Below are 56,181 nucleotides of genomic sequence, written 5' to 3' on the forward strand. Positions count from 1 at the left end.
CCGCTGGACGCCGCGCCATGGGCTGTTGGATGGTGTCTCGCGATCCTCGCCTTCGCCGTGCTCTGGGGAAGCTGGCTCTTCCGCCGGAAGGCCGGGCAGCGCTGACGGATAGACCCGCCGCGCGCCCTCGGACTCAGCGGAGACATAGGACGTATGCCGCAGTTGCCCAGACTGGTCTGGGACGGTGAGCACACGACCCACGATGGCACCATCCGGGTCGCGCGGGCTGGGGTCCGCGGCCTCGCCCCTGACGACTGCCCCCCGAATCGTCAGGGGCGACGTGCATCCGGCAGCGGTGGCAGCGTCCCGGTTTCAGCCGCCGAGCCGCTTGAATGCGTTCGCGACCACGTGCTTGGCTGAGGCCGCCGCCCGTCCGACCACCTCCGCCGCATGCGCGGCGCCGTCCGGCAGCGGGAGCCCCGGGTAGTCGATGTCCGGCGCGTCGTCACCGTAGGCATCCATGAGGAAGGGCACGAGCCAGTCGTCGACGGAGCCGAGCGGCTCGACCTCGAGGCTATAGAAACGACGTTGTCCGTCTTCGCGCACGCTGACGAGCTCCGCCTCGCGCAGCACCTTCAGATGCTTCGAGACCGTCGGCTGGCTGATGCCCAGATCGGCGACGATCTGGCTGACACTCGTGCCGGCATCCCCTTCGGTGGTGCGACGCAGGAGGAGCTGGAGGATGTCTCGCCTCGTACCGTCTGCGATCACGTCGAAGATGTCCGTCATGTGATCAGGGTAGTCGTCCCCGGCACGGAGTACCATGACGAAGGCTCGGCGAACGGCGTCGTGCAGCCGCAGGTGTGCGGCGAGTGGGAGAGCGAAGGGGGACGCGATGTCGGGCATCGTTTCGGCGTCGTCTCCTCGACAGCGGCTCCAGAACGCCGCATCCTGGGGCAAGCACATCATCACGTCGTCGCCCTCGCGCTTCGCGATCGTGATCTTCGCGCTCCTCATCCTGGTCTTCACGGTGCTGCTGTCACTGCCGATCGCGTCGGCGGACCGCACCGTCACTCCCCTGGCCGACGCCCTCTTCACGGCCGTCTCGACCATCTGCGTCACAGGACTGTCGACCGTCGACATGGCGACCCACTGGTCGCCCTTCGGCCATGTGCTGGTCTTCATCGGGGTGAACATCGGTGCTCTGGGTGTCCTCACGCTCGCCTCGCTGATGGGGATGCTGATCTCCAAGCGACTGGGCCTGCGCGCCAAGCTCCTCGCCGCCGGCGACACGAACCCGCTCCGCGCGCACGGAGGCGTGGTCAACGAGAGCCAGACCGTGCGACTGGGCGAGGTCGGTCAGCTCCTGACGACGGTCGCCGTCTCGGCCCTGATCATCGAGGGCGCCCTGGCCGTGCTGCTCTACCCCGCTCTCGTGATGGCCGGTGTCGAGCCGATCGCCGCCCTGTGGGAGGCCCCGTACTTCGCCGCGATGGCGTTCACCAACACCGGTTTCGCCCCGAACGCCGGCGGCGTCGCGGTGTTCGCGGACGACTACCTCGTCCTGACGCTGCTGATGGTCGGCGTGTTCCTCGGGAGCATCGGCTTCCCGGTGATCTACACGCTCGCCAAGCACGTCTGGCACGTCAAGAAGTGGTCGCTGCACACCAAGCTCACCCTCGTCACCACTGTGCTGCTGTTCGTGCTCGGCGCCGCCGTGTTCCTGGTCCTCGAGTACGCCAACCCGAAGACCTTCGGCTCGATGGATGCGGCCGACACCACGTTCCAAGCCTTCTTCCTCTCGGCGATGACCCGCTCCGGCGGCTTCAACGTGATCGAGATGGACGACCTGAACGGCTCGTCCCTGCTCGCCGCGAGCATGCTCATGTTCGTCGGCGGCGGCTCGGCCTCGACGGCCGGCGGCATCAAGGTCACCACCCTGGCCGTGCTCGCGATCGCCGTGTGGTCGGAGGCGAAGGGACGCCAGTCCGTCGAGGCGTTCGGCCGCCGCATCCCCAGCGACGTCCAGCGCGTCGCGCTGAGCGTCGTCGCGTGGGGAGCCACGATCGTGGCGCTCTCGACGATCATCATCGCCCAGATCACGAAGGCCGACATCAGCCATGTGCTCTTCGATGTCATCTCCGCCTTCGCCACCGTGGGTCTGTCCACCGGCCTGACCGCCGAGCTGCCGGACGCCGGCTCCTACGTCCTCGCCGTCACCATCTTCATGGGGCGCGTTGGTACAGTGACTCTCGCCGCGGCGGTCGCCGCGACATCGCGAACGCAGTACTACTCACTGCCCGTGGAAAGGCCGATCGTTGGTTGAAGTCCTCCGGGGCGACGCTCCCGTCCTCGTCATCGGTCTCGGCCGGTTCGGCGCCGCCTGTGCCGGCGAGCTCGACCGCCTCGACCGCGAGGTGCTCGCGATCGACGACAACCTCGAGCTCGTGCAGAAATGGTCGGATCGCGTCACCCACACGGTGCAGGCCGACGCCAAGAACATCGACGCCCTCCGGCAGATCGGCGCCCAGGACTTCCAGGTCGCCGTGGTCGCGGTCGGTTCGTCGATCGAGGCATCCGTCCTCATCACCGCGAACCTCGTCGACCTCAAGGTCCCGCAGATCTGGGCCAAGGCCGTCTCGCAGTCGCACGGCAAGATCCTCGCCCGCGTCGGTGCCAACCACGTCATCTACCCCGAGCGCGAGGCCGGTGAGCGCGTCGCGCACCTCGTCTCCGGCCGGATGCTCGACTTCATCCGCTTCGATGACGACTTCGTGCTCGCCAAGATGTATCCGCCCAAGTTCATCCGCGGCGTCGGCCTCAACGAGTCCGGCGTGCGGAGCAAGTACAAGGTGACGGTCGTCGGCGTGAAGAGCCCTGGCAAGCCGTTCCGCTACGCGGAGGCCAACACGATCGTCACGAACCACGACCTGATCATCGTCTCGGGCACCAACAGCGACATCGAGCGTTTCGCCGCCCTCGATCGCTGAGCTCGCACGCGGGCGGTGCTCAGGCGTCGATGTCGAGGACGATCTCCACGTCGTCGTCCACCCCGATGTCCTCGCGTTCCTGCAGCGCCTTCTTGATCGGGACGATGTAGCCCCCGTCCTTGGGCCAGAGCGCCGTGGTGACCGTGGTGCCGCCGATCGTGACGGATGCCGGGATCATGCCCCACCCGTAGGTGACGACGCCGGCGACCTCACCGATCATCTCGCTCTCGGCCGACGGGACCGTGACGAAATGGAACGGCGCGGGCCCGCGCCAGTACCAGATCTCCCCCGAGAACCGCAGCTGCATGTCAGTCGCCTGCGGCGAGTTCCCGGGCGCGGGCGAGCGCCGCATCCGCCGCTTCCGCGAACGTCCGATCGAGGTGCGCGTCCTGCAGCACGGCGACGGCGCGCTCGGTCGTGCCCTTGGGACTCGTGACCCGACGACGCAGTTCAGACGGCTCCTCCCCGGAGGCGTCGAGCAGGGCGGTGGCGCCGATGAAGGTCTGCTCCACCATCAGCCGCGCATCGGCGACGCTGAATCCCATGCCGACGGCCGCCTTCGTGAGCTCCTCGATGAGGAGGTAGACGTAGGCAGGACCTGAGCCGGAGATCGTGGACAGCGCATCGATCTGCGATTCCGGCACCTCGACCACCGCTCCGACGGTCTGGAACAGGCGGTGCACGAGCGCGACGTCGTCGGGGGTCGCGGCAGCGCCGGCCGCGAGACCGGTCATGCCCTTGCCGACGGTCGACGGGGTGTTCGGCATCGAGCGGATGACGCGGACCTCAGCGCCCAGGTTGTCGGCGAACGTCTGCAGGGTGACGCCGGCCGCGAGGCTGACGACGATCGCGTCGTCAGCCAGTGACGGAGCGATCTCCCGCAGCACATCGGGCACCATCGCGGGCTTGACGCCGACCAGCACGATCCGCGCCTGCGCAGCCGCTTCGGTGTTGCCGTCGGGTGTGTCGGAGAGCGCGATGCTCGTGACGCCCTCGAGTTCGGAGAAGGCAGCCGCCTTCTCGGCGGTGCGGTTGGTCGCCGTGATGCCGCCGTCGACGCGGATACCGGACGCCACCACTCCGCGGAGGATCGCTCCCCCCATGGAACCGGCACCGAGGAACGCGAGGGCGGGAAGAGAATCAGCCATGTCGTCATCCTACGGCGGGCTCTTCCGGTGCCGACGGGCGAGCAGATCTAGACTCGACGCATGAGTGCATCCGGCGGCAGCAAGGCGATCATCGCGGCATTCCTGGCGAACCTGGGCATCGCCCTGGCGAAGTTCCTCGCCTGGGCGCTCTCGGGTTCTGCGTCGATGCTCGCCGAGGCGATCCACTCGGTCGCCGACTCCGGCAACCAGCTCCTCCTGATGCTCGGCGGCCGCAAGGCGAAGCGCGAGGCGGACAGGTCGCACCCCTTCGGTTACGGCCGGGAGCGCTACGTCTACGCGTTCGTCGTGTCGATCATCCTGTTCTCCGTCGGCGGACTCTTCGCGATCTACGAGGCGATCGACAAGCTCACCCACCCGCACGAACTCGACAAGACCTGGTGGTGGCTGCCGATCGTCGTGCTCGTGGTGGCGATCGGGCTCGAGTCGTTCTCGCTGCGCACCGCCGTCAGGGAGAGCAACCTGGTGCGGGACCGCGACCAGTCGTGGGTGTCCTTCGTGCGCCGGGCGAAGGCCCCCGAGCTCCCCGTCGTGCTGCTCGAGGACGTCGGGGCCCTCACCGGACTCACGTTCGCACTGCTCGGCGTCGGACTCACCATCATCACCGGCAACCCGCTCTTCGATGCGCTCGGCACTCTGATGATCGGCATCCTGCTCGTGCTCATCGCCATCGTGCTCGGGGTGGAGACCAAGAGCCTGCTCGTCGGCGAAGGCGCGACCCAGGCCGACCACGACCGGATCGTCGACGCGATCAACGCGGGTGACGAGATCGAGAAGATCATCCACATGAAGACCCTGTACCTGGGCCCTGACGAGCTGATGGTCGCCGCGAAGATCGCGCTCAGCGCCGACAAGCCGCTGCGCGAGGCCGCAGACGACATCGACGCCATCGAAGGTCGCATCCGCGAGGCGCTGCCGATCGCACGCGTGATCTACATCGAGCCGGACGTGTACCGTCCGTCCCTCGACCCCGAGCCCTCGACGGACGTGTTCGTACTCAAGTCCTCGGACTGAGTCGGCGCGGGCCCCGCGTCAGCGACGGCGCTCGAAGAAGTCGCGGAGCAGGGCTCCGGCGGCATCCGCCTCGACGCCCCCGATCACCTCGGCGCGGTACGGCAGTCGTCGATCGCGCAGCACGTCGTACATCGAGCCGGCGGCCCCGGCCTTGTCATCCCAGGCACCGAAGACCACCCGGCTGATCCGCGCCTGCAGGATCGCGCCGGCGCACATGACGCAGGGTTCGAGGGTCACCACGAGCGTGTGCCCCTCGAGGTTCCAGGAGCCGACGGTCGCGGCCGCCGCTCGCAGAGCCGCGATCTCGGCGTGCCCGGTCGGGTCGTGCGTCTCCTCGCGGTCGTTGCGCCCTTCGGCGACGGGCACCCCCTGAGGGTCGAGGACCACGGCACCCACGGGGATCTCCGACGCCTGTGCCGCGTCGACCGCGAGCTCGAGCGCTCGGCGCATCGCGACACGGTCGGAGGGCTTCATGCGTCGAGCCTACGACAGCGGCCGGGGCGTCCTTCCGCAGTCGATGTCGTGCCGAGGCCGTCGGCGCATTAGCCTGTATCCATGCGTATCCACGTCGCCGACCACCCTCTCGTCACTCACAAGCTCTCGGTACTGCGCGACCACCGCACACCGTCGCCGGTCTTCCGCCAGCTGACCGAGGAGCTCGTGACTCTTCTCGCGTACGAGGCGACGCGCAACGTGAAGGTCAGCCCGGTGGAGATCACGACCCCGGTCACCACGACCATGGGCGTGAAGATCTCCGAGCCGCGCCCGATCGTCGTACCGATCCTCCGCGCAGGCCTGGGCATGCTCGAAGGTCTCGTCAAGCTGCTCCCCACGGCGGAGGTCGGCTTCCTCGGCATGGTCCGCGACGAGACCACCTTCGAGCCCACGACGTATGCCGAGCGACTGCCTGACGACCTCAGCGACCGCCAGTGCTTCGCGATCGACCCGATGCTGGCCACCGGCGGCTCTCTGGCCGCCGCCATCCAGTTCCTCTTCGACCGCGGAGCCAAGGACGTCACGGCGATCTGCCTGCTCGGAACCCCCGAGGGACTCGCTGCCATCGAGGCGCTCGTCGGGGATCGCGACGTGACGATCGTGCTCGGTGCACTCGATGAGCGACTCAACGAGAAGGGCTACATCGTGCCCGGCCTCGGTGACGCCGGGGATCGCCTCTACGGCACCGTCTGACGCTCGGGCGCGTGCGCCTCGACGCGCACGCGCGAGGGTCTAGTCGAGCAGCGCCACCCCGAAGCCTGCGACGACGTCGCGCACCTCATCGAGGTACCGCTGCGCCTGCTCCGTGAGCGGGATGGCCGAGCGTCCGATCCAGCCGATCTCGATGTGCTCGTCGACGTCGAGAGGCACCGCCACGATCTCGGGGTCGAGGTCGTCGCTGATGATGCCAGTGGAGATGGTGTAGCCGTCGAGTCCGATCATGAGGTTGAAGATCGTCGCCCGGTCGGAGACCCGGATCTCTCGCGCACTCGACAGGGTCGAGAGGATCTCCTCGGCGAAGTAGAACGAGTTGTTGGCCCCCTGATCGAAGGTGAGCCGCGGCAGACCCGCGAGGTCGTCGAGGGTCGCGCGCTCGCGGGAGGCGAGCGGGTTCCGGCGTGAGATGAAGATGTGCGGCTCGGCGACGAAGAGCGGATGGAAGGCGAGACCGGAGTCCCGCAGCAGCTTGTCCAGCACATTCCGGTTGAAGTCGTTGCGGAAGAGGATGCCGAGCTCGCTGCGGAGCGTCCGCACGTCCTCGATGATGTCCCAGGTGCGGGTCTCCCGGAGCGAGAACTCGTACTCGGCGGCGTGAGAGCGCTTGACCATCCGCACGAAGGCGTCCACTGCGAAGGAGTAGTGCTGCGTCGAGACTCCCAGCAGACGGCGCGACGGCGGCCGGCCCAGATAGCGCTGCTCCAGAAGCTCGGCCTGCTCGACGATCTGCCGGGCGTACCCCAGGAACTCGGTGCCGTCGGTGGTCAGCGTGATCCCTCGGGCCGATCGGGTCAGAAGCGAGCGTCCGACCCGCGTCTCCAGGTCCTTCATGGCCGCCGACATCGTGGGCTGCGCGACGTAGAGCACGTCGGCCGCCGCGGTGATCGATCCCTCCGCCGCCACTTCGATGAAGTACTGGAGCTGCTGCAGCGTGATCCCGCTCGGTCGCCTTGCCATAGGAGAAGGCTATATCAGTTCATAGTGGAGCCGAATTACCCGATGACCTCTCTCTGCCTGCACCATGAGAAGACCGCTTTCCCGAGGCCAGCAGGCCTCCCCCTCCCGGATTGGCCCCTCATGGCGAACGAGATCACGTTCAGCATCACCACCACGCGCTTCGACGAGGACTACGCGCCGTCGGACAGCTCGCGGATCACGACGAACTTCGCCAACCTCGCGCGCGGGGAGCATCGCCGGCAGAACCTCCGCAACGCGCTGGCCATGATCGACCATCGGTTCAACGATCTCGCGCCCGGTCACGACCCCGAGCGGTACACCGTCGAGCTCGACATCGTCTCGGTTCATCTGCGGTTCTCCGACGGTGAGGACCGGGAGTTCCCCGTCCTCGAGATGCTCGACATCCACATCGTCGACCGGGTGACCGGAGAACGCCACCAGGGGATCGTGGGGAACAACTTCTCCTCCTACCTCCGCGACTACGACTTCAGCGTGCTCCTGCCCGCAGCGAACGCGGGCTCGACCGGGTTCACGACTCCCGACGACTTCGGTGTGCTGCACGGCAAGCTCTTCCAGTACTTCCTCGAGTCGGACGCGTACCAGGACCGTTTCTCGACCCTGCCCGTGATCTGCATCAGCGTCTCCACCAGCAGGACATACCGCCGCACGGGGAACCACCACCCCGTGCTCGGCATCGAGTACGTCCAGGACTCGTTCTCGCTCACCGATGAGTACTTCGGGAAGATGGGACTCCAGGTGCGGTACTTCATGCCGCGTGGCAGCGCCGCCCCTCTCGCCTTCTACTTCCGCGGCGACCTGCTGAGCGACTACTCCGACCTGCAGCTCATCGGGACCATCAGCACGATGGAGACGTTCCAGAAGATCTACCGACCCGAGATCTACAACGCGAACGCGCAGGCGGAGAGCGTCTACCGTCCGAGCCTGGCGCACGAGGACTTCCAGCACACCGAGATCACCTACGACCGTGAAGAGCGCAGCCGCCTCGCGGTCACGCAGGGGCGCTTCGCGGACGAGCACTTCGTCACGCCGCACCGGCGCGTGCTGGATCAGTGGGCCGCCTCCTACGCCGCTCCGGTCCGATGACCGGCGGCGCATCCTCGGCCGTGCCGCAGCTCCTCCCCACGTCCATCGTCGGAAGCCTCCCGAAGCCGTCGTGGCTCGCCCGACCCGAAGTGCTGTGGTCCCCCTGGGAGCTGCAGGGCGATGAGCTCGTCGAGGGCAGGCAGGATGCGCTGCGCGCGGCAGTGCACGAGCAGACGCGCCGCGGCATCGACATCGTGAGCGACGGCGAACAGACGCGTCAGCACTTCGTGACCACGTTCATCGAGCACCTCGACGGCGTCGACTTCGAGAATCGTGAGACCGTCCGCATCCGCGACCGCTACGACGCGAGTGTGCCCACGGTCGTGGGCGCCGTCAGCCGTCGCGAGCCCGTCTTCGTGCAGGATGCCGCCTTCTTGCGCGCGCAGACCGATCAGCCGATCAAGTGGGCGCTGCCTGGCCCGATGACGATGATCGACACTCTGTCCGACCGCCACTACCGCAGCCGCGAGAAGCTCGCCTGGGAGTTCGCGACGATCCTCAATCAGGAGGCGCGAGAGCTCGAAGCCGCAGGGGTCGACATCATCCAGTTCGACGAGCCCGCGTTCAACGTGTTCTTCGACGAGATGAAGGACTGGGGCATCGCCGCGCTGGAGCGCGCGGTCGAAGGCCTGCGCGCAGAGACCGCCGTCCACATCTGCTACGGCTACGGGATCAAGGCGAACACCGACTGGAAGGCGACGCTGGGCTCGGAATGGCGGCAGTACGAGGAGTCCTTCCCGCTGCTCCAGCAGTCCTCGATCGATATCGTCTCACTGGAGAGTCATCGCTCACACGTGCCGATGGATCTCATCGAGCTGATCCGCGGCAAGAAGGTGATGCTGGGGGCGATCGATGTCGCGAGCGAGGAGATCGAGACCCCGGACGAGGTCGCGGACACGCTTCGCCGCGCGCTCGAATTCGTGGATGCGGATCTGCTCATCCCGAGCTCGAACTGCGGCATGGCGCCGCTTCCGCGGCGGGTCGCACTCGACAAGCTCAGCGCGCTGTCGGCCGGCGCGCGGATCGTCCGCGCGGAGCTCGGCGACGTCCGCGACTGACCTCGCGCTCCCGCCGCGTGCGATTCGCCGTCGCGCTCCTCACACCGTCAGACGGTAGCCCCGCTCGTCTCCGTAGTGCGTGAAACCGGCCCTCGCCAGGATCGGCGCCGACGTCGCGGTGCGCCCTTTCACCAGCGCGGTGGTCGCCCCGAGTGAGGCGCTCACACGGAGCCTCTCGGCGAGGACAGCGCGGTAGGCGCCTCGCCCGCGCGCGTGTTCGAGGGTGGCCGCGCCCCACAGGCGCGTGAACCCGTCGACGATCGTGCAGCCGCCGGTGCTGACCGCCCGGCCCTCGAGTCGAGCGAGCACTCGGACCTGGGTACCGGCAGCGAGGGCAGCCGTGACCTCCTCGTGCTCCACCCGCAGACCTTCTTCATCGAGCGGGTGCTGCTGCCACACCGGGACGTTGATCGCGTCGACCTCGCGCACCTGCTCGAGGGAGGTGACGATCTCTGCGGTCGGGCCGTGGGGAACGCCGAGGTCTGCGCCCTCGACCGCCCGCGCGAAGACCGCGACCGTGTCGACATGCTCGGCACCGCGGCGCCGCAGCTCCTCTTCGAGGTCGGGCCGGTCGGAGGCGTTCGTCCAGAACCGGAACTCGGTCTCGCCCCATGCTCTCGTCCGCTCGACCGCGCCATCGACGACCGTCGCCGCATCGGCATCCGCGTTCACACGAGAGCCGCGCACTCCCCCTCCGAACCGCTGGGGGTAGCGCACCAGCTGCAGGTCGCCCTCGTCATGGTCGCTGTCTCGCGGAAACCAGACCCACGCCGCCGAGGCACGAAGGATGTCGTCTGTCGTATGCACCAGGGCCTCGTCTCAGTCGGCCGCACCGACGAGGCGGGCGAAGGCGCTCATCCGCGCCACCCCCTCCGGCGTGCGCGGAAGGTCGTCGAGGAGCGCCGGGGAGTGGATCAGATAGGCCGCCACCTGCGCCCTCGAGATCGCGACGTTCAGCCGGTTCTGCAGCAGCAGGAACTCGGGTCCCCGCGGAGCGTCCCGCCCGCTGGACGCGGCGAGCGAGGTGATGGAGACCACGGCCTCCTTGCCCTGGAAGTTGTCGACCGTACCGACGGGCACGTCGGGGAAGCCCGCATCCGCCAGTGCGTCATGCACCGTCTGACGCTGGGCGTTGTACGGCGCGACGACGATGATGTCGCGCTGGGTGAGCGGACGGACGGTCGCCGGCTCGTCGTTGTCGGTGAAGGCACGTCCGACGAGATCCCGCACCAGGGCCACGACCTGCGCCGCCTCTTCCGACGACTGCGTGGCGTTGCCTCGGTGCCGGAGCGGGATGACATGCAGACCCGCGTCGATGCCCTCGATCGATCGCCGCTCCGTGCCCGGCGCAGAGGCGAGCTGCCCCGCATAGGCCAGCCTCGACACGGGAGCCGCGACGAAGGGGTGCATCCGCCATGAGCGCGCGAGGAAGTACCCGTAATCGGGACGCACGACGGCGTCGCCGTCCATGACCCACCCCAGTGCCGACGTGTCGACGGGTTCCGGATGCGCGCCCTGACTCACCTGCGGAAGCTGCTGCGGGTCGCCGAGCAGGAGCAGGCGCCTCGCCCCCGCCGCGACGGCGATGGTCGAGGCGAGCGAGAACTGCCCCGCCTCGTCGACGACGAGGAGGTCGAGGCCCGCTCGGTCCACGCGCGAGGTGTTGCTGAAGTCCCACGCCGTACCGCCGACGACGGCCCCGTGCTCGGCATGCTCGGCGAGGAACGATGCCATGCCGGTCTTGGCCATCACGGTGTACGAGGGATCCGAGGACGGGTCCTTCGGTGCCTTGGCGACCTGCGCTGCGGGCACGCCGTCGGCCACCACGCGTTCGAGCAGGTTCTCGATGATCGCGTGGGACTGCGCGACCACGCCTACCGTGAACCCGTGATCATTCACCAGACGCGCGATCACCTGCGACCCCGTGTAGGTCTTCCCCGTGCCGGGAGGACCCTGGACGGCGAGATAGCTGCGGTCGAGATCGAGCACCGCACGGACGATCGCGTCGATCGTGTCGTCACCCGGCGTGGGGATCGACTCACCCGAGACGGTGCGAGGAGGAACACGGCGAAGGATGTCGGTGGCGGCATCCTGCGGGAACCCCGGCGCGGCCGCATGGACGGTGTCCGCCCATTCGTCGATGGCCCCCTGGAGCGAGACCACCCGCGGCGGGGCCGCCGGCGTCAGAGCGACCGGAAGCGTATCCCAGGTCTGCCCCTGGATGGCGGTCTCGGTGATGAGGTAGCCGTCGTCGAGCACCTCGGCGACAGTGACGCTGTGCGGCACGTGCACGGCCCTCGAAGGGACGTCGGTGTCGAACGGGGCCGGCACCGAGTACAGGGCGAAGGGCTGCGCACCCGCCCCCAGAGTCGTCCCCGGTGAGACCTCGCCGCGGATCTCGACGTCGCGGGACATCACCCGCCGCCCCTCGCCCACGCTCCAGTCACGACGCACCGCCGACGACGCGCTGTCGACCCGCACCACGTCACGCGTCGCATCCCACATCGTGACCGGTTCGCGGAGCCGCTGGAAGTGCGAGACCCAGAAGCTCTTCGCCTCACGAGGGAAGTAGTCGATCGCGGCTGCCGCGATGCGGTGCACCTGGCCGTCCTCCCCCGCTTCCACGGCGCGTTCGGCGTCTGCCAGCAGAGCGACCGAACGCGGCGAGGGCTCGTAGATGACCTCGTCCGCCTCATCCGGTGGGGCGGGACTCACGCCCTCCGCCCGAGCGATCTCGATCAGCCAGTTGCGCAGCCGCCTGGTCGAGACGCAGTCGTAGCGGTTGTAGTCCGCGAGATCGGCGAGGACCGCGTCGGCTTCGGCCTGCTCTCCTGCTGCAGCGAGTTCGCGCGCCGCGACGTACTGCACGATCGAGTCGTCGCCCTTCTGCACGTCGCTGGTGCGGACGTCGGCACCCATGTAGAGCGGTTCGAGCTTCTTGATCGAGTACGAGCGGGACCCCACTCGCACGGTGCGCAGGACGAGCGGATACAGGTCGACGAAGACGCCTTCGCGCAGCAGCCGGTCGACTTCCCCCTCGCGCACGCCGTGCCGCGCGGCCATCGCCACGAGATGCGAGGTCTCATACGGCGCGTAGTGGTAGATGTGCATCCCCGGATGCGTCGATCGGCGGAGCGCGACGAAGTCGAGGAACCGCTCGAACGCCTCGCGCTCGGCGGCGAAGTCGTGCGCCCAGAGTGCGGTGTACTCGTCTTTGTTGTCGACCCAGCCGAACAGGTAGTCGATCCCCCACTGGGATTCGCCGTCCGGCGCGGGCTCGGTGTACAGCGGATCGCCCTCGAAGTCGAAGAAGATGTCGCCGTGGCTGGGCACGGGCAGAGTGTGGATCGCCGCCGCGTAGTGGACGTCGTACGTCGGTGAACCGTCGAGGTCTGCCTGGATCTGAAGTCTCGCCTGCGCTCGCAGGGTCTCGAAGGAGTCGAGGTTCATCCCCTCGGGCGGAGCGGTGGCCTCGGCGAGTGCATCGATCGTCTCGATGCCCGCCGCGCGCAGCCGCGCACGCTGAACCGGACGCATGCGCGCCACCATCAGCAGATCGCGGTGTGCGACGACCTGCTCCTCGCACGTCGCGCATCGTCCGCACGCGACGATCTCGAGGTCGCCCCGGTCGTCGCCCCATGCCAGCGCCGCATCGGCGGACGGGTCCTCGATCCGGCGGTCCGCAATCAGGGCGCGAAGGCGTGCACGCCTGACGTGGAACAGCGGCAGGATGTCGTCCACCGCGTGGGTGCTGAGCGATCTGTCCCCGAGGATCAGGTCGACATCGTCGGAGCGCGGGATTCCGAGCCGATCGAGCTGATCGACATATGCCGCGAGCTGCATGAGCGCGGTGACCCGTGCCTTGCGCGCGAGCTTGGAGTCCTGGACTCGCCATCTGCCGTCTTCGTCGCGCTTGAGGAAGTCGGCGAATCCGACGAACTCGGGCGTCGCGAACGCGGCCTGGAAGACGATCCGCGCATCGGCGCCGGTCAGGGCGTCGACGGTCTCCTGCACGGCCGCGGCCAGCGCTCCGGCATCGACCGACGAGACCTTCTCGATGCGGTGCACCCGTTCGTCGCCGAGCTCGGCGACGTAGCGTGCGAGGACGTTCTGCTCGTGGACGTCGCCGAGCAGCGCTGCTCGCGCGAGAGTGGCGTCCTCAGGCTCCTCGACGGCGGGGACCCGCCCCAGCTTCGCGTCGATCGCTCGGCACCACGCGAACTCGCACTCGGCGGCCGCCTTGAGGTCGCTGGCGCTCCAGATGACGCGCTGCGCCTGAGTGTCGATCCGCACGATGCTCCCGTTCTGTCGGATGCTTCGACACTAGCCGCGGCGTCCGACACGGGATCACGAGGGGTGCGGCTCAGCGCCACCATCCATCGTCCGGCGTGACCGGAAGGTGCCTCTTGTGCTGGGTGGCGAGGTACCGCGATTCGATGCGTCCGGCGACCTCGGGGTCGACCGGTCGCCCCTCCAGGAAGTCGTCGATCTGCTCGTAGGTGAGTCCGAGCTCGTCCTCGTCGGCGCGGCCGGGCTGGCCGTCGAGAAGATCCGCGGTGGGGACCTTGTAGGCGAGCTGGTCCGGCGCCCCGAGCAGCAGCAGCAGAGACCGCCCCTGCCGCTTCGTGAGCCCCGAGAGCGGGAGGATGTCTGCGGCGCCGTCGCCGAACTTCGTGTAGAACCCCGTGACCGCCTCCGCCGCATGATCGGTGCCGATCACGAGCAATCCGTCGTGACCAGCCAGCGCGTACTGGGTGACCATACGCACGCGCGCCTTGATGTTGCCGCGGTTGAAGTCGGTGATGTCGCTGGTGACGGCGAACTCGATGTCCTCCTCGACGCCGTCGACCCCGTTCTGGATGTTCACCTCGACGGACGAATCCGGTCCGATGAACTGCAGCGCCGCCTCGGCATCCGCCGCATCCTTCTGCACGCGGTAGGGCAATCGCACCGCCAGGAAGCTGGCCTCGCCGCCTTCGGCCCGCACGCGTTCGACCGCGAGCTGCGCGAGACGTCCGGCGAGGGTCGAGTCCTGGCCGCCGGAGATCCCCAGCACGAAGCCCTTGGCACCGGTGGTCCGCAGGTAGTCGGCCAGGAACGACACCCGTCGCTCCACCTCCGCCTCCGGGTCGATCTCGGCCTTCACGCCGAGCGCTTCAGCGATCTGCTGCTGCAGGGTCATGTGTTCCTCCGGTCTCGCTGACGTCAGTATCCTCCCCCAGTGTTACATCGGGATGACGCCGGACGCATGCACTTGACTTCGCGGCCGTCCCTGCACCTGGCAGGATGGCGGAGTGAAACTTCTCGTCGCGGCCATGGCCTCCGAACTCCAGGCGTTCCCGGAGGATCTCGAGGGATTCGACCAGCTCGTCACCGGCGAGGGCAAGATGCAGGCGGTGTTCGCCCTCACTCGCGCGCTCGACGCCCGCGAGTACTCCGAGGTCGTGGTCGTCGGGACGGCAGGCGGTATCGACCCCGAGCTCGACGCGACCGTGCACGAGATCGGCAGCGCGCTGCAGCACGACGTCTTCGACCTCGAGGGTGTCGCCGGGCAGCACGTCTCGCTTCCCGCCCGGGTGTCCACGGGTCGCGAGGGCGTGCTGATCGCGACCGGTGACAGCTTCGTCGGGGACGCGGGGATCACCTCGGTCATCCGGCCCTCCGGCGCGGGACTGGTCGACATGGAGACTTACGCGTACATCTGGGTCGCCCAGCAGTTCGGAGTGCCGATCCGCGCGTTCCGTGCGATCTCCGATCGTGCGGAGGATGGTGCGCTCCTCGACTTCCGCGAGGCGATCGCGCGGTGCAGCGTGCAGCTGCGCGAGGTCATCCGCCGGGAGTACGGCGTCTGAGAATCGGCCCCTCCGACACACGTGATCGGCGAGGAGCCCCGACGCTCACCGGGCTTCGATGACGCTGGGCCCGTTCGGAGTCGCTCGCACCGCGAGCTGGGCGGGGATCTGCTCCTGCATGGCCTCGACGTGGCTGATCACCCCGACCGTCCTGCCGCCCTGGCGGAGTTCGTCGAGAGTGCGCATCGCGACGTCGAGCGTGTCGCCGTCGAGTGAACCGAACCCCTCGTCGATGAAAAGCGTGTCGAGGCGGATGCCTCCGGCGCGGGCCGTGACCACCTCTGCGAGCCCGAGAGCGAGGGCGAGGGAGCTGAGGAACGTCTCTCCTCCCGACAGCGACTGCGCCGGTCGTGTCTGTCCTGTGAACGCATCGAACACGACGATGCCGAGACCCGATGCGGCGCCGCGCGCCGCGAGTGCATCGGAGTGCCGCAGCTGGTAGCGCCCGGCCGACATGTCGCCGAGCCGGCGGTTCGCCGCATCGACGATCTCCTCCAGCTCGGCAGCGAGGACGAAGGTCTCCAGCGTCATCTTGCGGGTGTTCGCGCCTCGACCGGAGATGGCATCGGCGAGGCCGCGCAGGATCTCGAAGTCGACCGCCTCCGCCGCGGTGCGCTCGTGCTCCGCGGCGGCGGAGTCGATGAGCGCGGTGATCTGCTCGGCCACCGCGACTGCACGACCGGCCTCGTCACCCGCTGCGCTCCAGAGCTGCCGCGCGAGTCGCGACTGCTCCTCAGCCGGAGCGAGGTCGATGGGCTCCTCCGGGAGCGTGCGCAGTTCGAGATCGAGGAGGATCGCGCGTTCCTTCTCGCGCTGCACGGAGTGCTCGGTGATCCGCGCTTCGAGCGCGGTCCGAGCGGCGTCGGTGCGCAACGCCGCCTGGGCGGCGTCGGCATCGTCGAAGCCGGAGGATTCGATCGCCGCCGCCAGCTCATCCGCCGTCGTACGAGCGGCCTCGTGGCGGCGTTCCTGCTCCGCGACCGCCTCGGCGAGGGCGAGCGCCGACTCGACCTCGTTCGCTGCCGCGGCCACCCGCTCCGCCACCGAGCCGTATGACCCCCTTGCCTCGGCGATGGCCGTGTCGGCATCCGCCCTGCGCTGCGTCAGGACGGCGTGGGTCTCGCGAGCCGACGTCAACGCGGAGAGGTCTCGCTCGTGGTCCCGGTCGAGTTCGCGGAGGCGGTCGAGCACCGCATCGCGCTGACGTTCGAGTTCGGCGACACGCGTGGAGGCTGCGGTGCTGGTCCTGTGCTCCTCCGCCGCTCCGGCGAGCTCGTCTTCTGCCGTGTCGACGTCGCGTCCGTCCGCCCTGGTCACCGCCGCCGCCAGCTGCGCACGAAGTGTCGAGACGACCTCCGACGCTTCGCGCTCCAGGGCGGCCGCCCGGTCTCGATCGGCTTCCACCGCGTCGACGTCGTCGGCGGAGACAGGGTCGGAGTGGACCGCGGGAGCGGGATGCTCCCGCGCACCGCACACGGGGCAGGGATCGTCATCGCGGAGGGTCGTCGCCAGTTCGCCCGCGAACCCGTCGAGCCGACGCTGGCGAAGACGCGCGAGCGCCGTCTGCATGCTCGCCAGAGCGCTGCTGGCTTCGGCCAGAACCTGCTCGGCCTCCGCCCGATCGGCCGTCAGACGTTCGACCTCGCCTGCTGCCGCACGCCGTGCGCGCGCGACCTCGAGTGCGGCGAGCAGATCAGGGGCTCTGTCGGCCATCCGCCTGGCCTCGTCACGCTCGCGGGTGAGTTCGTCCAGCCGTCCGGGAAGCGCCGCGCGCTCGGTCTCTGCGGACTCGATGCGCGCAGCCGCGACCGCCACGGCCTCGGCCGCCGCGGCGAGTTCACGCTCGAGGGCAGGGGCCATCCGCTCGAGTTCGGCCGCCCGTTGCCACGCGCCGGTCTGACGGGTGCGTTCCGCAGCCCATGAGGCGAGGTCGTCGGTGTCGATGCCGTGAACGTCCCAGGCAGCGCGTGCGCGATCCGTGGTCTGACGCGCCGCGTCGAAAGCAGTGGCTGCCCTGGTCGCTGCCGCGATGGGCGACCGCAGCGCCTCTGCCGCTCTCGCGTCGTGCAGCTCGGCGCGAGCCTCCGCGATCCGCGGCTCCTCGGCGTCGAGGCGGTCGAGCGCCGCCCTGGCGCGGTTGCGCTCCGCCTGCGCACGCTGCTCGTCGCGCAGAGCAGCCAGTGCCTCATCGGCGTCAGCGGACCGCTTCTCGGCCTCGACGCGCTCGGCCGCTCGACGCTCGGCGCGATAGTCCGCGCGCGCCTTCGCACGGCGCAGCTCCTCCAGTCGTTCCTCGGTCGTCGCAGTGATCCGCGGCTGTGTGTCGGACTGCACCTCTGCACCGACCGCATCCACGGCGTCGCCCGCCAACTCGGCATTCGCGACCACCCGCTCGCCTTCGTCGAGGCGGGCGGTGACGGTGGCGAGTCTCGCCCCCAACTCCGCCTCGGCGGCTTTGCGACGTTCTTCGAAGCGAGCCTGGACGTCTTCGAACCGCTCCGTGCCGAAGAGCCGCCGCAGCAGCGCCTGCCGCTCTCTGCTGCCGGCCAGCAGGAACTCCGAGAAGCGGTTCTGGGCGAGCAGGATCACCTGGAGGAACTGCTCACGACTCAGCTGCAGGATGTCGTCGAGCTCGAAGGCGGCCTCACGCTCTCGGGCGGCGAGACCGATCCACTCCCCGCCCACGAGGACGTCGAGCTGTACCCCCGCTGCCTGCACGGTCGTGCCACCGCCGCGCTTCTTGGGCCGTTCGTACTCCGGCGACCGGGTCACCCGATAGCGACCGGCGGGAGTGCTGAACTCGACCACGACCTGCGTGACGTCGTCCGGCTGGCAGTGGTCGCTGCGCAGCCGCTTCTCTCCGCCTTCGTAGCGGGGTACGCCGCCGTAGAGCGCGAAGCACACCGCGTCGAGGATGCTGGACTTGCCGGCTCCCGTCTTCCCCGCGATCAGGAAGATGCCGTCATCGGCGAACGAATCGAAGTCGACGATCTGCCTGTCGCGGAACGGGCCGAACCCCTCGACCTCCAGGCGGTGCAACTTCATCGGTGAGTCTTCTTCCCGGTCGGTATCTCGACGCTCGTGACGAGAGCAGTCAGATCAGAGCGTCGGCACGCACGCGGTCGTCGAGGACCTCGCGGATCAGCTCGCCCTCGCGCTCGGTGGCACCGTGACCGGAACGCACATGCTCGAGGAACGCCTCGATCCGCTCGGGATCGGTCGCCGCTCCGCGCAGCCTGTCGACATAGGACCGCTCGATCGACTCCGCCCTCTCGGTCGGCTCGTGCTGCACCATCGCGCAATGCGGGTATCGCTCACGGAGTCGTCGCATCGGCTCCGTCTGCGCCAGCGCATCGGTGTAGATCGCGCAGACCCAGTCGTCGGCGTGGGCTGTGACGTTCTCGGGCGCCAGGATTTCATCGAGCGTGCCGGTCAGAGTGACGAGGCGGCGCGGCACGGGGAGGTCGAGCCAGTCGACACGCACCAGGCCGGTCGCATCGAGGTCGACGAGCCAGGACCCGCGTGGCTTGTGCTGTTCGCCGAAGCTGTAATGCAGCGGAGCACCCGAGTAACGCACCCGGTCGCTGATCTGCTGGCGACCGTGGATGTGGCCCAGGGCGACATAGTCGGGTCCGTCGAACACCGACAGCGGCACGACGTCGAGCCCGCCCTGGCGCACCTCGCGCTCGAGGCCGATCGTGGCGTCGACACCGGCGGAGAAGCAGTGCGCGATCGCGACCGAGCGGCCGGTGTGCTCCTGCATCCCCGCGCGGACGAGATCCATCGCGTGCGCGAGGGTCTGGGCCTGAGTGCGGAGGTCGACGCCCTCCCAGTGCTGCCGCACGATTGCCGGCTCGAGATACGGGATGCCGTAGAAGTGCACCGGCCCGTCGGCATCGGCCAGGGTGATCGGCGTCCCGATGCCGAGCGGATCGGTCAGGACGTGGATGCCGTCGCGCAGGAGCCGGGCCTGGAATCCCAGTCGTGCGGCCGAGTCGTGGTTGCCACTGGTGACGATCACCGTGGCCCCCGTCTCGTGCAGCGCGAGCAGCGCGTCTCCGAGAAGCGTGTAGGCGGCGCCGGCCGGAGCGGCGGAGTCGAAGACGTCTCCGGCGATGATGACGACGTCGACGGAGTGTTCCCGCACCTGCACCGTGAGCGCCGCCAGCACCTCGGCCAGCGCATCCATGGTCGAGTTGCCATGGAAGGTGCGGCCGATGTGCCAGTCGGAGGTGTGCAGGATTCGCATACTCACACGGTACGAACCCCCACCGACATTCGGTCCGAGGCGTGCCGTGGCGCCCGTTCTCGGCCCCCGGATCCCGGGCGCCCGGCGGTCAGCCGGACGCCCGGGCACGACGGTCCGCGCGTCGAACCGGCTCAGTGCGCGCCGACGGCGATACGGCCGGTGGGCATCAGCTCCTCCTTCGACCCGCGGACCATCGCCGCCGCGATGACCGAGGCGCACACCATCAGGATCGACGCGACGATGAAGGTCCACCCGTAGGCGTCGGTCAGCTGGGTCGGCGTGAGTTCGGTCTGCGCATGCCCGCCGACGGAGGCCGCGTACACCGCCGTGAACACGGACAGCCCGATCGACCCGCCGATCTGCATCGCCGAGTTCGCGACGGCCGAGGCGACACCGGCGTCGTGCGACGCCACCCCGCTCAGCGCGAGGTTCTGCAGCGGGATGAAGACGAAGCCCATGCCGACGCCGAGCAGCACCAATGCGGGCGCGATCTGCACGAAGTACGCGCCGTCCGGACTGATGCCTGCCAAGACGAACAGACCGACAGCGGCGATCAGCGGTCCCACCACGAGCAGCGGACGCGGTCCGATGACGGTGAGCAGCTTCGTCGCCAGTGGCGCGATGATCATGGTCGCGATCGGCAGGGGGAGGGTCGCGACGCCGGCCTGGAGCGCGCCCATGCCGAGGACGAACTGCAGGTGGAAGGTCAGGTAGAGAGTGGCGCCGATCATGATCGCGCCGGCGACGCCCTGGATCAGGAAGGCACCGCCCCGCACACGATCTGCCACCACTCGCAGCGGGAGCAGCGGCTGGGAGACCCGGCTCTCCACCCAGACGAAGAGGCCGAGGAGCACCACGCCGAGAGCGAGGAAGGCGATCGTCAGCGGATCACCCCAGCCGTTCTCCGCGAGGCTGAAGCCGTAGACCAGCGAGCCGAGCCCCAGCGTCACGGTGATCGCACCCCAGACGTCGTACCGGTTGTCGCCCTCCGCCTTGCTCTCGGTCAGGAAGAGCGCGCCTCCCACGAGGCCCGCAGCGACGAAGAAGAGGTTGACCAGAAGGCACCAGCGCCAGTCGGTGAACTCGGTGAGGAATCCGCCGAGCAGCAGCCCGACGGCGGCCCCGGTTCCCGCGACCGTGCCGAAGACGGCGAATGCCGTGTTGCGGTCGCGGCCGGAGGGGAAGGTCACCGTGAGCAGCGCGAGCGCGGCAGGAGCCAGCAGTGCTGCGAAGACTCCCTGCAGGCCGCGGGCCAGGACGAGCTCCCAGCCGGTCTGCGCGAGACCGCCGAACAGCGAGGCGGCGCCGAAGCCGACCATGCCGATCATGAAGGTGCGCTTGCGTCCGACGTAGTCGGCGATGCGGCCGCCGAGCAGCAGCAGCGCCCCGAAAGCGAGGGCGTAGGCGGTGACGACCCACTGCCGCTGTCCGTCGCTCAGACCGAGCGAGGCCTGGGCGCGCGGGAGCGCGATGCTGACGATGGTGCCGTCGAGGACGACGATCAGCTGGGTGAGAGAGATGACGACGAGCGCCCACCACCGGGTCTGGGGGCGGGCGCGCAGGGACGATGACATGGAAGAACCTCCGGTGTCGGGGACGATGCCGGAGGTTTCGAGCCTCGGACCAGCGCGCCTGGGGCGCCTGACCACCTCAGCCGACGGGGCTGAGCAGAGCTCCATATTACCGCAGCTGCAACTGTGCGTTCCCGAGCGGAAGGTCCCCTGACCCACCCTCGTCGCGACGATCGGCACGTGGTGATGAGCGATGCGCGATGCGCGATCACACGTGCGGTGTGCGGGGCTGCGCGATGCGTTCCGGGCTGCCCTCCACCCCACGGTGCCGGATTGCCCCTCCGGCAGGGGTTGTGCCCGCCTCGTCGTGACTACCGACTTCCGCTCTCACTCCTCCAGGTCGTGGAGCCAGTTCGCCTGCTGGATCCGATTGTCGAGCTCACGCAGCTGCTGCGCGACGGCGTCGGCGCGGGTGCGCACCTCGGCGACGGGAAGCGCCGCGATCTGGCGCAGTTCCGACCGCATCTGCCGAAGGTACTGCTCGTTGGCTCCGGATGCGGCGGCAGCGGCATCCGTCAGAAGCGAGTGCTGGAGCCGGAGGACATCCCGCGCCGCGAGCGCATCCGTCATCGTGCCGTCGCTGCCGAGATCGAGCCGTGAGTTCGTGGCGTTGATCCGGCGGATCAGGTCGCGCAGCTGCACGAGCACGGCATCCGCCTCGACGAGCAGCGCGGAGGCGTCCTCTGCGGGCTCCTCCCCCTCCTGATATCTGGCGTTCGCCGTGATGCGGGCGCGGAGCTGCTCGATGCGCCGCTGCAGGTCTGCACGGGCCGTGAGTGCTTCTGCGAGTCTCATGCGTTCATCCTGTCAGCGCGCCGCCGCGTAACACAGCGTCACACGGGTCCGGATCATCGCGAACGCAGCAGGGAGGCGTGCTCGGGGTGCGCCTCGAACCAGTCTGCGACGTACCAGCACACGGCATCGACCTTGCGATCGCCGCGCGCCTCGATCTCGGCCACCGCACCCTCGACGACGACCGCGGCATAGCCGTGGCCGCGGAAAGTCGGGATCGTGAAGGCTCGCGTGAGGGCGATCGTGTGTCCGTCGTCGCGGTAGTCCAGAACGCTCACGAGCTGTCCGTCGCGGGTCAGCGCGTAGCGGGACGCGTCCTTCTCATCAGTGAGGATGTAGCCGGCGGCAAGGGTCGAAGTGGTCACCTCTGCCACGTTACGCCCCGCTCGCGTGCCGACGGCCGTTTTGACACGCCCGGACTTCTTCGGACATAATCCCCCCATGACTACCAACGCAAGCCCTTTGTCCGCCCAGGAGGCGAACAGGACTGCCGGGATGATGATGCCCGGTCGCGTTGGCATGTGTTGCCGAATGTGTCGCTGAACGAACAGCCACTCCGTCTGACCTGATTCCCGCGATCTGCGAGGACTGGTCACCGAGCACCCACCCCTGCTCGCCCTCCCGGCTCGCCCGGTCATTCATGCAACGCATCAGAGCCTCTCTCCGGCTCACGTCCTGAGGACTTCATCATCATGTCGAACACCGCACTTCTCGAGCGTCCCGTCGCCACCGCCGTCCGTCCCGTCTCGTCGCAGCAGACCGGTGCACCGCTGGATGCCGATCTGCCCGCCGTCCGCTCACCCCGCGGCTTCGCCCTCTACGTCGGTCTCGACGAGATCAAGGCGGCCGAGGCCGGGGTCAGCCTCCCCCTTCTCGTCGACGCGCTGCGCCGCACTCTGGCCGAGCTCGCCCCGGGTGCCGAGACGCACGCGACGGTGGCCCTCGCCCCGCACGGCTCCGGCGGTCGCGACCTCGACGTCGTCCGCCTCGCGCTGCATGAGCCCGGTGCGATCGCCCGCACCAAGGCTGCCGCCGAGGAGGAGACCACGGACGAGGAGGGTGGCGTCGTCGTCGACATCTCGCGCAAGCGTGTGCTGATCGACGGGGAGTCCGCGTCCTTCACGTACAAGGAGTTCGAGCTCCTGCAGTACCTCGTGCTGCGCGAGGGACGCACCATCGAGCGCAGCGAACTCGTCTCCGCCCTGTGGCAGGCGCAGGATGACGAGACCCCCGGCGAGCGCACGATCGACGTGCACGTCCGCCGCCTGCGCGCGAAGCTCGGCCGCTACGAGGACATCGTGCGCACCGTGCGCGGCATCGGGTACCGGTTCGACCGCCACGCCGACGTCGTGATCCGGTACGGCCACGGCACCCCCTCGCCCGACCGCTTCTGATCGCGATGTCAGGCCCGCCACGTATGGTGGGCGCATGACGATGACCGCGGATGCCGGAGCCGCCGACGCGCCTTCGGCGGAGGCACCTCTCCAGACGGTCTATCGCCCCTCGGCACCGGTCGACCTTCGCCGCACGGTCGGCATGCTGCGACGCGGACCAGGGGACCCGACCATGGTCATCGACGGGCCCGTGATCTGGCGCGCCCTACGCACCCCTCTCGGCCCCGCTACCCTCGCGCTGCGCGCCGGCGGCGGCGGCGAGATCAGGGCCACAGCCTGGGGCGCCGGAGCCGAGCACGCGCTCGACAGTGTCCCCAGCCTCTGCGGAGCAGACGACGATCCCACGGGATTCGACCCCTCACGCCATCCACTGATCGCGGAGGTCGCTCGCCGCTCCCCCGGTCTGCGGCTGGCCCGCACGGGCGTGGTGTTCGACGCTCTCGCGTGCGCCATCCTCGAGCAGAAGGTCACCGGTCTCGAGGCGTTCCGCGCCTGGCGGATGCTCGTCACGAAGTTCGGCGAGCGCGCGCCCGGTCCGACTCCGAGACCGATGTACGCCGCACCCGCGGCGCCGCAGTGGCGGCGTATCCCCTCCTGGGATTGGCATCGCGTCGCCGTGCAGCCACCGCAGTCGAAGACCATCGTGCGGGTGGCGGAGCGTGCGGACAGCATCAGCCGCGCCCTCCTGAACGCTCCCACCGGCGAGGAGCGCGACCGTGCGCTCACGAGCTTCCCTGGCGTCGGTGTCTGGACCTCCGCCGAGACCCGCATCCGTGCGCTCGGCGACCCCGATGCGGTGAGCGTCGGCGACTACCACCTCGCTCACGAGGTCGGTCATGCGCTGACCGGGCACCGCACCGACGACGACGGGATGCTCGAGCTGCTCGCGCCGTGGGCGGGGCATCGTCAGCGGGTCATCCGTCTCATCTTCGCCAGTGGGGTGAGCGAGCCGCGGCGCGGCCCTCGCCTCTCCCCGGAAGACCATCGCGGGCGCTGACCGGCGCCGCGGTCCCGCACGGCGTTTAGGCTGAGGCCATGTCCCGCACCGCGCTCCGCCTCTCCGTCACCGCAGGGCTCCTCATCCTCGGAGTCGTGATCGGTCTGATCTTCGAGAACGTCTGGCTCGGCATCCTGCTCGCCGCGATCGTGTGGCTCGGTTGGTTCATCGGCTACGAATCGCGCCGCGGGCGCAACGCCGGCGTCAACGACGAGGATCACGGCATCGAGCTCTGAGCTCGCGCTCTCGTCAGTAGTACACGGCCAGCGGCCCGTGCGGTCCCTCGATCACCTGCACCGGGGTGTCGAAGACCCGGGTCAGCACATCGCTCGTCATGATCGCCGACGGCGGCCCGAACTCCACGACCCCACCGTCCTTCATCGCACAGATGTGGTCGGCATAGCGGCCTGCGAAGTTGACGTCGTGCAGCACGATGACGATGGTTCGCCCCAGCTCCGTCGAGGCTCGACGGAGGTGCTTCATCATCTGCACCGCGTGCTTCATGTCGAGGTTGTTCAGCGGCTCGTCCAGCAGCACGAACTCCGTGTCCTGCGCCAACACCATCGCGACGTAGGCGCGTTGCCGCTGACCGCCCGAGAGCTCGTCGAGGTATCTCCCCTCCAGCGCGCCGAGGTCGAGGAAGTCGATCGATCTGCTGATGATCTGCTCATCCGCAGGGGTCAGCCTGCCCTGGGAATGCGGGAAGCGTCCGAAGCCGACGAGCTGGCGCACGGTCAGTCGGGTGACGAAGTGATTCTCCTGGCGGAGCACGGAGACGATCTTGGCGAGGTCGCGCGACTTCGTCGTCGCCACGTCGTAGCCGGCGATCTCGATCGCCCCGGCGTCCATCCCGCCGAGCCGTCCGATCATCGTCAGCAGCGTCGACTTTCCCGCACCGTTCGGGCCGATCAGCGCGGTGATCCCCCCTGCGGGGATGCGGAGGTCCACGGGGCCGATCGCGACGTCGTCGCTGTAGTCTCGGCGCACGCCGTCGAGTGTGATCACAGCCTGCCCTTTCTGAGGATGACGATGAGGAAGACGGTCCCACCGACCAGTTCGATGAGGATCGACACCATGCCCTGGGCGTAGAAGATGTTGCGCATCACGAAGTAGGCACCGGCGAGGATGGTGAATGCCGTCAGCACGGCCACGGGGAAGATCAGCCGATGATCGTGCGAATCCGCGAACTGGTAGGCCAGAGTCGCGACGAGGAATCCCAGGAAGGTCATGGGCCCGACCAGTGCGGTCGACGTCGCCATGAGTACGGCGACCAGGAACAGCACGATGTAGAGCTCGCGCCGGTGGTCGAGGCCGAGCGAGCGCGACGCGTCGGCTCCGAGGGCCAGGAGATTCAGCCGTCGCGCGCGCAGCCACAGGAGCGCGGATGCAGCGACGCACAGCGGGATCGCGAGCGGCAGGTAGGAGGCGTCCGCGTTGGAGACGTTGCCGAACAGGCGGGCGGCGAGCACATCGAACTCGCTGGGGGTCAGCATGCGCTGCATGAACGTCGAGACGGCACCGAGGCCCCCGCCGATGATGATCCCGATGAGGAGCATGATCTGGAGGTTGCCGTAGCGCCCCGACAGCAGCCAGCCGTACAGCGCCATCGCGAGGCCGACCATGATGAGCACCTGCAGGCCGAACTGCCACACCCCCTGGATGGCGACGAGTCCGGCGATGCCGAAGAGGTAGACGGTGCCCGTCTGCACGACCCGGTAGAGCGATTCGAAGCCCATGATCGACGGGGTGATGATGCGATTGGTCGTGACCGTCTGGAAGCTCACGGTCGCGACGGCCTGGGCCACGGCCACCACCGCCATCACGGTCACGTTGGTCATCCGGAGCTTCGCGATCCGCCAGAATCCGGCGGATCCCACGGGCATGGGGTTCTCCCAGGCGAGCAGGGCGAAGCCGAAGACCAGGGCGAGGACCACGAGGATGCTCACCACTATCGCGTAACGACGGCGCGCGTGGGCGGTGGGGAAGGAGCCGGAGGTGCGCGCCTCCGCCGCGATCAGGTCAGCCACGACGGCGCTGCCTGAGCAGGAGGACGATGAACACGATCGCGCCGACGACACCGAGGATCAGCGACACCGGAACCTCGAAGGGCATGATGATCGTCCGTCCGATGATGTCGCAGACCGTGACGATGGCGATACCCAGCAGGCACACCCACGGCAGGTTGCTGCGCAGATCGTCGCCGCGCACCAGCGACACGATGTTCGGGACGATCAGGCCGAGGAAAGGCAGGTTCCCGACGACGACGGTGACCACACCGGTGGCGACCGCGATCAGCACCGTCCCGAGCAGGATCACCCGGTCGTAGTTCACGCCGACGGTCGTCGCGATCTCCTCCCCCAGCCCGGCGATCGTGAGGCGGTCGGCCACGATGAAGACGACGACTCCGACGACCGCCACGATCCAGAGCATCTCGTACTGTCCACGGAGCACCGATGTGAAGCTGCCGGCGAACCAGACACCGATCGCCTGCAGGGAGTCGGTGACGAGAGCGAAGTAGGTCGAGACGGATCCGACGACGGCGCCGAGCATGATCCCGACGATCGGGACGATGAGTGACGAGCGCAGCGACACGCGACGCAGGAACCCGAAGAAGACCAGCGTGCCGATGAATGCTGCGACGATCGCCCCGAGCATCCGGAGCGGGATCGACGGGTTCGGGACGAGCACCATCACCGTCAGCAGGCCGAGGCCTGCCCACTCGGTCGTGCCGGTGGTCGTGGGTTCGACGAAGCGGTTCTGGGTGAGGAGCTGCATCACCAGTCCCGCCATCGCCATGGCCGCTCCCGCGAGGACGAGGGCGATCGTTCGCGGGACGCGGGTGATCTGGAACATCGCCGCCCCGTCCGCAGCTCCCGCGATGTCATAGACACCGGTGAACAGGGACACGGCGAGGAGCGCGACGACGACGAGGACGCCGATGAGCAGCCTCATGTCGAAGAGCCGTCCGTCGAAGCGGCGCGGCACGGTGGAAGGTGAGGTGCGGGTCATGATCGAACGCCGGGCGGTGGCACCCGCAGACTGCGGGGGCCACCGCACGCCTTATCCCTGAGCGGCCTCGAGCGCGTCGGCGAGGTCGTTGAGGAACGTCGTGTACGTCTGGATGCTCTCGTTCAGGTACGTGTCGGTGGGCATATAGACGATCTGGTCGTCCGCCACGGCCGTGACGCCGGCAAGCGCCTCAGAGTCTTCGAGGATCTCGGACGCCTGGACGTAGTCGGGGGTCTCGGCGGCGAACACGGCATCGCGGTCCAGCACGAGGAGCCAGTCGGGGTTCGACGCGGCGATCGCCTCGACCGAGATGTCGTCGCCCTGGTGGTCGTCGGAGGCGTCATCGACCTCGAGCGCCGGGGTCAGACCGAGGATGTCGTAGATCGGTCCCAGCGAGCGCCCCACGGTCGGTGCCAGATACCCGATCTCGCCGCCGGACGTGTTGACCGCCATCACGGTGTCGGCATCGTCGTAGGCGGACTTCGCGCGCTCGACCGCTGCGTCGAAGTCGTCCACCAGAGACTGAGCCTCCTCCTGCTTGCCGAAGATCTCGCCGAGGACGGTCACCTGGCGCTTCAGCTCCGCGTCGAACGGCTCGCCCTCGCGAGGCTCCAGATCGATGATCGTGGCATCGGGCACGAGATCGGCGATGGCCTCGTTGTGCTGGGTGAATCGCTGGCCGCTGATGATCAGGTCGGGCTCGACGGCGACGATGGCCTCGAGATCGGGTTCGCTGTGCAGACCGATGTCGACGATGTCGTCGTCGTCGAGGTACGACACGGTGTCCGGCATGAGCGCCACCGCGCCGGCCGAGAGGTCGACGCCCCAGTCGGAGAGCGTCTGGAAGGTGCGGTTGTCGAGAGCGACCACCGAGGCGGGAGGGGTCTCGATCTTGTGGGAGCCGGTGTTGTCCTCGACGGTCACGGAATCTGTGGCAGCGGCCTCGGACGGCTGCGCCGCCTCACTGCCGGACGCGCATCCGGCGAGGGTGAGAAGGCCGACGAGACCGACGCTCGTGGCCGAGAGGATTCTGGGCATGGACATGGAGAGACTCCTGTTCTGCGGGATGGAAGCGCGCGACGGCGCGGGACGAGGGGACTTAGGCATGCCTAAGTCGACGCCTCGAAGATAGGTTAGCCTTACTTTATGAGCGAGACGAAATCCGGTTTCACGATCGAGCGGCGCGGACTCGATCTGCACTTCCGCACCGCGACTCTGGTCGCCAGGGAATGGCTGGCACCCGACTATGTACGGCTACGGCTCAGCGGGAGCGAACTCGCCGGTTTCGACTCCCCCGGCGCGGACGACCACATGCGGCTGTTCTTCCCCACCGGCCCCGTGAGCTCCGTGGAAGAGATGCGCGCGGCTCCGAGCCGGGAGTACACCCCCGTCGCCTGGGGATCCGACTGGCTCGATGTCGAGTTCGCGGTGCACGGCGATCAGGGCATCGCCGCACCCTGGGCGGCGACCGCGCCACTGGGCTCGTCGATCGGCGTCGGCGGCCCACGCGGCTCGGCGCTCCTCGCCGGCACCCCCGGGTCGTGGCTGCTCGCCGGAGACGAGACGGCGATCCCCGCGATCCGACGCTTCGCCGCGCTGATCCCGGACAGAGCTCCGGCACGCATCGCCATCGAGACCCGCAGCCCCGGTCGCGAGGTCGACATCGACACCGCCGTCGCCGTCGAGTGGCTGCACCGCGGCGACGCCCTCTCCGGCTCGCTGCTCGCCGCCTTCCTCGAGGGGCTCGGCGAAGGGGACCCGGTGGGGCCTGAACCGTTCGTCTTCATCGCCGCCGAGCAGTCGGTCGTGAGGCCGGGACGGGCGCTGCTCGAACGCTGGGGCGTCGACCCCCACGTCGCGATCGTCAAGGGCTATTGGAAGCGCGGCGAGACGGAATACCACGCCCCGCACTAGTGCGGATCGGTGCGTCCTGGAAAGCTGGAGCCATGGCTCTTCTGGATCACCTGGGTATCACCGTCGACGAACTCGAGCGCGGACGTGCGCAGTTCCATCCGGTCCTCACCGCACTCGGCTATCAGAGCGGCGGAGAGGACGACCACTCGATCTCGTGGCACAACGGCGACGAGACCGAGATCATCCTGTACACGTGGGATGAGGCCTCCGGGCCGCACCGGCACGGCCGCGTCGGTTGGCAGCACATCGCCTTCTCCGTGCCGTCGCGCGACGAGGTCGATCGCTTGCATGCGGTGGCACTCGACGCGGGCTGGACGGCCGTGCGCGAGCCCAAGGAGTACCCGCGCTACTCCGAGCGCTACTACGCGTCCTTCGTGGAGGATGCCGACGGCATCCGCATCGAGTTCATGCACAACCCGGCGCGCGAGACGGCTTGACTCCCGGGCGTGTCGCGCCCTAGTGTGGCAAAGCTGTGCCGAACGGGCGCAGCACTCACGCCGAGGAGACGACGGATGTCCGCTGTGCGGAATCTTCCTTTCGCCACGGTCGGGGCGCTTAAGCAGAAGCGCAACGACCGCGATGAGTCGTACCCTCCGGCGCGCGCCGTGTGACAGCATCCGCTGTTCTCATGCCCCGCACCGTCAGGTCCGGGGCTTTCTTCATCTCTCACGAGATCCCCGACCTGTGGCTGAACACATCACCCAAGGAAAGGAATCATGGAGAGGCTCTCCACACGGCTGCTCTCGTGGGCGTCGATGATCGATGAGAAGACGCTCGATCAGGCGCACACCACGGCGCGCATGCCGTTCATCCACCCGCACCTGGCGCTGATGCCGGATGCGCACCTCGGCAAGGGGGCGACGGTCGGGTCGGTCATCCCGACGCTCGGTGCGATCATCCCGGCCGCCGTGGGCGTCGACATCGGCTGCGGCATGATCGCCGTCCGCACCCGGTTCACGAGATCGGACCTCACGGGTCGCGACCTCGCCGAACTGCGCGAGCAGATCGAGCGCGCGATCCCGCTGTCGGCCGGTCGCTACAACAACAAGATCGTCGCGACCGCCGAGCCTCGCATCGCCGAGCTCGAGGCCCTCGCCGAGAAGAGCGAGTTCGACCCGGAGAAGTACGCCAAGAACTGGCGGCTGCAGCTCGGCACGCTCGGCTCGGGCAACCACTTCATCGAGGTGTCGGTCGACGAGCTCGATCGCGTGTGGCTGTTCCTGCATTCCGGATCGCGCGGCGTCGGCAACCGGATCGCCGGTCACCACATCGGAGTCGCACAGCGGCTGGCGAAGCAGTGGTGGATCGATCTCCCCGACCCGGACCTGGCGTACCTCGTCGAGGGCACGCCTGAGTTCACCCGCTACATCAGAGAGTTGCGCTGGGCGCAGCATTTCGCGCTCCTCAACCGCGAGGAGATGATGGACCGGGTCGCGAGACAGGTCTCGGAGTTCGTCGGCACTCCGGTCGACGAGCAGGAGCGCATCAACTGCCATCACAACTTCACCGAGTCCGAGAAGCACTACGGCAAGAGGGTGTGGGTGTCGAGGAAGGGCGCCATCCAGGCGGATGCGGGTCGCCCGGGCCTCATCCCCGGTTCGATGGGCACGGCGTCGTACGTGGTCGAGGGACTCGGCGATCCGCAGTCGCTGAACTCCTCACCGCACGGCGCAGGCCGCGAGTACTCGCGGTCGGCGGCTCGGCGCACTTTCTCGCACGAGCAGCTCAGGGCGGCGATGGACGGCATCGAGTTCCGTGACACGGATGCTTTCATCGACGAGATCCCGCAGGCGTACAAGCCGATCGATCAGGTCATGGCGGATGCCGCAAGCCTGGTCGCCATCAGGCACACGCTGCGCCAGCTCGTCAACGTGAAGGGCGACTGATCCGGAGAGTGGGCCGCGGCGGAAGACCGCGGCCCACCCTCTCTGCACGTGATGCGGATCGCGCCGGTTCTCCCCGAACGCGGGATGACGATATACAACGCGCACGCCCGCCGCCCGGCGCATGGAACGATGCGAGGATGACACGGTGCACCTCATGAACGACGCTCAGATCTGGACGATGATCGGTGCCTTCACGGCGCTCATGTTCGGCATGCTGACCGTCGTCTCGAGCCTGTTCGTCCGCGTGGTGCGCACCGAGATCGGCGGCCTCCGCAGCGAGATGAACGCCCGGTTCGACACCGTGAACACGCGCATCGACGGTCTCGATCGGGACATGCAGGCCGTCGTGAAGCGCACCTTCGGGCTCGACCGCGATTGACCGTCCCCGCAAGCCTCAGACCACCGGCGCGGCGACGGTGTCGGCATCCGCTCGATCGGTGAAGGCCGCCTTCGGGACGAACACCAGGATCGCCGCGGCGACGAGTGCCGTCACGCCGCACACCACCCAGACGGTGATGTAGCCGGCGAAGGAACCGGCGGTGCCCTCGACCGCGCCGCTCGCGCCGTTCAGCAGCGCGATGCCGAAGACGCACGACGCGATCGCGCCGCCGACGGTCTTGACCGAGTTCGTGAGGCCCGTCGCGACACCCGTCTGGCTGGGCGGAGCCGCCGAGGCCGCCGCTGCAGGCAGCGCCGCGACGAGCGCTCCCGACCCGAGGCCCACGATGACCATGTTCGTCACCACCTGCGCGTACGAGTCGTGGAACGGCAGGAAGAGCAGGAATCCGACACCGACGAGAAGGGACGCGAGCATCAGCGTGACCCGAGGCGTGAGCAGCCGGGCGACCGTCGGGAACAGGAGGGCACCCGCGATCATCGCGATCAGGTACAGCCCGATGATCAACGAGGTCGCGAAACCCGTGGTGCCCAGTCCGTAGCCGTAGACGCCCGGATCCGTGCGGGCGAAGGTCGACAGCGGTGCCTGAGCGCCGAGCACGCTGACTCCGAACAGACCGGCGGTGAGGAACACGGGACCGAGCGCCGGCGACCGGAACATCCGCACGTCGATGACCGGATCGTCGCAGCGCAGCTCCCACAGCACGAACGGGACGACGAGAAGGATGCCGAGCAGCACGACGGCCCATGACCACGGATTGACGAGTCCTCCGTCGAGACGGAGCAGGCTGAGACCGCCGGTGAAGCAGATCAGAGCGAGCGAGATCAGGACCACGCCGACCGTGTCGAACACACCGCCCGTCGGCTCCGGCGATTCCTTCACCCCGAAGAGGATGACGAAGAAGCAGATCACGATGAGCACGGCAGGGATGAGGAGCACCACCGTCAACGGCAGGACGTCGATCAGTGCGCCGCCGACGAGAGCGCCGATGATCGCGCCGCCCTCGAGTGCGGCGACCAGAAGGCCCGCTGCCTTCGCCGTGATCGACGAGCGCCCCTCCATCCGGCGCGAACGCGACCAGATGAGCGCGATCTCGAGCGGCAGCCAGACGACGTAGAAGCCCATCAGGGTCCAGCCGATCAGGAACACGGGGAACGAGTCCGTGAACGGGAGGACGAGAGCCGCGGCTGCGGTCAGAGCGGTCGAGATCAGCAGCATCCGCTTGTGTCCGACCATGTCGCCCAGCTTCGCGAAAGCCGGGACGACGAGCGCGGAGAGCATGAGCTGCGTGCCTTCGAGCCAGTTCACGTCGGCATCGTGGATCCCGAGATGCCGGGCGATGTCGGTCAGCATGGGCGTGTAGTAGCCCTGGAGCACGCCGCTGGTGAACTCGACGAAGGCGAGGAACCCGACGACCGTCGCCAGGGTGCCCAGAGTTCGATTGCGCGTCATCGCGGCTCCTCGGTGAAAAGGCTGGTCCGGGCGCTCAGACGACCGGGAAGGGTGAGATCACCCTAGCCGCTCGAGGAGCGCGCGATGGAAGCGCTCGCCCCGCTCGAGCGCGACGATCTCGACGCTCTCGTCCACCCCGTGGATCGACGCCCGCTGCGCGTTGGACATGTCGAGCGGCGCGAACCTGTAGACTGCGGGCGCGAAGCGGTGGAGGTGGCGGGAATCCGTCGCCGCCATCATCACGTAGGGGACGGCGGGAACGCCCGGGTGCGAGACCGCGAGCGCGTCAGCGAGCAGCGCGAACTGGGCGTTGTCGGTCGCGGACTCGGGCGAGGGCTCGCTCGCCTCCTCGACGCGCACCGTGACGAGCGGATCTCGGATGCGGCGGCGCACGCGCAGCACCGTCTGCTGCGTGGTCTCTCCGAGTGCGATGCGCAGATTGACCGTCGCGGACGCCTGTGACGGCAGCACGTTCGCCGCGGTCCCACCCGACTGCATCGTCGGAGCCACGGTCGTGCGCACGAGAGCCGCGGCCTCGCCGCCGAGGGCTGCGAACAGTCGGCCGGTGAGCAGCGGAGCCGCGCCGAGAAGGCGCAGCAGCTGCCCTGCGGGGCCCGGGGTGTGACTGCCCAACCGGGTGAGCATGCGACCGACGGCCTTCGACGGGCGCGGTCGGAAAGTGCCAGGCCCGAGCCGGTCGACCGCTCTCGCCACGCGCCGCACAGCGGTGAGAGAAGGCGGCGCCGAGGCATGGCCGCCCGAGCCGCGCGCCGAGAGCGTGAGGGTCATGACGCCCTTCTCGCCGACGCCGATCATCGCCGCACGCCCCGGGACGAACGGCAGGGGCGCATCGACCACAGCCCCACCCTCATCGACCACGAGCCAGGGGACGATCCCCCGTTCTCTGAGCACCCGTGCGATCTCCTCCGCGGCACGACCATACGTCTCCTCGTTGCCGCCGAAGGACAGGTAGACGTCGCGCGCCGGAACGAAACCGTCGGCCAACAGATTCTCGACCGCCTCGAGCACGACGATCAGCGGCCCCTTGTCGTCGAGGGCACCGCGCCCGTAGACCACGCCGTCGGCGATGACGCCATCGAACGGTGGATACGTCCAGTCGTCGCTCTCATCCACAGGAACCACGTCGTAGTGCGCCATCAGCACCACGGGCCCCTCGACTGCGCCATCCGTGCCGCCCTGGGCCTCCCGGCCCGACCAGTGGAAGAGAAGCCCGAAGTCGGTGTGCCGCTCGAGGTCGAGGTGCTCGTGGACGAGCGGGTAGAGCTCGGCGAGCAGCGCGACGAACTCCTCGAACGGCGCCGTGCCGCGCTCCTCCAGTTCCGCCGAGACGGTCGGAAGCCGGATCATCCGCGAGAGGCGGTCGGCGATTCCGGGGCGAGGATCTGTCACGTCGGCCATCGTATCCCCGGGTCCAGCGGCGAGCAGTGAGCCCCCGACGCGAGAGAATCGAGTGATGAGTCTTTTCGCCCTGGCCCCCAAGCGCGGACCGCGCTGGCACCTCGCCACCCAGGCGGCGCTGGGCATCGCCGTGCCGATCGCCGTCATGACTCTCCTGGGCGAGCCCTCGTTCGGCTACATCGCGGCGTCCGGAGCATTCACGGTGCTCTTCGCCGGCGCGGCGCCGGTGGTCGAACGAGCGAGGATCCTCCCCTTCGTCGCCCTCGGCCTCGTCGTGTGTGCCGCCCTCGGGGTCGCCCTCGCCCCGAACGCCTGGCTGATGAGCATCGGCGTCGTCGTGGTGGCGGTGGCCAGCGCGGCCTTGGCCTTCGGATACCGTCTCGGCCCGCCCGGTCCGCTCTTCTTCGTGCTGGTCTTCGGCCTCTCGGCGCACGTCATCGCGACCTCGCCGGTGGATCCGCTGACCTATCTCACCGCGCTCGCTGCAGGATGCGCGTTCTCCTACCTCGTCGCGATGGCCCCGCTGCTGCGTCCCCGCACACGGTCGGTCTCCGCTCGGCCGCTACGCGAGCTCCTGCCAGGGCCGGGCTTCACGCCCGAAACGCGTCTGCTGCTGGTCCGGGTGGGACTCGTCGCCGTCGTCGGCGTCCTGCTGGGACTGCTGATCGACCCCGCCAGGACCTACTGGATCGTCGGGTCGGCGGTCGCGGTGATCGGCGTCGCCGCCGCCCGCCGTGCGGCGGTGCAACGGGGGCTGCATCGGATGCTCGGCACCGTCGCCGGCGGCGGTGTCTACGCGCTCCTCGCCCTGCTGCATCCGTCCGGCCTCTGGCTCGCCCTGCTGCTGGGCGTGCTGCAGTTCACGATCGAACTCGTGGTCGTCCGGCACTACGCGCTCGCGCTGGTGTTCATCACGCCCCTGGTCCTGCTGCTGACCGGCGCTGCGACGGGTGAGATCGGGTCTCTGGACGTGGCGTGGGAGCGCATCGTCGACACCGTCGTGGGCGCCGCGCTCGGCGCCGTGTCGGGGCTGCTGCATCCCCGCGCCACCACGTCGAGCGCCTGACGCTCGACGGCCGCTGCCACAGAGGCCATACTCGCACCATGACCCGCGCACCCGAGATCGCCGACTACCATCGCAGGCTCGGCCCCGACGACCGACTGATCTGCGACCTCCTCGCCGAGGAGATCGACCGGGGACTCCCCGAGGCGACGGCCAAGGTCTGGCATGCCCACCCCGTCTGGTTCCTCGACGGCAACCCGATCGTGGGGTACGACCGGCTGAAGGACGCCGTGCGCCTGATGTTCTGGAGCGGGCAGTCGTTCGCCGAGCCGGGACTCACCGCCTCGGGGTCTTTCGAGGCGGCCGAGGCGAGGTTCGTCGACGTCTCGGAGATCGACACCGAGCGTCTCGCGGTCTGGCTGTCCGAGTCGCGGGTCGTGCAATGGGACTACGAGCACATCCGCACGAACCGCGGCCTCGTCAAGCGCACCGAGTTCTGACCGCGACACGGGAACAGCGCGAGTGGATGTCGGGTTGCACCCTGTGACGACGACGGGAGATCGATGGAACTGACACTGGTCACCTCCGCGTTCTGCGGCGCCTGCTCGCGCACGCGCGCCGTCGTCGCGGATGCCGTGCGCTATCTCCCGGATGCGACCGTGACAGAGATCGATGTCGCCACCGAACCGGATGCCGCGGAGGCGCTCGACATCCGCTTCACCCCGACCGTCATCATCCGCGATGCCGCCGGCACCGAGGTCTTCCGCGCGGAAGGGGTGCCGACGGTGCCTCAGGTGCTCACTGCTGCGGTGAAGGCGCTCCCCGTCTGAGCGCGCGTACTCTCTTGCGGATGTCTGACCCTCGGCGCAGAATGAGCCGCAGCGGGGCCGACGGCGGACCCGCCTGACATCGCTGGGGGCAGTCATGGCCAATCTCAATCCGTATCTCTCGTTCCGCACGGAAGCGCGACAGGCGATGGAGTTCTATCAGGGGGTGCTCGGCGGCGACCTCGAGGTCAACGTCTTCGGCGAGTTCCCCGACATGGTCCAGAACCCCGACCAGCACGATCTCGTGATGCACGCGCAGCTGACGACGCCCGACGGGCTGGTGCTGATGGCGTCGGACACGCCGGACGGCATCCCGTTCGAGCCGCCGCAGGGGTTCTCGGTGTCGCTCAGCGGCAACAGCCAGGCCCGCACGCAGGAGGTCTGGGACGCGCTCTCGGAGGGGGCGGCGATCACCATGCCGCTCGACACTCCGCCGTGGGGCGGCTCCTTCGGGATGCTCGTCGACCGGTTCGGAGTGCCGTGGATGCTGCACGGCGACCCGGAGTGACCCGAGGGGCTCAGCGCAGCGCGTGAGCCTCGATGAAGGCCCGGAGTTCGTGCTCGTCGTCGGCCATCTCCGTCTTGTGCTGCGGAGCGTCCAGCATGGAGCGCAGCTCCGCGGAGTACTCGAGTTCGATGCCGATCGCCTCACGGATGGTGTCCGCGAACTTCTGCGGTTTCGCCGTCTCGAGCACCAGCATCGGCACGCCGGGTTCGACGTACTCGCGGGCGACCTTGACGCCGTCTGCGGTATGAGGATCGATGATGTCGCCGGTGGCTTCGTAGACGGAGGCGATGGTGGCGAGTCGGTCGTCGTGCGTCGAGGTGCCGCTGACGATCCCGAACTCGTCGACGAAGCGCGCGAGCTCCGCGGTGAAGTCGAAGTAGCCCTGGGTCTCGAGCTCGCCCCACGCGCTCACCACGCGGGACGCGTCGCGCCCGACGAGCTCGAAGATGAAGCGCTCGAGGTTCGACGCCTTCGAGATGTCCATCGAGGGGCTCGACGTGGCCAGGGTCTGCGCGGCGCTCCGTGGACGGTAGACGCCGGTGCGGAAGAACTCGTCGAGGACGTTGTTCTCGTTCGCCGCGAGCACGAGGCGGCGAATCGGCAGCCCCATCTGCTTCGCGAAGAAGCCGGAGAGGATGTTGCCGAAGTTGCCGGACGGCACCGTGAAGGAGACCTCGGTCCAGCCCCCGGCATCCGTCGCGCGCAGCCACGCCCAGAAGTAGTAGACCGTCTGCGCAGTGATGCGCGCGAGGTTGATCGAGTTGACCGCGCCGAGGTGCTGAGTGCGCTTGAAGTCGAGGTCGCCCGCCAGCACCTTGACGAGGTTCTGGCAGTCGTCGAAGACGCCGTCCACCACGATGTTGTGGATGTTGTCGTCGGCGAGCGAGAACATCTGAGCCCGCTGGAAGGCGCTCATCCGCCCCTTCGGCGAGAGCATGAACACCGAGATGCGGTCCTTGCCGCGCAGCGCGTGCTCGGCGGCGGAACCCGTGTCACCCGAGGTCGCACCGAGGATGTTGAGCACCGACCCTCTGCGCTCGAGCGCGTACTCGACGACCTCGCCGAGGAACTGCATGGCCATGTCCTTGAAGGCCAGCGTCGGCCCCTCCGACAGCCCGACGAGGGTGAGGTCGTCGCCGATCGAGCGCAGCGGGACGACCTCCTCGGGGAACGGATCGTATGCCGCAGCGGTCATGCGGGCGAGATCGGCCCGGGGGATGTCGGTGGCGAAGAGTCCGAGCACCTCGGTGGCGAGTTGAGGGTAGGTCAGCGCGCGCCAGCGCTCGAGCGTCTCGCCGTCGACGGTGGGCATTGTCTCTGGGACGGCCAGCCCGCCGTCGGGAGCGAGTCCCTCCAGCAGCGTCTCGCAGTACGGCAACGGCTGCATGCCGCCTCGGGTGGAGATGTACTGCACGGAAGCTCCTCGGTTCGGAATCGGCGCGGGGCTTCCATTCTCGCAGGTGGCGGGAGGGTGGTTTCACGAGCGTCCGACTTCGCCGGTATAGCGCCTCAGTCGCCCGGTGGCAATGGTGTTCCGCTGGCGCAGCCGAGCTCATAGCGTGTAGCCATCAACAGAATCAGGAGCCCTCATGAGTGCGAAGACCCACACCGCGCATGACCCCCAGCCCATCCACGGCCAGGCTCCCACGAAAGCGCCTGCCCTTGCGGAGCCGCTGTACGAGCGCGTCGACATCGATCGCTACGTCGTCCTGCACGACGGCCCCGTCGGCTACGTCGAGCACGTGTCGCCGGTCTTCGTCTGCTACGTCGGGCATCCGTACCTGCGTGCGACGGAGGTCGCCCAGGTGCACGACTTCCATGACGCCGTGAAGACCGTCCTGCACCGCGCCGTCTCGATCCGGCGCGCTCAGTGAGCCACGACGTCTGGCCCGGCTCCCCCTATCCTCTCGGCGCGACCTTCGACGGTCAGGGCACCAACTTCGCCCTGTTCAGCGAAGCCGCCGAGAAGGTCGAGCTGTGCCTCTTCGACGACGACGGCACCGAGGAGCGCATCCTCCTCGAAGAGGTCGATGCTTTCGTCTGGCACGGCTACCTGCCCGCCGTGCAGCCCGGGCAGCTCTACGGCTATCGGGTGCACGGTGCCTACGACCCCGCCCAGGGGCAGCGCTTCAACCCGAACAAGCTCCTCCTCGACCCGTATGCCAAGTCCGTGGCCGGCCGCATCGAGTGGGGACAGCCGCTGTTCGGATACGACTTCGGAGATCCCGATTCCCGCAATGACGAGGACTCGGCCGCCCAGATGGTCAAGGGCGTCGTCGTCAACCCGTTCTTCGAGTGGGCTGGAGACCGCCTCCCGAAGACCCCCTACGCACAGACCGTGATCTACGAGGCGCACGTGAAGGGCCTCACCCAGCTGCATCCCGACGTGCCGGAGGAGCTTCGCGGCACGTACGCGGCCATCGCCCATCCCGCGGTGATCGAGCACCTGGTGCATCTGGGCGTGACCGCGATCGAGCTGATGCCGGTGCACCAGTTCGTCTACGACTCCACGCTCGAGGAGAAGGGCCTCTCGAACTACTGGGGCTACAACACGCTCGCCTTCTTCGCGCCGCACAACGACTACTCCTCCAGCGGGCAGCACGGCCAGCAGGTCCAGGAGTTCAAGGCCATGGTGCGGGCGCTGCATGCGGCCGGCATCGAGGTCATCCTCGACGTCGTCTACAACCACACCGCCGAGGGCAACCACATGGGCCCGATGCTCTCGATGAGAGGCATCGACAACGAGGCGTACTACCGGCTCGAGGATGACAAGCGGTACTACACCGACTACACCGGCACCGGGAACTCACTCAACGCCGGCAATCCGCACGCGCTGCAGCTCATCATGGATTCGCTGCGGTACTGGGTCACGGAGATGCACGTCGACGGCTTCCGCTTCGACCTCGCCTCCACGCTCGCCCGCGAGTTCTACGACGTCGACCGCCTGGCCGCGTTCTTCGAGCTCGTGCAGCAGGATCCGATCGTCTCGCAGGTGAAGCTCATCGCCGAGCCGTGGGACGTCGGCCCCGGCGGCTATCAGGTCGGCAACTTCCCGCCGCAGTGGACGGAATGGAACGGCAAGTACCGCGACACCGTGCGCGACTTCTGGCGCGGTGAGCCTCAGGCGCTCGGCGAGTTCGCCTCGCGACTGACCGGTTCCGCCGACCTGTACGAGCATTCCGGCCGACGGCCGGTCGCCTCGATCAACTTCGTCACCGCGCACGACGGCTTCACCCTGCGCGACCTCGTCTCGTACAACGAGAAGCACAACGAGGCGAACGGGGAGGACAACAACGACGGTGAATCCCACAATCGCTCGAGCAATCACGGTGTCGAGGGTCCGACCGACGACGAGACGATCAACCGGGTCCGCGCGCGCCAGCAGCGCAACTTCCTCGCGACGCTGCTGCTCTCGCAGGGTGTGCCGATGATCGCGCACGGCGACGAACTCGGACGCACCCAGGACGGCAACAACAACGGCTACGCCCAGGACAACGAGATCACGTGGGTGGACTGGGAGTCCGCAGACCGCCCGCTCGTCGAGTTCACTGCGGCCGTCGCCCGGCTGCGCCGCGCCCACCCGACCTTCCGCCGCAGCCGGTTCTTCGACGGGCGTCCGGTCAGGTCGGACGACGGTGAGCGGGTCCCTGACGTCGTCTGGCTGCGACCGGATGGTCGCCGGATGGAGCCCGAGGACTGGGACAGCGGATTCGGCCTCGCGATCGGGATGTTCCTGAACGGCCAGGGGATCCGCGAGAAGGATCGTCGAGGTCAGCCGGTGACCGATCAGAACTTCCTCGTCTACTTCCACAGCGGATCCGAGGCCATCGATGCCGTGCTCCCGGACGAGCGGCACGGACGCGGCTGGGAGGTCGCGGTCGACACGGCCGGCGATCGCGCCGGTGGGGACCCCATCGACGCGGGTGCTCCGGTGACCCTCGAGGCGAACTCGCTGCTCGTGCTGCGTGAAGTCGACCAGACCGAGGTGCCGATGGATGACTCGGTCGAGGCGTCGCTGCGCGTCCAGACCGAGCGCGCCGAGGCTCCGGCACCCGCACGGACGCCGGAGCTCCCTCGATGACCCGGCGCCCCCTCTCGACGTATCGGCTGCAGATCCGTCCGGGCTTCACGCTCGACGACGCGGCGACGGTGACCCGCTACCTGGCGGATCTCGGCGCATCCTGGGCCTACCTCTCGCCGTTGCTCGCCGCCACGCCCGGCTCCGATCACGGCTACGACGTCGTCGATCATTCCCGCGTCGACGACTCGCGCGGCGGGCCGGAGGGGCTTCGGCGCTTCGCCGAGGCCGCGCGCGCCGCGGGCCTCGGCATCCTCGCCGACATCGTGCCCAACCACGTGGGGGTCGCGGTGCCGCGAGACAGCCTCTGGTGGTGGGATCTGCTGCGCCTCGGGCCTGCGTCGCGGTACTCGTCGGCCTTCGACGTCGACGACCGGGTGACACAGGGACGAGTGCGGCTGCCGATCCTGGGCGCTCCTCTGGCGGAGGTGCTCGCCGCCGGTCAGCTCGTCGTCGACCGCACTCCCGCCGCAGATGCCCCGGACGGCACGCTGTCGTATTTCGACCACGTGCTGCCGCTCTCGCCCGGTTCGGCCGACCACGCAGACGATGTCGCCGCGCTCCTCGAGGCCCAGCACTACGAGCTGCGGTTCTGGGAGGACCAGAACACCGATCTGAACTACCGCCGATTCTTCGCGGTCTCGGAGCTCGCCGGCATCCGCGTCGAGGATCCGGCCGTCTTCGAGGAGTCCCATCGCGAGATCCTCCGGTGGATCGACGAAGGTCTCGCCGACGGACTCCGTGTCGACCACCCGGACGGGCTGCGCGACCCCGGGGCCTATCTGGAACGGCTCGCCGAGGCCACCGGCGGTGCCTACACCCTGGTCGAGAAGATCCTCGAACCCGGCGAGGAGCTCCCCGGGTGGTGGCGCACCGACGGCACCACCGGATACGACGCCCTGGTCGAGATCGACAGGGTGCTGATCGACGGCACGGGGGTCCGCTCCCTCGACGCGCTCGACCGGAAGCTGCGGTCGGGATCGGGTCTGCCCGCCCCGGAGTCCTGGCACGATCTCATCCACGGGACCAAGCGGATGATCGCCGACGAACTGCTGCAGTCCGAAGTGCGCCGCCTCGTGCGCGCCCTGCCCACCGAGATCGAGGGTGCGGCGGATGCGGTGTCCGAGATCGTCGCGAGCTTCCCCGTGTACCGGTCGTACCTGCCCGCGGGCCGCGAGCACCTCGCGCACGCGATCGAGGACGCCGCCCGTCGGCGCCCCGATCTCCAGGATGCGATCGCCGCACTCGCGCCGCTGCTCGCAGACCCGAGCCTCGAGGTCGCCCAACGGTTCCCGCAGCTGAGCGGTGCCGTGATGGCGAAGGGCGTGGAGGACACCGCGTTCTACCGCCTCACCCGCCTCGGCACCCTCACGGAGGTCGGCGGCGATCCCTCGATCGACTCGATCTCGGTCGACGACTTCCACGACGCCCAACGTGCTCGCGCCACCTCCTGGCCGCATTCGCTCACGGCGCTGTCCACGCACGACACCAAGAGGTCGGAGGACGTCCGCGCCCGGCTCTCCGTGCTGGCCGAGGTGCCCGAGCGATGGGCCGAGGTGCTTGACGACCTGCGCGCGATCGCCTCGACCGGACATGGACCGCTGGATGCGCTCCTCTGGCAGGCGGCGGTCGGCGCCTGGCCGATCTCGACCGAGCGACTGCACGCGTATGGCCTGAAAGCGGCGCGCGAGGCAGCGGAGTCGACCGGCTGGCAGCATCCGGACGTCGAATTCGAGAAGGGCATCGCCGCGGTCGCCGAGGCGGCGAACGGAGCAGCGCGGGAGATCGTCGACGGGTTCGTCAGCGAGATCGTGCTCCCCGGTCGCAGCAATTCCCTGTCGGCGAAGCTGCTCCAGCTCGCCGCCCCCGGAGTGCCTGACGTGTACCAGGGAACCGAGCTGTGGGACCACTCGCTCGTCGACCCCGACAATCGCCGCCCGGTCGACTTCGCCGCCCGCACCGAGATGCTCGCCCGGCTCGACGAGGATGCGACGAACGGCATCCTTCCTCCCCTGGACGATTCCGGCCTCGCGAAGATGCTCGTCACCTCGCGTGCGCTGCGCGTGCGTCGCGATCACCCGGAGCTGTACGACGGATACCGCGCCGGCACCGTCGTCGGCGAGGCCGCTGAGCACGCCGTCGCCATGGATCGTGGAGGGGTGATCGCCGTCGCGACGCGGTTGCCGGTCGGACTCGCTCGACGAGGAGGGTGGGGCGATACCGCGCTGCTGCGTCGGGAGACGCCCGCGGTCGACGTGCTGACCGGACGCCGCTTCGAGGCGGGTTCCGTGCGCCTCGACGAGCTGCTCGACACCTATCCCGTCGCGCTGCTGGTGGAGCAGCGATGATCGACGTCTGGGCCCCGCGGGCCGGCAGCGTGCGGCTGCGGCGACTGACCCCCGCAGGAGCGACCGTCTCCGAGCACGACCTCGCGCCGGACGCCCGGGGCGACGGCTGGTGGAGTGCCGAGGTCGAACTCGCCGAGGGCGAGCGCTACGGCTTCCTGCTGGACGGGCGCGCAGACCTGCGACCCGATCCGCGTTCCCGTCGTCAGCCGCGCGGCGTGCACGGCCCCTCGGCCCTGTTCGACGCGAGCCGTTTCGAGTGGACCGATGCACGCTGGGAGGGACGGCAGCTCGCCGGCGGTGTCGTCTACGAGCTCCATGTCGGCACTTTCACGCCCGAGGGCACGCTGGATGCACTGTCCGGACGCCTCGACCACCTGGTCGACCTCGGCGTCACCCACATCGAGCTCCTTCCGGTCAACGCGTTCAGCGGCACCTGGAACTGGGGCTACGACGGCGTGCTCTGGTACGCCGTGCACGAGGGCTACGGAGGACCGGCGGCGTACCAGCGCTTCGTCGACGCCGCGCACGCCCGCGGCCTCGCCGTGGTGCAGGACGTGGTCTACAACCACCTCGGCCCGAGCGGCAACTACCTCCCGGAGTTCGGCCCGTACCTGCGTGACGGGCAGAACACCACGTGGGGAGCGTCGGTCAACCTCGACGAACCCGCCGTGCGGGAGTTCATCATCGAGAACGCACTGATGTGGCTGCGCGACCTGCACGTGGATGCGCTGCGTCTCGACGCCGTCCATGCTCTGCACGACGAGCGCTCGCCGCACCTCCTGCAGGAGCTCGCGGAGCGGGTGGATGCTCTCGCTGACGAGCTCGGTCGACCTCTCAGCCTCATCGCGGAGTCCGACCTCAACGATCCGACACTCATCCTGCCGCGCGAAGCGGGCGGCTACGGGCTCACCGCACAGTGGTCGGACGACTGGCACCATGCCGTGCACGTCGCGCTCACCGGAGAGACGGAGGGGTACTACGCAGACTTCGCCGCCCCCGAGGCACTGCCGAAGGTGTCGCAGGGCGGGTTCTTCCACGACGGCACCTTCTCGTCGTTCCGCGGGCGCCCGCACGGGTCGCCACTGCCCGAGGACGTGCCTGCGTGGCGGCTCGTCACGTTCGCACAGGATCACGACCAGATCGGCAACCGCGCCGAGGGGGATCGCCTGTCGGCATCCCTCTCCCCCGAACGCCTCGCGGTCGCCGCGGTGCTCACACTCACCTCTCCCGGCACGCCGATGCTGTTCATGGGAGAGGAATGGGGCGCCTCGACGCCGTGGCAGTTCTTCACCTCGCACGAGGAGCCCGAGCTCGCGAAGGCGACCGCGGAAGGGCGCATCGCCGAGTTCGCCCGCATGGGCTGGGATCCGGCGCGCGTACCCGACCCGCAGGATCCGGAGACCTTCCGACGCTCCCGCCTCGAGTGGGACGAGATCGCCGAGCCTCACCATGAGAGACTGCTCGCCCTCTACCGCCGCCTGATCGCACTCCGACGCGAGCGCCCCGAGCTCACCGATCCCGACATGGCGCACACTGTGGTCTCGGTGATCGACGCCGAGGCCGCCCCTCAGTCGCGCGCCTACCGGATCGACCGCGGAGCGCTCTCGGTGCTCGTGAATCTCACCGGCGCCGAGGTCGAGTTCGCGGTGGACGCCGACGCGCGCATCCTCGTGGAGACCTCCGAGGTGAGCGTGACGGGACGGTCGGTCGCTCTGCCCCCGGACTCCGCCGTGATCGTCGGCCCCGCCGCCTGAACTCGGCAGGCGGTGTCGAGCCGCGGGGCGAAGCAGGGCAAAGCAGGGCAATGAAGGTTCAGCGTTCCGTTTATTCAGCGAAAGCTGTACCGTGAAAGGGTGCCCCTCACCGCCTCCCTCACGCATACCGCTGCCGTCGCTCGACTCGGGCACGCACTGTCGGATCCCACGCGCGCCGCGATCCTGCTCGCTCTCCGGGAGGAGCCCGCCTACCCCTCCGACCTCGCAGACGGGCTCGGCGTCAGCCGCCAGCTCCTGTCCAACCACCTCGCGTGCCTGCGGGGCTGCGGTCTCGTCGAGAGCATCCAGGACGGGCGCCGCAGCAGATACCAGCTCGCCGATCCCCATCTGACCCCCGCCCTCGACGAACTCGTGCGCGTGACCCTGCTCGTCGAACCGGACTGCTGCGACGGCGGAGGATGCACCTGCTGATGTCCTCGACCGTCCTCACGCCCACCCGGCGGGCCGCACTGCACCGCCGCATCCGCTTCATCGTGGCCTTCACGATCGCCTACAACGTGATCGAGGCCGTGGTGGCGATCACCGCCGGGTCCGCGGCATCCTCGGCCGCCCTCATCGGATTCGGCCTCGATTCCACGATCGAGGTGCTCTCGGCCGCTGCCGTCGCCTGGCAGTTCACGCGCCGTGATCCCGAGCGCTGGGAGAAGCCGACGCTGCGCGTCATCGCCGTCGCCTTCTTCGCCCTCGCGATCTACGTCGTCGTCGCGTCGGCGTCGTCCGTGCTCAGCGGGGAACGCCCCGAGCACAGCACCGTCGGCCTCGTGCTCACTGCCGTCAGCGTGATCGTCATGCCGCTGGTGTCCCTCGCCGAACGGCGCGCGGGACTCGAGGTCGGGTCGGCCACAGCGGTCGCCGACTCGAAGCAGACGTTGATCTGCACGTATCTCTCGGTCGCGGTGCTGGGCGGCCTCGCCCTCAACAGCCTGTGGGGATGGTGGTGGGCCGACGCCGTCGCCGGATTCGTCATCGCCGTGTTCGCCGTGCGAGAAGGACTCGAGGCCTGGAAGGGCGATGCCTGCGCCACCTCGATCGGCATGATCCTCGAAGAGGAACATGCCGAGGAGCACCATGCGCACGACGACCACGGTCACGGGCCTCGCTGACGGCGTCCCTCGGACGACTTCTCCCGCTCCGCGTCACGTTCGGCGCTCGCCCGGGTCTTGCTGATGAGACCGGAGCAGGCCTGGGGGTAGAGCCCGCTCCGAGTCCGGGCCGCGCGCTCTCCCCTCTGCTGCGCGGCTCGCGGGTGGGGCTGCTCCCACGGCCCCACCCGCCCTTCCCGGGCCGACGCCGATCTCAGATCCAGCCGCGCTCTTCCGCGAGCAGCACCGCCTGCTGCCTCGTGCCCACCGCGAGCTTCGCGAGGACGGCGGAGATGTGGTTGCGCACCGTTCCCGGCGCCAGCGACAGCGTCTTCGCGATCTGGCCCGTCGTCTCCCCTCGGCGGCCCGCGCGCAGCACGTCGAGCTCACGGTCGGTGAGCGGCGAGCGCTCGTCGCTCAGGGCGTCGGCCGCGATCTCCGGATCGACGTACCGCGCTCCCGCCGCCACTCGTCGGATGACGTCGGCGACCTGATCGGCGCCCCGCGACTTCGGCAGGAACCCGGCCACCCCCGAGGCGAGTGCACGCCGCAGGACTCCCGGTCGTGCATGTCGGGTGACGACGACGCAGCGTGTCGCGATCGCACGATGCAGTCGCTCAGCCACCTCGACACCGTCCAGTCCCGGCATCTCGAGGTCGAGCAGGCAGACGTCCGGCTCCAGTCGCAGAGCCGCGGCGAGCGCCTGCTCGCCGTCGGCGCATTCCGCGACGACATCGATGTCCCCTTCGAGCCGCAGCAGCGCAGCCAGCGCGGACCGGATCATCCCCTCGTCGTCGGCGAGCAGCACCCTGATCATGACCGCGCCCTCTCTCGGTCTGCATCATCGGAGGCGGGAACCGTCACCGAGACCACGAAGTCGCCGTCCTCCTCGCGGATCTCCAACGTCCCCCCGGCCTCTGCGATGCGCCGGCGGACGCCGTCGAGCCCTGACCCGACGGGCTCGACCGCGTGCCCCGCCGACACATCATTCGCGACCTCGAACCGCCAGCCCTCGGCGACCCGCCGCAGCGCGAGGCGTGCATGGCGACCTGCGCCGTGTCGGAGGACGTTGGTCGTCGTCTCGCGGATGACCGGACCGAGCGCCGCGGCCGGTGCCTCATCGGCATCGGGGGCGATGTCCGCCTCCACCTCGAGTCCTGCTGCACCGAGAAGGTCGCGTGCGTTCGCGACCTCGTCTCCCAGAGGCACCGAGCGGAACTTCGTCGCCAGGTCCCGTGTGCCCTGCCTGGCTTCATCCACGCTGATCCGCGCTGCCCGGAGCTGCTCGAGAGCGCCGTCGGGATCGCGCGCCATGAGGCGCTCAGCGAGCTCGAGCTGCAGAGCGATGACCTGCAGATGATGTCCTTGCAGGTCGTGCACATCGGTGGCGACACGGAGACGCTCCTGTGTGGCCGCGAGGCGCGACTGCGAGGCTCTCGCCCTGTCGAGCGTGACGAGGACGTCCCACCACCAGAGTGAGCTCACCGACATCGCAGGAAGCATGATCGCGTAGATCGCGGCGACCCATCCTGGCGCTCCCAGCTGGACCATGCCGCGTGCGCCGTCGACGACGGCGAGGCAGATCAGCAGCACGGTCGCCAGGACGACGATCCGCAATCTGATTCCCCTCGGCCAGTTCATCAGGGCGAGCGACTGCACGATCGGCATCAGCGCCAGCAGCCAGCTGCCGGTCACGATGCCCGCCGAGACGCCATAACCCACTGCGATGACCAGCGGCACGAGGATGCGACGCCAGGAGATCCCGGGCTCTGCGTCGACCCGGTGCCGGTAGGCCGCCAGCAGCAGCATGGTCGAGGTCCACCAGACGATGCCCCCTCCCGCCACCACGAGAAGTGCTGCCGGGGGCCCGGGGGTGGCGAAGACCTGCAAGCCCCAGACGAGCACCAGGAAGAACTCGAGGAAGACGACGGCGGAGAACGTGTACCACCACGTCGCCGTGATGCCGCGAGCCAGCTGACGTGCGCCGGGCGGTGCGTCACCGAACGGATCGGCGGCGGGAGAGCTGTGCATGCCCCCACGATACGGGCGTGACAGTTGTCACGGATGCCGCGTGAGGACCACCCGCATTCCGGTGACGGTCCGACACTGCCGCCATCGGACGATGCGCGATGGACTGGATGCACAGCGACGGAGACACCGGCGCACTCACCGACAGGAGCACTCCATGAACCTCATCGAGACCTTCCAGGCCTTCGTCGCCCAGGTCCCCGAGCTGGTCCAGCCGCTGATCGTGGCCTTGGCCGGCGCGATCCCCTTCATCGAGGGTGAGGGTGCCGTGTCGATCGGCATCATCGGGGGCATCCACCCCGTCGTCGCGGCCATCGCGGCCATCGTGGGCAACTTCCTCTGCGTCGCCGTGCTCGTGATCGCCAGTTCGGGCGCCCGCACGGCCATCGTGAACCGCAGCCGCAGCCGTCAGGCCGTGCTCGCCGGCGATGGTGCCGGCGGGGCCGAGGCGTTGCCTGCTGAATCAGACCGCAAGGGTGCACGTCGCGAGAAGTTCCAGCGTGCGTTCGAGCGTTACGGCGTCCCGGGTGTGAGCCTCCTCGGCCCGCTGCTGCTCCCCACCCACTTCACCGCGACCATGCTCGCCGCCTCCGGCGTGGGCAAAGTCCGCATCCTGATCTGGCAGGCAGTCGCCATCATCGGCTGGACGACCGTCGTCGCCGTGATCGTCGGCAGCGCCGTCTACGCGATCCGCTGAGCCACACCTCTCGGCGCGGCTCAGCGGATCAGCGGCGGTTCAGCGAATGCTCGTCAACGTCGTGCGGCGGCCGCGCGACGCCGTGCGGCGACGCTCGTGGCCACGCCTCCACCGAGCAGCAGGACGAGCCCGAGCACCAGGAAGCCTGTCGCTTCGCCGCCGCCCGTCACAGCCAGAGCGCCGGGAGAGGCGCTCGACGAGACGGCCGGACTCTCATCGACGGGCACGACAGGCGTGGGGGTCGGCGACGGCGGAGCGACCGGCACCGCATTCGCCTCGTTCGTGAGAGTGAGAGCGACTCCGGCCGCTGTCGCCGGGGACACTTCGAAGGTTCCGTCGCCTGCATCGACGACGCCCTCGCCGGCGATCGTCCACGCTCCCCAGCTCACACCCTCGATCACCGGCAGGTCGACCTCTTCGATCACGAACGTCGATCCTCCCGGTGCCGGGTCGCTGACCGCCGACTCTCCGACAGGAACCGTGATGGTCTTGGCGGGGGTCGTGGAGCCCTTGATCGAGTACCGCACGGTGTACGTCGCATCCTGCGCCGCTGCGGCCTGCGGGCCGGTCAGGACCTTGGTGATCGAGAAGCGCGTGTCGTCGACGCCGCCACCATCACCGCCCCCGCTCTCGGTCACCGTGTGGGTCGCCGATGTCTCGGTGGTGTTGACCGTGACGTGGTTGCCGAAGACCTCGCCCTCGACCACCGGCAGATCCGACTGCGTGTAATAGACCAGCTTGTACGCGAACCCGCCGGCGGGCAGACCAGACGCCACCAGGTCGAAAGACTGTCCGTCCGCCGCGAACACGACCTCGTAGTTCGCACTCGACACCTCGGTCCATCCTCCGACGAGGATGCCGTCCTCGACCGCTTGCCTGCTGAGCGTCAGCTCCTCGGTGTAGTGGTGATCCGCGAGACCCGCATCGAGGACGTCCGAGATCGTGAAACCGCCCGCCGCCGCGTAGCCGCTGGGAATCTCGACGACCCACCTCAGATGCCCGCCTGTGGAGACGCCCGCGTGCTTCGAGGGCTCGGCGTCTTCGCGCGGGTCTTCCGGAACGATGCCACCGCCGCCCGGCAGGTCGACGATCTCGACGGTGTCGCCCAGATCGAACTCGACCGTCGAGGACGCCGTCGTGCGTGACGCGGTCGCCTGCATCCAGAATGTGCCTCCGACCTGCGCCTTGCCCGTCACCGCGTCCGTGAGGGTGCAGACGACGTCGGGTCCGTCCCCGTCGCTCACGGCACAATCCGCCAAGACCGCGCCGGTGGTCGGGTCGGTGATCGCGAACGTCCCGGCGGCCTGTCGATGGAACTCCGCAGGCATCGTCATCCCGAACGTCTCACCCGCGACGGCGCCGTCGGGGACCGCCCACTCCCCCGAGATCCGCACCTGCTGCCATTGCGTCACCGGCCCGGATCCACTCGTCGTCTCGATCGAGATCCCGCTCATGGCACCCGGATAGGTGACCGTCGGGGCTGCGGCCGCCGGCATGGCGACACCCCAGAGTCCCGAGACACCGACGATCGATCCCACGATCAGGGCGAGGATGCCCCGCCATCGCTCCCGCTTTCTTACTGTGGCGACCGCCTTCTCCCTCGCGGCCGTCGTTGCGTGCGTGCGCACGATTGTGCTGTCCCCAGTCATCGTCTTCCCCAGTCCCATACGAGCCGCTCCCAGTCGCGACTCATCTAAGAGATCAGACAGACGGGCTTCGATTACTCGAATGCCGGTATACGAAACCGATATACCGGCACACAGAGTGGGATCGGCCGAAGCGACGACGACCCAGCGAGGCCGCCGCGCCTCAGTCGGCGACGACGTTGTACGTGGTGCGGACCAGCCCATCGTCGGTGGCATGGCTGCCTCGGACCGTGAGCAGCACGTCCGCATCGAGCTCCCCGAACAGCGAACGGCCGGACCCGAGAATGACCGGCGCCACGGAGAGGGTGAGCTCATCGACGAGACCTGCACGGAGGAAGGACTGGATCGTGCGACCGCCGTCGATGTAGACCTCTCGTGCGCCGAGTTCGTCGAGCACGCGGGTCACATCATCGATCGACGAAGCCGTGCGGACGCGGGGGTCCTCGATGTCCGATCTCGTGGTGAGGACGAGGACGTGCCTGCCCTCGAACGGCCACTCCCCGAAGCCGAGCACGGAGTCGTAGGTGGCACGGCCCATGACGATGGCGTCGACCGTTTCGAAGAACGTCTCCCAGACCAGGGCGGGGCGGTCGGTGGTGGTCGCGACATCGTGATGGCGGGCCGGCGGGTCGGTCAGCCATTCGAGCGTTCCGTCTTCACGGGCGATCTTGCCGTCGGCGCTCGTGCCGATGAATACGCGGCCACGCCAGTTGCGAGAGGTCATCTCCACATCTCCAGAAAGTGTTCGAGGGTTGTCAGGGGGGAAGTCCGGCCCAGCTTCACAGCTGACCGGAACAGGGAACCGTGCAGGGCATCGAGGAGCAGCGTGCCGCCCGCCTCCGCATCGGCGAGATGGGGAAGATCCATCCCGGCGAGCAGCTCGGCAAGTCGCGCCGCCTGTCGACGCCACCCTTCCGCGAGCAGAGCGACGAGTTCGGGTTCCTGCAGCTCGCTGAGCACTTCCGACAGGGCGTAGACGGCGCCTGCGGCCGAGTCGGCGCCGAACTCTCGACTCACGTACTCGCGAAGCTCGGCCTCGGGTTCGCGCCCCTCGGGCAGCGGACCATGCGGGATGAGCTCGATCCACCGACGGGTGAGGGCTTGGAGGAGCCCCAGCTTGGAACCGAAGCGCTTGATCAGCCCCGCCGGGCCGATACCGGCCGCCGGTGCGACATCCTGAAGCGACCACGGAGTGAGGTCGGCGCGCTGCTCCAGCGCTCCGACGATGCGCGCGAGGAGTTCGTCGTCGGTAAGACGTCTGGGTCGGACCATAATGTTAGTAAATCACAATTCACTAACTCGTGCGAGCTGGTGCCCGGCGGACGGATGCAGGCATACTGTCCGACGGACGCGAACATTTCCGTGACCAAACCGTTGCATTCGTTACCTCGCCGTTATAGAGTGATCGCACGGTGAATGTTTGCTGTGGCATCCACCTCATGTGATTGCAGGACACTCTTGGTGCAAGGGACAAGGGCCGGTCGGGAGCCTCTCCGACCGGCCCTTTACTGTTGCCACTAATCTGTTCCCATGACCGATCGCAAGCTCGCCGTGCAGGCCTGGGAGAGCCTGTTCCGCGCTCAGCACGAGCTGTTCACCGAGATGAACGCCGACTTCGAGCACGGCGACCTGGCTCAGGCCGAGTACGACGTCCTCCTCACGGTCACGCGCTCGCCGGACATGTCGGCACGTCTGCGCGATGTCACGGCCAACATGCTGATCAGCCAGCCGAGCGTCTCGCGCCTCATCGATCGGATGGTCACTCGCGGACTGGTCTCCAAGTGCCCCGATCCCGACGACGGCCGTGGCGCATTGATCAGGGCGACGGATGCCGGAGCCAAGGCGTTCCGCAGCATCGCGACCGTGCACGGGCGCTCCATCGCGTCGCGCATGTCCCGGCTCGATGACGAGGAGCTCAGGACGCTCCGCGATCTCGCCGAGAAGCTGCGCACCCGCTGACGCCGGGCATTTCTGCCCACGACGACCCCTTCGCTTTTCTGGCAGGGTGGAGCCTGAACGCCGCGCGACCGCGCGGACACACGACCGCCCCCTCGGGGGGAACCAGGGAGGTCATCCATGGAGATCGCCGGAATCGTCGGCATCCTCGTCATCGTCGGAATCGCCGTCGCGATCGCCGTCGTCGTCCTGCTCATCCTGCTGCTGTTCGCACGCAGCTGGATCAAGGTGGCCCGCGCCGATGAGGCGCTCGTCATCTCAGGACGCAAGCAGAAGGTGCAGCGCGCTGTCATCTCTGCAGACGGCACGACCAGAGACGAGATGTCGGAGTCGCCCGTCACGGTCATCGTGAACGGCAAGTCCCTGGTCAACCCGATCACCCAGCGTCACGAGATCATCTCACTGCGCTCACGCCAGGTGTCGCTCAACGCCGAGGCCCAGTCCCTCGACAGCGTCACGCTCAACGTCGACGGCGTCGCGATCGTGAAGATCGGCTCCGACCCCATCCTCGTGCGGCGTGCAGCCGAGCGTTTCGCCTCGCAGGACAAGGCGATCGAGCAGTTCACCACCGAGCAGCTCGAAGGTGCGCTCCGCGGCATCGTCGCCACCCTCTCCGTCGTCGAGCTGATGCGCGAGCGCAAGAAGTTCTCCGATCAGATCGCCGCCGACGTCTCTCAGGAGCTCGCCGAGCAGGGTCTGATCCTGGACTCGTTCCAGATCAAGGGGATCACCGACAAGGTCGGCTACATCCAGTCGCTCGGCGCTCCCGAGATCCAGGCGAAGCGCCAGTCGGCAGAGATCTCGCAGACCAACGCCGACCGTGCGATCAACCAGAAGAACATCGCCAACCAGGAAGCCAACCTGGTCGAGCAGACGGCCCTCGACACGAACACCGCCAACGCCAACGCCGGCATCGGCCGTGCCCGCGCTGAGGCCGAGCAGGCCGAGAACCTCGCCCGTGAGCAGGCCCAGCAGGCCGTTCTGCAGCAGCAGGCCGAGAACCGTCAGGCCCAACTCGATGCCGACGTGAAGCGCGTCGCCGACGCGCAGCGCTACGAGGCCGAGACCCGCGCCCAGGCAGAGCTCTACACGCGTGAGCGTGCGGCGGAGGCCGGTGCGATCGAGCAGGTCAAGCAGGCCGAGGCGCGCACCCGCATCGCCGAGCAGCAGGCCCAGGCCGACAAGGCCAAGGCCGATGGTGAGGCCGCAGCCGCGATCGCCCGTGCGACCGGTGAGGCCGACGCGCTGCGCGCACAGGCAGAGGCCGAGTCCGAGGCCCGTCGCCTCCGGGCCAATGCCGAAGCCGATGCGATCCGCGCCGAGGGTGAGGCGCGAGCCGCCGCCGTCGAGGCAGAGGCGAAGGCCATCGCCTCGAACCAGGACGCCTTCCTGTCGCAGCGCGTCCTCGATGTGCTGCCGTCGATCATGGCGGAGTTCTCGAAGGGCTACGCCGCGATCGGCAACGTGTCGATCATCGGCGGCTCCAGCGAGGACGGCGCCTCGAACGTCGTCGGCGCCGACAGCGCCAAGGCGCTGAAGTCGGTGTTCGACAGCGTCAGCTCGGCGACCGGACTCGACCTGGCCTCGATCATCCAGGGTCAGGCCGTCGGCCGCGGCATCGGTGAAGGCGTGGCTGCGGCCACGGCGCCGACCGCCCGGCAGTCGACCCCGACCACCCCGCCGCCCGCACCGCCGGCTCCCGCCGCGGAGTAGTCACCACAAGTCAGCACAGCGGATGCCGCGGCCGGTTCGGTCGCGGCATCCGTCGTCTGCAGCGTCCACCGGTCCATTGCTCTCGCGCGTTCGGTTTCTCTCGCGCGTTCGGTTTCCATCGCGCGTTCAGTTTCCATAACTCCGGAGATTCGCCGGCACGTGCCGCCGGATGGACCGGATACCGGCCGAAGCGCCCCGGATCTCCGGAGTTGCGGAGAGCAGGCAGACTGGAGGGGTGCCGCCCGACTCCTTCGACCTCGCCGCCATCGGCGCGGGACTGTCGTTCGCGGCCGCCCTCGACGAAGTCGCAGCGGCACTCCACGAGAGCCGCGCCGTGGTCGTCAGCGCTCCGCCCGGCACCGGCAAGACCACGCTCGTGCCACCCCTGCTCGCGTCGCGCACCCCCGGGCGGGTCATCGTCACGCAGCCTCGACGGGTCGCCGCGCGTGCAGCCGCCCGGCGGCTCGCCCAGCTCGACGGCACTGCGCTCGGCACTCGCGTCGGATTCACCGTCCGCGGCGAGCGCGCGGTGGGCCGCGAGACGCGGGTCGAGTTCGTCACGGCCGGTGTGCTGCTGCGACGGATGCTCGACGATCCAGGACTCGACGGCGTCGACGCCGTCATCCTCGACGAGGTGCACGAGCGCGCCCTCGAGACCGACCTGCTCATCGGACTACTCTCCGAGGTGCGCGAGCTCCGCGACGACCTGCACGTCGTGGCCATGTCCGCCACCCTCGACGCCGAGCGCATCGCCGCCGCCCTGGGCACGGATGACGATCCCGCGCCCATCGTCGACCATGACGTCCCCGCGTTCCCGCTCGCCGAACACTGGGCGCCGAGCCCGGTGCCCCGTCTCGACGAGCGCGGGGTGACCAGAGGGTTCCTCGATCACGTCGCCACCACTGCTCTCGCCGGGGCGCAGGATCTCGTGCGCACCGAGCCCACCGCCGACGTGCTCGTCTTCGCCCCCGGCGCCCGCGAGGTCTCGGAGATCGCCCGCCGCATCCGCGACGCGAGCGGCGGGTTCGACGTGCGGGAGCTGCACGGACAGATTTCCGGCTCAGAACAGGATGCGGTGATCCGAGGTCGCGGTCCCGCCGACCCACCGCGCATCATCGTCACGACCTCCCTCGCAGAGTCGTCGCTCACCGTGCCGGGGGTGCGTCTCGTGGTGGACAGCTGTCTATCCCGGCATCCGCAGCGCGATGCCGCCCGCGGGATGACGGGCCTCGTCACCACCGCCGCGCCCCGCTCTTCGTGCGTGCAGCGTGCCGGTCGGGCGACTCGTCAAGGGCCGGGCGCCGTCATCCGCTGCGTGGACGAGCGCTCGTACGCGGCAGCTCCCGCCCGGCCCGTTCCCGAGATCGCGGTGGTCGACCTCGCGGATGCCGCACTGCTGCTCGCCTGCTGGGGTGCGCCAGGGGCGTCAGGGCTCCGAATGATCGACCCACTGTCGGCCGACCATCTCGCGGAGGCGGTCGATGTCCTGCGCGGGCTCGGCGCGATCGACGGGGAAGGGCGAGCCACGCCCGAAGGTCGCACGTTGGCTCGGATCCCGACCGACCCCCGGCTCGCGAGAGCGCTCCGGGATGGCAGCCCGGTCGTCGGCGGTCGGCTCGCGTCCGAGGTCGTCGCGGTGCTGGCCGGGGACCTGCGGATCGCGGAGGCCGACGTCGCCCAGGCTCTCGTGACTCTGCGCGGCGGGCGTACCCCCGAGGCGCGACGCTGGCGCACCGATGCGGATCGGCTCGAGCGCATGACGCCGGACGCGCGCGGCATCCGTCCGGATCTCGAGGGCGTCGGTCTCGTGATCGCCCTGGCCTTCCCCGAGCGGATCGCCCGGCGCGTCGAACGCTCCGCCGAGGGGGCGACCTTCTTGCTGGCATCCGGAACCCGCGCCGGCGTGCGCGGGTCACTGGCTGCAGTGGAGTGGCTCGCCGTCGCCGACGTCGCGCGGGCCTCCGCACGGGCGGCCGCCGGGTCGGGTGCGATCGTCCGGTCCGCTGCCGTGCTCACCGAAGCGCAGATGGAACTGGCCGCCAGCCATCTCCTGACCGACCGCGTCGAAGCGACGTTCGTCGATGGCCGCGTCCAGGCGCGTCGCGAACGCCGCATCGGCGCGATCCTGCGCTCGTCGGCGCCGGTGA

The 56,181-nt window shown here is 68.8% G+C and carries 54 protein-coding genes (2 of these 54 running past the window's edge); 29 read left to right on the top strand and 25 right to left on the bottom strand.

Features of this window, described 5'->3' with window-relative positions; genetic code table 11:
- Window positions 1-105, top strand: partial view of an ABC transporter permease gene (locus tag ACESK8_RS05690; protein WP_372967683.1) — the 3' end only. 711 nt of this gene lie to the left of the window's left edge; 105 of the gene's 816 nt are visible here — the last part of the coding sequence; its start codon lies beyond the left edge, outside the window; its stop codon occupies window positions 103-105.
- Window positions 106-312: 207 nt separating this feature from the next.
- On the opposite strand, the gene ACESK8_RS05695 is transcribed toward ACESK8_RS05690, so the two are convergent.
- Complete coding sequence (locus tag ACESK8_RS05695) at window positions 313-729, bottom strand: helix-turn-helix transcriptional regulator (protein ID WP_060927432.1); 417 nt, start codon at window positions 727-729, stop codon at window positions 313-315.
- A gap of 106 nt (window positions 730-835) precedes the next feature.
- Here ACESK8_RS05695 and ACESK8_RS05700 point away from each other — a divergent pair, with 106 nt between their 5' ends.
- On the top strand, window positions 836-2,266 hold the full coding sequence (locus ACESK8_RS05700) for a TrkH family potassium uptake protein (protein WP_372967684.1): 1,431 nt from the start codon (window positions 836-838) through the stop codon (window positions 2,264-2,266).
- The gene (locus tag ACESK8_RS05705) at window positions 2,259-2,930 is read left to right on the top strand and encodes a TrkA family potassium uptake protein (RefSeq protein ID WP_047520565.1); all 672 of its coding nucleotides are present in this window, start codon (window positions 2,259-2,261) and stop codon (window positions 2,928-2,930) included. Before ACESK8_RS05700 ends, ACESK8_RS05705 begins: the two co-directional genes overlap by 8 nt.
- 19 nt (window positions 2,931-2,949) lie before the next feature.
- Here ACESK8_RS05705 and ACESK8_RS05710 read toward each other — a convergent pair whose 3' ends face one another.
- Together ACESK8_RS05710 and proC are read right to left on the bottom strand one after the other, a co-directional pair.
- Window positions 2,950-3,237 (bottom strand): DUF1905 domain-containing protein, encoded by a 288-nt coding sequence (locus ACESK8_RS05710; RefSeq protein ID WP_372967685.1) that lies wholly within the window; start codon window positions 3,235-3,237, stop codon window positions 2,950-2,952.
- 1 nt (window position 3,238) lies between these two features.
- Window positions 3,239-4,078 (bottom strand): pyrroline-5-carboxylate reductase, encoded by an 840-nt coding sequence (proC, locus tag ACESK8_RS05715; protein ID WP_372967686.1) that lies wholly within the window; start codon window positions 4,076-4,078, stop codon window positions 3,239-3,241.
- A 60-nt stretch (window positions 4,079-4,138) separates the two neighbouring features.
- Between proC and ACESK8_RS05720 the strand changes: the two genes are divergently transcribed.
- Window positions 4,139-5,110 (top strand): cation diffusion facilitator family transporter, encoded by a 972-nt coding sequence (locus ACESK8_RS05720; RefSeq protein WP_060927416.1) that lies wholly within the window; start codon window positions 4,139-4,141, stop codon window positions 5,108-5,110.
- A gap of 18 nt (window positions 5,111-5,128) precedes the next feature.
- Here ACESK8_RS05720 and tadA read toward each other — a convergent pair whose 3' ends face one another.
- Window positions 5,129-5,584, bottom strand: coding sequence for a tRNA adenosine(34) deaminase TadA (gene tadA / locus ACESK8_RS05725; RefSeq protein ID WP_372967687.1), 456 nt, complete (start codon window positions 5,582-5,584; stop codon window positions 5,129-5,131).
- A gap of 81 nt (window positions 5,585-5,665) precedes the next feature.
- Between tadA and upp the strand changes: the two genes are divergently transcribed.
- Window positions 5,666-6,298, top strand: a complete 633-nt coding sequence (gene upp, locus ACESK8_RS05730; protein ID WP_372967688.1) for a uracil phosphoribosyltransferase — start codon at window positions 5,666-5,668, stop codon at window positions 6,296-6,298.
- 39 nt (window positions 6,299-6,337) lie between these two features.
- On the opposite strand, the gene ACESK8_RS05735 is transcribed toward upp, so the two are convergent.
- Window positions 6,338-7,279, bottom strand: coding sequence for a LysR family transcriptional regulator (locus ACESK8_RS05735; protein WP_372967689.1), 942 nt, complete (start codon window positions 7,277-7,279; stop codon window positions 6,338-6,340).
- 120 nt (window positions 7,280-7,399) lie between these two features.
- Between ACESK8_RS05735 and ACESK8_RS05740 the strand changes: the two genes are divergently transcribed.
- Together ACESK8_RS05740 and ACESK8_RS05745 are read left to right on the top strand one after the other, a co-directional pair.
- Window positions 7,400-8,383: a putative oxygenase MesX gene (locus ACESK8_RS05740; RefSeq protein WP_372967786.1), complete on the top strand. Its 984-nt coding sequence runs from the start codon at window positions 7,400-7,402 to the stop codon at window positions 8,381-8,383.
- Window positions 8,384-8,403: 20 nt separating this feature from the next.
- Complete coding sequence (locus ACESK8_RS05745; RefSeq protein ID WP_372967787.1) at window positions 8,404-9,441, top strand: methionine synthase; 1,038 nt, start codon at window positions 8,404-8,406, stop codon at window positions 9,439-9,441.
- Window positions 9,442-9,480: 39 nt separating this feature from the next.
- Here ACESK8_RS05745 and ACESK8_RS05750 read toward each other — a convergent pair whose 3' ends face one another.
- The 3 genes from ACESK8_RS05750 to nadE all read right to left on the bottom strand — a co-directional run bounded on the left by ACESK8_RS05750 (window position 9,481) and on the right by nadE (window position 14,623).
- Entirely contained in the window at window positions 9,481-10,248 is a 768-nt protein-coding gene (locus ACESK8_RS05750) for a hypothetical protein (RefSeq protein WP_372967690.1), read from the bottom strand.
- A gap of 12 nt (window positions 10,249-10,260) precedes the next feature.
- Complete coding sequence (locus tag ACESK8_RS05755; RefSeq protein WP_372967691.1) at window positions 10,261-13,734, bottom strand: TM0106 family RecB-like putative nuclease; 3,474 nt, start codon at window positions 13,732-13,734, stop codon at window positions 10,261-10,263.
- Window positions 13,735-13,804: 70 nt separating this feature from the next.
- Window positions 13,805-14,623: an ammonia-dependent NAD(+) synthetase gene (gene nadE / locus ACESK8_RS05760; protein ID WP_372967692.1), complete on the bottom strand. Its 819-nt coding sequence runs from the start codon at window positions 14,621-14,623 to the stop codon at window positions 13,805-13,807.
- Between the two features lie 112 nt (window positions 14,624-14,735).
- Between nadE and ACESK8_RS05765 the strand changes: the two genes are divergently transcribed.
- The gene (locus ACESK8_RS05765) at window positions 14,736-15,293 is read left to right on the top strand and encodes a nucleoside phosphorylase (protein ID WP_372967693.1); all 558 of its coding nucleotides are present in this window, start codon (window positions 14,736-14,738) and stop codon (window positions 15,291-15,293) included.
- 45 nt (window positions 15,294-15,338) lie between these two features.
- Here ACESK8_RS05765 and ACESK8_RS05770 read toward each other — a convergent pair whose 3' ends face one another.
- From ACESK8_RS05770 to ACESK8_RS05790, 5 genes are all read right to left on the bottom strand, one after another.
- A complete protein-coding gene (locus tag ACESK8_RS05770; protein WP_372967694.1) occupies window positions 15,339-18,338 on the bottom strand; it encodes an AAA family ATPase in 3,000 nt (999 codons plus the stop codon).
- Between the two features lie 49 nt (window positions 18,339-18,387).
- Window positions 18,388-19,542 (bottom strand): exonuclease SbcCD subunit D, encoded by a 1,155-nt coding sequence (locus ACESK8_RS05775; RefSeq protein ID WP_372967695.1) that lies wholly within the window; start codon window positions 19,540-19,542, stop codon window positions 18,388-18,390.
- A gap of 131 nt (window positions 19,543-19,673) precedes the next feature.
- Window positions 19,674-21,116: an MFS transporter gene (locus ACESK8_RS05780; protein ID WP_372967696.1), complete on the bottom strand. Its 1,443-nt coding sequence runs from the start codon at window positions 21,114-21,116 to the stop codon at window positions 19,674-19,676.
- A 324-nt stretch (window positions 21,117-21,440) separates the two neighbouring features.
- A complete protein-coding gene (locus ACESK8_RS05785; protein WP_372967697.1) occupies window positions 21,441-21,908 on the bottom strand; it encodes a DIP1984 family protein in 468 nt (155 codons plus the stop codon).
- A 53-nt stretch (window positions 21,909-21,961) separates the two neighbouring features.
- Entirely contained in the window at window positions 21,962-22,270 is a 309-nt protein-coding gene (locus ACESK8_RS05790; RefSeq protein ID WP_372967698.1) for a GNAT family N-acetyltransferase, read from the bottom strand.
- A 327-nt stretch (window positions 22,271-22,597) separates the two neighbouring features.
- On the opposite strand from ACESK8_RS05790, the gene ACESK8_RS05795 reads away from it, so the two are divergent.
- From ACESK8_RS05795 to ACESK8_RS05805, 3 genes are read left to right on the top strand one after another with little or no spacing between them, the layout of a single operon-like run.
- Entirely contained in the window at window positions 22,598-23,299 is a 702-nt protein-coding gene (locus ACESK8_RS05795) for a winged helix-turn-helix domain-containing protein (RefSeq protein WP_372967699.1), read from the top strand.
- Window positions 23,300-23,333: 34 nt separating this feature from the next.
- Window positions 23,334-24,296 (top strand): DNA-3-methyladenine glycosylase, encoded by a 963-nt coding sequence (locus ACESK8_RS05800; RefSeq protein WP_372967700.1) that lies wholly within the window; start codon window positions 23,334-23,336, stop codon window positions 24,294-24,296.
- 38 nt (window positions 24,297-24,334) lie between these two features.
- Window positions 24,335-24,532, top strand: coding sequence for a hypothetical protein (locus ACESK8_RS05805; protein WP_060927556.1), 198 nt, complete (start codon window positions 24,335-24,337; stop codon window positions 24,530-24,532).
- A gap of 13 nt (window positions 24,533-24,545) precedes the next feature.
- Here the strand turns inward: ACESK8_RS05805 and ACESK8_RS05810 are convergent, their stop codons facing one another.
- From ACESK8_RS05810 to ACESK8_RS05825, 4 genes are read right to left on the bottom strand one after another with little or no spacing between them, the layout of a single operon-like run.
- Window positions 24,546-25,301, bottom strand: coding sequence for an ABC transporter ATP-binding protein (locus ACESK8_RS05810; RefSeq protein WP_372967701.1), 756 nt, complete (start codon window positions 25,299-25,301; stop codon window positions 24,546-24,548).
- Window positions 25,298-26,323, bottom strand: coding sequence for an iron chelate uptake ABC transporter family permease subunit (locus ACESK8_RS05815; protein WP_372967702.1), 1,026 nt, complete (start codon window positions 26,321-26,323; stop codon window positions 25,298-25,300). The genes ACESK8_RS05810 and ACESK8_RS05815 overlap by 4 nt, the downstream gene beginning before the upstream one ends.
- Window positions 26,316-27,305 (bottom strand): iron chelate uptake ABC transporter family permease subunit, encoded by a 990-nt coding sequence (locus tag ACESK8_RS05820; RefSeq protein WP_372967703.1) that lies wholly within the window; start codon window positions 27,303-27,305, stop codon window positions 26,316-26,318. The genes ACESK8_RS05815 and ACESK8_RS05820 overlap by 8 nt, the downstream gene beginning before the upstream one ends.
- A gap of 51 nt (window positions 27,306-27,356) precedes the next feature.
- Complete coding sequence (locus ACESK8_RS05825) at window positions 27,357-28,349, bottom strand: siderophore ABC transporter substrate-binding protein (RefSeq protein WP_372967704.1); 993 nt, start codon at window positions 28,347-28,349, stop codon at window positions 27,357-27,359.
- Window positions 28,350-28,451: 102 nt separating this feature from the next.
- Here ACESK8_RS05825 and ACESK8_RS05830 point away from each other — a divergent pair, with 102 nt between their 5' ends.
- From ACESK8_RS05830 to ACESK8_RS05845, 4 genes are all read left to right on the top strand, one after another.
- Window positions 28,452-29,219, top strand: coding sequence for a siderophore-interacting protein (locus tag ACESK8_RS05830; RefSeq protein ID WP_372967705.1), 768 nt, complete (start codon window positions 28,452-28,454; stop codon window positions 29,217-29,219).
- 32 nt (window positions 29,220-29,251) lie between these two features.
- Window positions 29,252-29,656, top strand: coding sequence for a VOC family protein (locus ACESK8_RS05835; protein ID WP_372967706.1), 405 nt, complete (start codon window positions 29,252-29,254; stop codon window positions 29,654-29,656).
- A gap of 279 nt (window positions 29,657-29,935) precedes the next feature.
- On the top strand, window positions 29,936-31,105 hold the full coding sequence (locus tag ACESK8_RS05840; protein ID WP_372967707.1) for an RtcB family protein: 1,170 nt from the start codon (window positions 29,936-29,938) through the stop codon (window positions 31,103-31,105).
- Between the two features lie 154 nt (window positions 31,106-31,259).
- The gene (locus tag ACESK8_RS05845; RefSeq protein ID WP_372967788.1) at window positions 31,260-31,484 is read left to right on the top strand and encodes a hypothetical protein; all 225 of its coding nucleotides are present in this window, start codon (window positions 31,260-31,262) and stop codon (window positions 31,482-31,484) included.
- 15 nt (window positions 31,485-31,499) lie between these two features.
- Here the strand turns inward: ACESK8_RS05845 and ACESK8_RS05850 are convergent, their stop codons facing one another.
- Both ACESK8_RS05850 and ACESK8_RS05855 read right to left on the bottom strand, forming a co-directional pair.
- Entirely contained in the window at window positions 31,500-32,954 is a 1,455-nt protein-coding gene (locus tag ACESK8_RS05850; protein ID WP_372967708.1) for an MFS transporter, read from the bottom strand.
- Between the two features lie 57 nt (window positions 32,955-33,011).
- On the bottom strand, window positions 33,012-34,373 hold the full coding sequence (locus ACESK8_RS05855) for a M20/M25/M40 family metallo-hydrolase (protein ID WP_372967709.1): 1,362 nt from the start codon (window positions 34,371-34,373) through the stop codon (window positions 33,012-33,014).
- 55 nt (window positions 34,374-34,428) lie between these two features.
- On the opposite strand from ACESK8_RS05855, the gene ACESK8_RS05860 reads away from it, so the two are divergent.
- From ACESK8_RS05860 to ACESK8_RS05875, 4 genes are all read left to right on the top strand, one after another.
- Window positions 34,429-35,439: an FUSC family protein gene (locus ACESK8_RS05860; RefSeq protein WP_372967710.1), complete on the top strand. Its 1,011-nt coding sequence runs from the start codon at window positions 34,429-34,431 to the stop codon at window positions 35,437-35,439.
- Window positions 35,440-35,477: 38 nt separating this feature from the next.
- On the top strand, window positions 35,478-35,876 hold the full coding sequence (locus ACESK8_RS05865; RefSeq protein ID WP_372967711.1) for a hypothetical protein: 399 nt from the start codon (window positions 35,478-35,480) through the stop codon (window positions 35,874-35,876).
- Window positions 35,877-35,939: 63 nt separating this feature from the next.
- Window positions 35,940-36,206 (top strand): thioredoxin domain-containing protein, encoded by a 267-nt coding sequence (locus tag ACESK8_RS05870; protein WP_372967712.1) that lies wholly within the window; start codon window positions 35,940-35,942, stop codon window positions 36,204-36,206.
- A 94-nt stretch (window positions 36,207-36,300) separates the two neighbouring features.
- A complete protein-coding gene (locus tag ACESK8_RS05875) occupies window positions 36,301-36,711 on the top strand; it encodes a VOC family protein (protein WP_372967713.1) in 411 nt (136 codons plus the stop codon).
- A 10-nt stretch (window positions 36,712-36,721) separates the two neighbouring features.
- Here the strand turns inward: ACESK8_RS05875 and thrC are convergent, their stop codons facing one another.
- The gene (gene thrC, locus ACESK8_RS05880) at window positions 36,722-38,125 is read right to left on the bottom strand and encodes a threonine synthase (protein ID WP_372967714.1); all 1,404 of its coding nucleotides are present in this window, start codon (window positions 38,123-38,125) and stop codon (window positions 36,722-36,724) included.
- A gap of 175 nt (window positions 38,126-38,300) precedes the next feature.
- Between thrC and ACESK8_RS05885 the strand changes: the two genes are divergently transcribed.
- The 6 genes from ACESK8_RS05885 to ACESK8_RS05910 all read left to right on the top strand — a co-directional run bounded on the left by ACESK8_RS05885 (window position 38,301) and on the right by ACESK8_RS05910 (window position 46,015).
- Window positions 38,301-38,585, top strand: coding sequence for a hypothetical protein (locus tag ACESK8_RS05885; protein ID WP_060927541.1), 285 nt, complete (start codon window positions 38,301-38,303; stop codon window positions 38,583-38,585).
- Window positions 38,582-40,792, top strand: coding sequence for a glycogen debranching protein GlgX (gene glgX, locus ACESK8_RS05890; protein WP_372967715.1), 2,211 nt, complete (start codon window positions 38,582-38,584; stop codon window positions 40,790-40,792). The genes ACESK8_RS05885 and glgX overlap by 4 nt, the downstream gene beginning before the upstream one ends.
- Window positions 40,789-43,137, top strand: coding sequence for a malto-oligosyltrehalose synthase (treY, locus tag ACESK8_RS05895; RefSeq protein ID WP_372967716.1), 2,349 nt, complete (start codon window positions 40,789-40,791; stop codon window positions 43,135-43,137). Before glgX ends, treY begins: the two co-directional genes overlap by 4 nt.
- Window positions 43,134-44,891 (top strand): malto-oligosyltrehalose trehalohydrolase, encoded by a 1,758-nt coding sequence (gene treZ, locus ACESK8_RS05900; protein WP_372967717.1) that lies wholly within the window; start codon window positions 43,134-43,136, stop codon window positions 44,889-44,891. The genes treY and treZ overlap by 4 nt, the downstream gene beginning before the upstream one ends.
- A gap of 99 nt (window positions 44,892-44,990) precedes the next feature.
- A complete protein-coding gene (locus ACESK8_RS05905) occupies window positions 44,991-45,323 on the top strand; it encodes an ArsR/SmtB family transcription factor (RefSeq protein ID WP_372967718.1) in 333 nt (110 codons plus the stop codon).
- Window positions 45,323-46,015: a cation transporter gene (locus ACESK8_RS05910; RefSeq protein WP_372967719.1), complete on the top strand. Its 693-nt coding sequence runs from the start codon at window positions 45,323-45,325 to the stop codon at window positions 46,013-46,015. The genes ACESK8_RS05905 and ACESK8_RS05910 overlap by 1 nt, the downstream gene beginning before the upstream one ends.
- A gap of 193 nt (window positions 46,016-46,208) precedes the next feature.
- On the opposite strand, the gene ACESK8_RS05915 is transcribed toward ACESK8_RS05910, so the two are convergent.
- Together ACESK8_RS05915 and ACESK8_RS05920 are read right to left on the bottom strand one after the other, a co-directional pair.
- Entirely contained in the window at window positions 46,209-46,811 is a 603-nt protein-coding gene (locus ACESK8_RS05915) for a response regulator (protein ID WP_372967720.1), read from the bottom strand.
- Window positions 46,808-48,025: a histidine kinase gene (locus tag ACESK8_RS05920; protein ID WP_372967721.1), complete on the bottom strand. Its 1,218-nt coding sequence runs from the start codon at window positions 48,023-48,025 to the stop codon at window positions 46,808-46,810. The genes ACESK8_RS05915 and ACESK8_RS05920 overlap by 4 nt, the downstream gene beginning before the upstream one ends.
- Window positions 48,026-48,179: 154 nt before the next feature.
- On the opposite strand from ACESK8_RS05920, the gene ACESK8_RS05925 reads away from it, so the two are divergent.
- Window positions 48,180-48,719, top strand: a complete 540-nt coding sequence (locus tag ACESK8_RS05925) for a small multidrug efflux protein (protein WP_372967722.1) — start codon at window positions 48,180-48,182, stop codon at window positions 48,717-48,719.
- 53 nt (window positions 48,720-48,772) lie between these two features.
- Here the strand turns inward: ACESK8_RS05925 and ACESK8_RS05930 are convergent, their stop codons facing one another.
- The 3 genes from ACESK8_RS05930 to ACESK8_RS05940 all read right to left on the bottom strand — a co-directional run bounded on the left by ACESK8_RS05930 (window position 48,773) and on the right by ACESK8_RS05940 (window position 51,637).
- On the bottom strand, window positions 48,773-50,347 hold the full coding sequence (locus ACESK8_RS05930; RefSeq protein ID WP_372967723.1) for an Ig-like domain-containing protein: 1,575 nt from the start codon (window positions 50,345-50,347) through the stop codon (window positions 48,773-48,775).
- 181 nt (window positions 50,348-50,528) lie between these two features.
- A complete protein-coding gene (locus ACESK8_RS05935) occupies window positions 50,529-51,089 on the bottom strand; it encodes a dihydrofolate reductase family protein (protein WP_372967724.1) in 561 nt (186 codons plus the stop codon).
- Entirely contained in the window at window positions 51,086-51,637 is a 552-nt protein-coding gene (locus ACESK8_RS05940) for a TetR/AcrR family transcriptional regulator (RefSeq protein ID WP_372967725.1), read from the bottom strand. Before ACESK8_RS05940 ends, ACESK8_RS05935 begins: the two co-directional genes overlap by 4 nt.
- Before the next feature lie 258 nt (window positions 51,638-51,895).
- On the opposite strand from ACESK8_RS05940, the gene ACESK8_RS05945 reads away from it, so the two are divergent.
- The 3 genes from ACESK8_RS05945 to hrpB form a co-directional block, all read left to right on the top strand.
- Window positions 51,896-52,324 (top strand): MarR family winged helix-turn-helix transcriptional regulator, encoded by a 429-nt coding sequence (locus ACESK8_RS05945; protein WP_372967726.1) that lies wholly within the window; start codon window positions 51,896-51,898, stop codon window positions 52,322-52,324.
- 117 nt (window positions 52,325-52,441) lie between these two features.
- Entirely contained in the window at window positions 52,442-54,034 is a 1,593-nt protein-coding gene (locus ACESK8_RS05950; RefSeq protein WP_372967727.1) for an SPFH domain-containing protein, read from the top strand.
- A gap of 235 nt (window positions 54,035-54,269) precedes the next feature.
- Window positions 54,270-56,181, top strand: the 5' portion of a protein-coding gene (gene hrpB, locus ACESK8_RS05955) for an ATP-dependent helicase HrpB (protein ID WP_372967728.1). The gene runs 641 nt beyond the window's last position; only the first 1,912 of its 2,553 coding nucleotides appear in the window; the start codon lies at window positions 54,270-54,272; the stop codon falls past the right edge of the window.

This window comes from Microbacterium sp., from assembly GCF_041641055.1.
GTDB lineage: Bacteria > Actinomycetota > Actinomycetes > Actinomycetales > Microbacteriaceae > Microbacterium.

Bases quoted from the DNA above. Each gene is read 5' to 3' on its own strand.
- ACESK8_RS05695 (WP_060927432.1), bottom strand. From the start codon at position 729: ATGACGGACATCTTCGACGTGATCGCAGACGGTACGAGGCGAGACATC.
- ACESK8_RS05700 (WP_372967684.1), top strand. From the start codon at position 836: ATGTCGGGCATCGTTTCGGCGTCGTCTCCTCGACAGCGGCTCCAGAAC.
- ACESK8_RS05710 (WP_372967685.1), bottom strand. From the start codon at position 3,237: ATGCAGCTGCGGTTCTCGGGGGAGATCTGGTACTGGCGCGGGCCCGCG.
- proC (WP_372967686.1), bottom strand. From the start codon at position 4,078: ATGGCTGATTCTCTTCCCGCCCTCGCGTTCCTCGGTGCCGGTTCCATG.
- ACESK8_RS05720 (WP_060927416.1), top strand. From the start codon at position 4,139: ATGAGTGCATCCGGCGGCAGCAAGGCGATCATCGCGGCATTCCTGGCG.
- tadA (WP_372967687.1), bottom strand. From the start codon at position 5,584: ATGAAGCCCTCCGACCGTGTCGCGATGCGCCGAGCGCTCGAGCTCGCG.
- upp (WP_372967688.1), top strand. From the start codon at position 5,666: ATGCGTATCCACGTCGCCGACCACCCTCTCGTCACTCACAAGCTCTCG.
- ACESK8_RS05735 (WP_372967689.1), bottom strand. From the start codon at position 7,279: ATGGCAAGGCGACCGAGCGGGATCACGCTGCAGCAGCTCCAGTACTTC.
- ACESK8_RS05740 (WP_372967786.1), top strand. From the start codon at position 7,400: ATGGCGAACGAGATCACGTTCAGCATCACCACCACGCGCTTCGACGAG.
- nadE (WP_372967692.1), bottom strand. From the start codon at position 14,623: ATGACCCTGCAGCAGCAGATCGCTGAAGCGCTCGGCGTGAAGGCCGAG.
- ACESK8_RS05770 (WP_372967694.1), bottom strand. From the start codon at position 18,338: ATGAAGTTGCACCGCCTGGAGGTCGAGGGGTTCGGCCCGTTCCGCGAC.
- ACESK8_RS05775 (WP_372967695.1), bottom strand. From the start codon at position 19,542: ATGCGAATCCTGCACACCTCCGACTGGCACATCGGCCGCACCTTCCAT.
- ACESK8_RS05780 (WP_372967696.1), bottom strand. From the start codon at position 21,116: ATGTCATCGTCCCTGCGCGCCCGCCCCCAGACCCGGTGGTGGGCGCTC.
- ACESK8_RS05785 (WP_372967697.1), bottom strand. From the start codon at position 21,908: ATGAGACTCGCAGAAGCACTCACGGCCCGTGCAGACCTGCAGCGGCGC.
- ACESK8_RS05795 (WP_372967699.1), top strand. From the start codon at position 22,598: ATGTCGAACACCGCACTTCTCGAGCGTCCCGTCGCCACCGCCGTCCGT.
- ACESK8_RS05800 (WP_372967700.1), top strand. From the start codon at position 23,334: ATGACGATGACCGCGGATGCCGGAGCCGCCGACGCGCCTTCGGCGGAG.
- ACESK8_RS05805 (WP_060927556.1), top strand. From the start codon at position 24,335: ATGTCCCGCACCGCGCTCCGCCTCTCCGTCACCGCAGGGCTCCTCATC.
- ACESK8_RS05820 (WP_372967703.1), bottom strand. From the start codon at position 27,305: ATGACCCGCACCTCACCTTCCACCGTGCCGCGCCGCTTCGACGGACGG.
- ACESK8_RS05825 (WP_372967704.1), bottom strand. From the start codon at position 28,349: ATGTCCATGCCCAGAATCCTCTCGGCCACGAGCGTCGGTCTCGTCGGC.
- ACESK8_RS05830 (WP_372967705.1), top strand. From the start codon at position 28,452: ATGAGCGAGACGAAATCCGGTTTCACGATCGAGCGGCGCGGACTCGAT.
- ACESK8_RS05835 (WP_372967706.1), top strand. From the start codon at position 29,252: ATGGCTCTTCTGGATCACCTGGGTATCACCGTCGACGAACTCGAGCGC.
- ACESK8_RS05840 (WP_372967707.1), top strand. From the start codon at position 29,936: ATGGAGAGGCTCTCCACACGGCTGCTCTCGTGGGCGTCGATGATCGAT.
- ACESK8_RS05845 (WP_372967788.1), top strand. From the start codon at position 31,260: ATGAACGACGCTCAGATCTGGACGATGATCGGTGCCTTCACGGCGCTC.
- ACESK8_RS05850 (WP_372967708.1), bottom strand. From the start codon at position 32,954: ATGACGCGCAATCGAACTCTGGGCACCCTGGCGACGGTCGTCGGGTTC.
- ACESK8_RS05855 (WP_372967709.1), bottom strand. From the start codon at position 34,373: ATGGCCGACGTGACAGATCCTCGCCCCGGAATCGCCGACCGCCTCTCG.
- ACESK8_RS05860 (WP_372967710.1), top strand. From the start codon at position 34,429: ATGAGTCTTTTCGCCCTGGCCCCCAAGCGCGGACCGCGCTGGCACCTC.
- ACESK8_RS05865 (WP_372967711.1), top strand. From the start codon at position 35,478: ATGACCCGCGCACCCGAGATCGCCGACTACCATCGCAGGCTCGGCCCC.
- ACESK8_RS05870 (WP_372967712.1), top strand. From the start codon at position 35,940: ATGGAACTGACACTGGTCACCTCCGCGTTCTGCGGCGCCTGCTCGCGC.
- ACESK8_RS05875 (WP_372967713.1), top strand. From the start codon at position 36,301: ATGGCCAATCTCAATCCGTATCTCTCGTTCCGCACGGAAGCGCGACAG.
- ACESK8_RS05885 (WP_060927541.1), top strand. From the start codon at position 38,301: ATGAGTGCGAAGACCCACACCGCGCATGACCCCCAGCCCATCCACGGC.
- treY (WP_372967716.1), top strand. From the start codon at position 40,789: ATGACCCGGCGCCCCCTCTCGACGTATCGGCTGCAGATCCGTCCGGGC.
- treZ (WP_372967717.1), top strand. From the start codon at position 43,134: ATGATCGACGTCTGGGCCCCGCGGGCCGGCAGCGTGCGGCTGCGGCGA.
- ACESK8_RS05910 (WP_372967719.1), top strand. From the start codon at position 45,323: ATGTCCTCGACCGTCCTCACGCCCACCCGGCGGGCCGCACTGCACCGC.
- ACESK8_RS05915 (WP_372967720.1), bottom strand. From the start codon at position 46,811: ATGATCAGGGTGCTGCTCGCCGACGACGAGGGGATGATCCGGTCCGCG.
- ACESK8_RS05920 (WP_372967721.1), bottom strand. From the start codon at position 48,025: ATGCACAGCTCTCCCGCCGCCGATCCGTTCGGTGACGCACCGCCCGGC.
- ACESK8_RS05925 (WP_372967722.1), top strand. From the start codon at position 48,180: ATGAACCTCATCGAGACCTTCCAGGCCTTCGTCGCCCAGGTCCCCGAG.
- ACESK8_RS05935 (WP_372967724.1), bottom strand. From the start codon at position 51,089: ATGACCTCTCGCAACTGGCGTGGCCGCGTATTCATCGGCACGAGCGCC.
- ACESK8_RS05940 (WP_372967725.1), bottom strand. From the start codon at position 51,637: ATGGTCCGACCCAGACGTCTTACCGACGACGAACTCCTCGCGCGCATC.
- ACESK8_RS05945 (WP_372967726.1), top strand. From the start codon at position 51,896: ATGACCGATCGCAAGCTCGCCGTGCAGGCCTGGGAGAGCCTGTTCCGC.
- ACESK8_RS05950 (WP_372967727.1), top strand. From the start codon at position 52,442: ATGGAGATCGCCGGAATCGTCGGCATCCTCGTCATCGTCGGAATCGCC.